General features: G+C 35.0%; 37 protein-coding genes and 1 tRNA gene (1 of these 38 cut by a window edge). 15 read left to right on the forward strand and 23 right to left on the reverse strand.

Translation table 11 applies throughout. The features are described 5' to 3' along the window. Positions 1-487: the 3' portion of a YihA family ribosome biogenesis GTP-binding protein gene (locus tag J0M08_05150; GenBank protein MBN8702427.1), read on the forward strand. The gene continues 125 nt to the left of window position 1, outside the view; 487 of the gene's 612 nt are visible here — the last part of the coding sequence; its start codon lies off the left edge, out of view; its stop codon occupies positions 485-487. Positions 488-489: 2 nt separating this feature from the next. On the opposite strand, the gene J0M08_05155 is transcribed toward J0M08_05150, so the two are convergent. From J0M08_05155 to J0M08_05175, 5 genes are all read right to left on the reverse strand, one after another. Then, complete coding sequence (locus J0M08_05155) at positions 490-1,356, reverse strand: aminotransferase class IV (GenBank protein ID MBN8702428.1); 867 nt, start codon at positions 1,354-1,356, stop codon at positions 490-492. 57 nt (positions 1,357-1,413) lie between these two features. After that, entirely contained in the window at positions 1,414-2,034 is a 621-nt protein-coding gene (locus J0M08_05160; GenBank protein ID MBN8702429.1) for a rhomboid family intramembrane serine protease, read from the reverse strand. 3 nt (positions 2,035-2,037) lie between these two features. Continuing rightward, on the reverse strand, positions 2,038-3,633 hold the full coding sequence (locus J0M08_05165; protein MBN8702430.1) for a PD40 domain-containing protein: 1,596 nt from the start codon (positions 3,631-3,633) through the stop codon (positions 2,038-2,040). Between the two features lie 118 nt (positions 3,634-3,751). Then, positions 3,752-4,318: an aminodeoxychorismate/anthranilate synthase component II gene (locus tag J0M08_05170; protein ID MBN8702431.1), complete on the reverse strand. Its 567-nt coding sequence runs from the start codon at positions 4,316-4,318 to the stop codon at positions 3,752-3,754. Beyond that, entirely contained in the window at positions 4,319-4,996 is a 678-nt protein-coding gene (locus J0M08_05175) for an HAD-IIIA family hydrolase (GenBank protein ID MBN8702432.1), read from the reverse strand. 98 nt (positions 4,997-5,094) lie between these two features. Here J0M08_05175 and J0M08_05180 point away from each other — a divergent pair, with 98 nt between their 5' ends. After that, entirely contained in the window at positions 5,095-6,198 is a 1,104-nt protein-coding gene (locus J0M08_05180; GenBank protein MBN8702433.1) for a T9SS type A sorting domain-containing protein, read from the forward strand. A 14-nt stretch (positions 6,199-6,212) separates the two neighbouring features. Here J0M08_05180 and J0M08_05185 read toward each other — a convergent pair whose 3' ends face one another. The 8 genes from J0M08_05185 to J0M08_05220 all read right to left on the reverse strand — a co-directional run bounded on the left by J0M08_05185 (position 6,213) and on the right by J0M08_05220 (position 23,052). Further along, the gene (locus tag J0M08_05185; GenBank protein MBN8702434.1) at positions 6,213-7,787 is read right to left on the reverse strand and encodes a PD40 domain-containing protein; all 1,575 of its coding nucleotides are present in this window, start codon (positions 7,785-7,787) and stop codon (positions 6,213-6,215) included. A gap of 62 nt (positions 7,788-7,849) precedes the next feature. Then, positions 7,850-10,258 (reverse strand): PD40 domain-containing protein, encoded by a 2,409-nt coding sequence (locus tag J0M08_05190; protein MBN8702435.1) that lies wholly within the window; start codon positions 10,256-10,258, stop codon positions 7,850-7,852. 98 nt (positions 10,259-10,356) lie between these two features. Further along, positions 10,357-12,657: a PD40 domain-containing protein gene (locus J0M08_05195; GenBank protein MBN8702436.1), complete on the reverse strand. Its 2,301-nt coding sequence runs from the start codon at positions 12,655-12,657 to the stop codon at positions 10,357-10,359. A gap of 37 nt (positions 12,658-12,694) precedes the next feature. Further along, the gene (locus J0M08_05200) at positions 12,695-15,052 is read right to left on the reverse strand and encodes a PD40 domain-containing protein (GenBank protein ID MBN8702437.1); all 2,358 of its coding nucleotides are present in this window, start codon (positions 15,050-15,052) and stop codon (positions 12,695-12,697) included. Beyond that, a complete protein-coding gene (locus J0M08_05205; protein ID MBN8702438.1) occupies positions 15,052-17,508 on the reverse strand; it encodes a PD40 domain-containing protein in 2,457 nt (818 codons plus the stop codon). The genes J0M08_05200 and J0M08_05205 overlap by 1 nt, the downstream gene beginning before the upstream one ends. Before the next feature lie 13 nt (positions 17,509-17,521). Continuing rightward, positions 17,522-19,894, reverse strand: coding sequence for a PD40 domain-containing protein (locus tag J0M08_05210; GenBank protein MBN8702439.1), 2,373 nt, complete (start codon positions 19,892-19,894; stop codon positions 17,522-17,524). A 181-nt stretch (positions 19,895-20,075) separates the two neighbouring features. After that, complete coding sequence (locus J0M08_05215) at positions 20,076-21,695, reverse strand: PD40 domain-containing protein (GenBank protein MBN8702440.1); 1,620 nt, start codon at positions 21,693-21,695, stop codon at positions 20,076-20,078. Between the two features lie 40 nt (positions 21,696-21,735). Continuing rightward, a complete protein-coding gene (locus J0M08_05220; protein MBN8702441.1) occupies positions 21,736-23,052 on the reverse strand; it encodes a 2-oxo acid dehydrogenase subunit E2 in 1,317 nt (438 codons plus the stop codon). A gap of 97 nt (positions 23,053-23,149) precedes the next feature. Between J0M08_05220 and J0M08_05225 the strand changes: the two genes are divergently transcribed. Beyond that, the gene (locus tag J0M08_05225) at positions 23,150-24,193 is read left to right on the forward strand and encodes an aminopeptidase (GenBank protein ID MBN8702442.1); all 1,044 of its coding nucleotides are present in this window, start codon (positions 23,150-23,152) and stop codon (positions 24,191-24,193) included. A gap of 89 nt (positions 24,194-24,282) precedes the next feature. Here J0M08_05225 and J0M08_05230 read toward each other — a convergent pair whose 3' ends face one another. From J0M08_05230 to J0M08_05250, 5 genes are all read right to left on the reverse strand, one after another. Further along, the gene (locus tag J0M08_05230) at positions 24,283-26,418 is read right to left on the reverse strand and encodes a peptidylprolyl isomerase (protein MBN8702443.1); all 2,136 of its coding nucleotides are present in this window, start codon (positions 26,416-26,418) and stop codon (positions 24,283-24,285) included. Positions 26,419-26,494: 76 nt separating this feature from the next. Further along, positions 26,495-26,704: a hypothetical protein gene (locus tag J0M08_05235; GenBank protein ID MBN8702444.1), complete on the reverse strand. Its 210-nt coding sequence runs from the start codon at positions 26,702-26,704 to the stop codon at positions 26,495-26,497. A gap of 27 nt (positions 26,705-26,731) precedes the next feature. Continuing rightward, entirely contained in the window at positions 26,732-27,286 is a 555-nt protein-coding gene (lptC, locus tag J0M08_05240; GenBank protein ID MBN8702445.1) for an LPS export ABC transporter periplasmic protein LptC, read from the reverse strand. 1 nt (position 27,287) lies between these two features. Next, positions 27,288-28,613 (reverse strand): hypothetical protein, encoded by a 1,326-nt coding sequence (locus tag J0M08_05245; GenBank protein MBN8702446.1) that lies wholly within the window; start codon positions 28,611-28,613, stop codon positions 27,288-27,290. Beyond that, complete coding sequence (locus tag J0M08_05250; protein MBN8702447.1) at positions 28,597-29,319, reverse strand: type III pantothenate kinase; 723 nt, start codon at positions 29,317-29,319, stop codon at positions 28,597-28,599. Before J0M08_05250 ends, J0M08_05245 begins: the two co-directional genes overlap by 17 nt. Before the next feature lie 142 nt (positions 29,320-29,461). Between J0M08_05250 and J0M08_05255 the strand changes: the two genes are divergently transcribed. Beyond that, positions 29,462-29,534, forward strand: a tRNA-Phe gene (locus J0M08_05255). Between the two features lie 36 nt (positions 29,535-29,570). After that, positions 29,571-30,248: a DUF5011 domain-containing protein gene (locus J0M08_05260; GenBank protein ID MBN8702448.1), complete on the forward strand. Its 678-nt coding sequence runs from the start codon at positions 29,571-29,573 to the stop codon at positions 30,246-30,248. Between the two features lie 61 nt (positions 30,249-30,309). Here the strand turns inward: J0M08_05260 and J0M08_05265 are convergent, their stop codons facing one another. Both J0M08_05265 and J0M08_05270 read right to left on the reverse strand, forming a co-directional pair. Further along, positions 30,310-30,672: a CoA-binding protein gene (locus J0M08_05265; GenBank protein ID MBN8702449.1), complete on the reverse strand. Its 363-nt coding sequence runs from the start codon at positions 30,670-30,672 to the stop codon at positions 30,310-30,312. A gap of 11 nt (positions 30,673-30,683) precedes the next feature. Beyond that, a complete protein-coding gene (locus J0M08_05270) occupies positions 30,684-31,982 on the reverse strand; it encodes an MFS transporter (protein ID MBN8702450.1) in 1,299 nt (432 codons plus the stop codon). 62 nt (positions 31,983-32,044) lie between these two features. On the opposite strand from J0M08_05270, the gene J0M08_05275 reads away from it, so the two are divergent. Then, entirely contained in the window at positions 32,045-32,236 is a 192-nt protein-coding gene (locus J0M08_05275; GenBank protein ID MBN8702451.1) for a 30S ribosomal protein THX, read from the forward strand. A gap of 76 nt (positions 32,237-32,312) precedes the next feature. Here the strand turns inward: J0M08_05275 and J0M08_05280 are convergent, their stop codons facing one another. Further along, on the reverse strand, positions 32,313-34,961 hold the full coding sequence (locus J0M08_05280; GenBank protein ID MBN8702452.1) for a T9SS type A sorting domain-containing protein: 2,649 nt from the start codon (positions 34,959-34,961) through the stop codon (positions 32,313-32,315). A 197-nt stretch (positions 34,962-35,158) separates the two neighbouring features. Between J0M08_05280 and J0M08_05285 the strand changes: the two genes are divergently transcribed. After that, the gene (locus J0M08_05285) at positions 35,159-36,577 is read left to right on the forward strand and encodes a hypothetical protein (GenBank protein MBN8702453.1); all 1,419 of its coding nucleotides are present in this window, start codon (positions 35,159-35,161) and stop codon (positions 36,575-36,577) included. A gap of 13 nt (positions 36,578-36,590) precedes the next feature. On the opposite strand, the gene J0M08_05290 is transcribed toward J0M08_05285, so the two are convergent. After that, on the reverse strand, positions 36,591-38,015 hold the full coding sequence (locus tag J0M08_05290) for a hypothetical protein (GenBank protein ID MBN8702454.1): 1,425 nt from the start codon (positions 38,013-38,015) through the stop codon (positions 36,591-36,593). A 110-nt stretch (positions 38,016-38,125) separates the two neighbouring features. Between J0M08_05290 and J0M08_05295 the strand changes: the two genes are divergently transcribed. From J0M08_05295 to J0M08_05325, 7 genes are read left to right on the forward strand one after another with little or no spacing between them, the layout of a single operon-like run. Then, positions 38,126-38,659, forward strand: coding sequence for a hypothetical protein (locus tag J0M08_05295; GenBank protein MBN8702455.1), 534 nt, complete (start codon positions 38,126-38,128; stop codon positions 38,657-38,659). A 45-nt stretch (positions 38,660-38,704) separates the two neighbouring features. After that, positions 38,705-39,463 carry a toxin-antitoxin system YwqK family antitoxin gene (locus J0M08_05300; GenBank protein ID MBN8702456.1) on the forward strand — a complete coding sequence of 253 codons (759 nt, stop codon included), beginning with the start codon at positions 38,705-38,707 and terminating at the stop codon, positions 39,461-39,463. 1 nt (position 39,464) lies between these two features. After that, positions 39,465-40,553 carry a tRNA 2-thiouridine(34) synthase MnmA gene (gene mnmA / locus J0M08_05305; protein ID MBN8702457.1) on the forward strand — a complete coding sequence of 363 codons (1,089 nt, stop codon included), beginning with the start codon at positions 39,465-39,467 and terminating at the stop codon, positions 40,551-40,553. 37 nt (positions 40,554-40,590) lie between these two features. Next, complete coding sequence (locus J0M08_05310) at positions 40,591-41,310, forward strand: hypothetical protein (GenBank protein ID MBN8702458.1); 720 nt, start codon at positions 40,591-40,593, stop codon at positions 41,308-41,310. Continuing rightward, positions 41,297-43,018 carry a S8 family serine peptidase gene (locus J0M08_05315; GenBank protein ID MBN8702459.1) on the forward strand — a complete coding sequence of 574 codons (1,722 nt, stop codon included), beginning with the start codon at positions 41,297-41,299 and terminating at the stop codon, positions 43,016-43,018. Before J0M08_05310 ends, J0M08_05315 begins: the two co-directional genes overlap by 14 nt. 21 nt (positions 43,019-43,039) lie before the next feature. Beyond that, complete coding sequence (locus tag J0M08_05320) at positions 43,040-43,501, forward strand: DUF2147 domain-containing protein (GenBank protein MBN8702460.1); 462 nt, start codon at positions 43,040-43,042, stop codon at positions 43,499-43,501. 54 nt (positions 43,502-43,555) lie between these two features. Next, complete coding sequence (locus tag J0M08_05325) at positions 43,556-44,626, forward strand: hypothetical protein (protein ID MBN8702461.1); 1,071 nt, start codon at positions 43,556-43,558, stop codon at positions 44,624-44,626. On the opposite strand, the gene J0M08_05330 is transcribed toward J0M08_05325, so the two are convergent. Continuing rightward, a complete protein-coding gene (locus tag J0M08_05330) occupies positions 44,607-45,305 on the reverse strand; it encodes a DUF3108 domain-containing protein (GenBank protein ID MBN8702462.1) in 699 nt (232 codons plus the stop codon). The genes J0M08_05325 and J0M08_05330 overlap by 20 nt on opposite strands. A 235-nt stretch (positions 45,306-45,540) precedes the next feature. On the opposite strand from J0M08_05330, the gene J0M08_05335 reads away from it, so the two are divergent. After that, the coding region (locus J0M08_05335) for a hypothetical protein (protein ID MBN8702463.1) at positions 45,541-45,636 on the forward strand (96 nt) is incomplete at its 3' end.

Raw genomic sequence — 45,636 nt, forward strand, 5'->3', positions numbered from 1 at the left:
TATGGCAAATAATAAAAGTCTGGCATTTGTATCTTCTAAACCCGGAAAAACAATATTAATAAATCATTTTATTGTAAATAATTCTTTTTACTTAGTGGATTTGCCGGGTTACGGCTACGCAAAGGCATCAAAACTGCAACAACAAGAAATTACAACATTACTTGCCGATTTTTTTTCGAAAAGAAAAAGTATTAGTTGCGTATTTGTATTAATAGATGCCCGATTGCCATTACAACAAATAGATAGAGAGTTTTTACTTTGGTTAGGAGAAAAAGAAGTTCCTATTGTTATACTCCTTACAAAAACAGACAAGCTTGGACAACAAGACAGAATAAAAAACAGAAAAAACATAGAGAACGCTCTGCTTGCCTTTTGGAGTGATTTACCAATTATAATCGAAACCTCTGCCGAGAAAAAAATTGGCATTGGAGAGATTTTTAAAACTATAGAAAGTGCCAATAAAAACTACTTTAGTGAGCAAGAGTAGATTTATACACCTTGTGCTTTTATAGCTGCTGCATTTAATTTATCTACTAACGTCTTTGACATTGTATTAAAGTATCGCTTGGCTTTGTATGACGAAATCCAACGTATTCCATTTACAGCATCTGTTAAAAAAACTTCATCGGCATTTAGCATTACATTAAATGCCAATCCTATTTCGTAAACAGCAATTCTATTTTCTTTTGCAATTTCCAGTATCACATTTCTCATCACACCATTAATACATCCCTCCTCTATTGGCGGGGTATAGAGCACACCATTTTTTACAGCAAAAATATTTGAACTGGTAGCTTCAATAATATTCCCTTTGTCATTTATAATAATAGAATCGTCTAGCTCGTTTTTAATTTTATTAATGCCCGCCATTACGTATAACGCAGCACTTCCAATTTTATATGGAGATAGTATATTCTTAGATTTTTTTAAATCGTTATAAATATCTACCAAAAGCCCTTTCGGATTTAACACAAAACAATCATCTTCTAATGCATCTACTTCAATCAAATACTCAATTGTATTGGTGGTTGGTGTATATGTTCCATCTCCACTTCTAAAAACGGTTAATCTAACACGTGCATCAGCTGGTATATTGTTTTTTTCAATCAATCTAAGTATGTAACCAAGCACTAGTTCCTCCGTAAAATTAGCAGTGGGTTGCATAAACAAAACAGCCATTGCCTTTTGCAGGCGCTGCCAATGTTTTTTAAAAAAAGGAATTTGCTTTTGAGTAAATCTCATCGATTCAAACACAGAATCTCCATATCTAAATGCTCTGTTAGAAGAATAAAGTATTGGAGCATCACTCTCATGAATTTCTCCATTCAAACAAATGTATTTTTCTGATGTATCCATTTAGCAGTTTGAATATACTGATTTTAAAGAAGTATAGAAAAACATAGCAAGTAGTTGCTAGAACAATTGTTTTGTTTGGTACACAAAACTCAAAAAAAGTGAGGGCTTTAAAAGCAGTGTATATACAAAGCCAAAAACGGCTCCCCAAAAATGAGCATCATGCCCTATATTGTCAGTGCCTTTTTTAGACATGTACCAAGAATAAACTAGATATAGCAATCCAAATACAACTGCCGGAATAGGAAAAGGTAAAAACAAAAAAATTATTTTTTGTGTAGGGTCAATAAGTATGCACGAAAAAACAACTGCCGATACCGCCCCGGATGCACCAACAGAACTGTAGTACGAATTGTGTTTGTTTTTTTCAAAGCTGGGCAGTGCCGAAACCAATATGGCTAAAAGATACAAAAACACATAATACATACTAGCTTTAGGAAGTTCGAAAACTGCAGGAAAATAAACAGTTTCTAATGTTTGTCCAAAAGAATACAACACCAACATATTCATGATGAGATGCATCCAATCGGCATGAATAAAAGCATGTGTAAGAAAACGATATACTTGCTTTTGTTCGTTAATAACAAACGGATTGAATAAATATTTTGAAAATATTGCCCTATCTTGAAAAGCAAGTATCGATGCCAGAATTGTAATACCAATAATGATGTAGGTAATCATTTGCTAATTACCATTTGATTGTGTGGTTGTAGCAGCCCCATCAACAGGCAAATAAAAATCTTTATTAATCTCTGAGTCTTGAATAATTTTGACAGGAATATCCACTGTATATTTATCTGTTACAAATCCTTCGTGACTTACCTCAATATCATAATTTCCAGGAGGTACAATAATAATGTACCTTCCATTTATAGGATTTGCTTGATAAAGTCCATACAAATCTTTTTTAGAATTATCAACCACTTTGATATTAATTTTCTTGTAGGAAAAAGGCTTGTTAACATTGGCTTCCTTAGGATTTACAATGCCTTTTATTACTACGTAATTATGTTCTACTTCGTTAAAAGTAACACGATAAATATCCAAATCTCCTTGTCCTCCGGAGCGTAACGCTGAAATATAGCCATAGCGACCGTTAGAAGAAATTCTAAAATTCATGTTGTCATAAGGCGTATTAATTGGGTATCCTAAATTTTTTAGATTAACCCAGCGTTGTGATTTTTCATCCCAAGTAGATTTAAAAATATCATAACCACCCATGCTAGTATGCCCATTAGAACTGAAGTATAACGTTTTGCCATCCGGTGAAATATTCGGAAAATCTTCGTTGGCAGCAGAATTAATAGGTTCTCCTAAATTTTGTGGAACACCCCATTCTCCTGTTGGTAATTTTTTGGTAACGTAAATATCTGTTCCGCCTTTTCCTCCTGACCTATCGCTTGCAAAATATAAAATATCGCCCTCGTTATTAATACTGGCAGCTATTTCGTGATGGCTTGTGTTTACCTGCCCATCTAGCTTTACGGGGTCTGAATACTTTTTAGCAGAATCAATATGCATGGCATAAATATTGCTTTTCCCTTTAAAGTCATCATGGTATATCAATAAAATAGAGCCATCCGGAGACATTCCCACAACTTCCTCTTCTCCATCCGGAACATCAAAGTTTTTACTAATATTTTCTGACTTAGAAAAAAAACCACTTTTTATTTCGGAACGATACGCAGATGGAGGATAATTACCATCTGGCTTTATAAATGAGCCAGCATCCGGTCGAAGTGAATTATAAATGATAAAAGCTTCATCACTCGAAACAAATGGATAATAATCTGCATACGATGAATTAATATTTCTACCTAAGTTTTGAAAAGTAACATTTACCGGAAACTTAATTACCTCTTTTGAGTTAAAGCAATATTGTATTTGCTTTTCTACGTCTTTTAAATTTTCGCTTGTGCCTTTTCCTACATCTTTAAACCGGTTGTAGGCCCTAGAAGCATCATCAAAACGATATGCATAATGATAGGCTCGCCCTAATAAATATAGAGCATTGTTGTCAAAGTGTTCGCGCTTGGTTACATTTTCTAAATAGGGAATTGCTTTTACTTTATTTACGTTTGAGTTTAAATAACAAACGCCTATTCTATAATTATATTCTTCACTCTTTGGGTCGTCTTTAAACAACTTCAAATAATCCGTAAGTGCAGATTCATAGTCTCCGTTCTTAAATTTTAAATCTGCCTCCTTTGAGCTTATCTCCTTTTGAGCAAAAAGAATTTGAGAATACAAAACAACTAATACTAGTAATGCCTTTTTCATTATACAATTCATTTAAACTTGTTAAAAATTAATTCAATAGCGCTTTCCGTGATATTGTGTAAACAGAAAAAAATATTGAATTTATTTTAACAACATCATTTACTTAAGATAATATAAATTAAAGATTCATCCAATTTTTTATTAGCTGCTCTCCATACTCCGACAATATTGATTCGGGATGGTATTGTACTCCGTAACACTGAAAATGCTTATGCTTAATAGCCATTGGATTTCCATTCTCATCCGCAGCTAGCAACTCAAGCGATTCGGGAAGTCCCTTTTTTATACCCCAAGAATGATACCTTCCTACCAAAAAGGAGTCGGGAATATTCTTAAATAGATTATTGCTATTTAACACATTCATTTTAGTTGCTACTCCGTGAAAAACAGTTGGTAAATTTATTAAAGAAGCTCCAAAAACCTCTCCAATTGCTTGATGCCCGAGACAAACACCTAAAATTTTTTTGGAGGGTGAAAATTTTTCAATCGCAAGTTTTGAAACACCTGCGTCTTGGGGTAATCCAGGTCCGGGAGAAATTATAATATGGGAATACGTGCTTAGTTTGTCAACTTCAACTTCATCATTCCTATATACATCCACATTTTGCAGTGTAACTTTCTCGAGTAAATGCACTAAATTATATGTGAATGAATCGTAATTATCTATAACAACCAACTGGTTCATCTATGTATATCTATGCAAGTAGGTGTCAATAAATTCTCTCACGCAAGCATTTCCACCATTCCGCTCTAAAACAACATGAGCTAATGTTTTTATTTCTTTTGCCGCATCTGCCGGACAAGCAGCAAATCCAACCTTTTTAAACAACTCAACATCATTCAAATCATCGCCTATATATGCTACATTAGTCCAACTGAGTTTTAGCTTTCTAAGCCATTTTTCAATAACAGGTACCTTTGGTTCTGTTCCAACATAACAATTTTGAATACCTAATAACTTAGCTCTTTTTGTTATAAGATTTTTATTAATCCCGTTACTGGCTAACCCTACTTGGAATCCTTTTTTAGTAAGTGCCTTAATCTGCAAGCCATCCTTGGTATTAAATTTTTTAAACTCATCTCCACTTTCGGTGTAATACATTCCGCCATCGGTTAAAACTCCATCAACATCTACTATTAAAATTTTAATAGTAGGCTTTGGAGTAGTCTTATTCTGCAGATTATCCTTTAGCAGAGTATTATAGTCAATCTTAAAAAAAGCTGCAATCGAAATTAAATCAGCTATTTGTGTAACAGAATTTACAGAGCTTGCTTTAAGTCCAATTTTTCTTTTTAATACAGCAAAATCAATTTTTTTTTGCGCTAATAAATGTCCGATATTTGCACTTAAGTTAGTATTCATATGTGAGTAAAAATAGAGTATTTGTATGATATTACCATGTTAGATTTTAGGCAAACAATAGCTAGTACAAATTGTTAATTGAAAATAAAACCAAAAGCATGAAAAAAATTACACTCTTAAGCCTTTTACTTTTAAGTACATTCATACATTCTCAAACTTCTTTAAAATCATTCCAACATACTTCGGGTACTCGAAAATACTTTATTCACCTTCCTGCAAATTACAACACAAGTACACAATATCCGTTATTATTGGTTTTACATGGACTAACGGATAGTATTCAAAGCCACATGCCATATACCGGCTTTAACGGAATTGCGGATCAAGAAAATTTCATTGTTGTTTATCCTCAAGCATTGGTTGGCAGTAGTGGCACATGCTGGAATGCAGGCGCTCCGCTTATTTCGCCCAATGCAGACGATGTAGATTTTCTTACTGATTTAATTGATACCATTACTAAAAACCACAGTGTGAATAAAGCTCGTGTGTATATGACCGGTTTTTCAATGGGAGGTTTTATGACACAGCGAATGGCAAAAGAAGTATCTAATAAAATAGCTGCGGTTGCAACCTTTGCATCTACTCAATTTTTTGCATTTCTAAATACAAATCCTACTCGCCCTATACCCATATCCATGGGACATGGACTAACAGATATTGTTGTAAACCCTGCCGGGAATTTTGTGTTGGCATATACATCGCTAAATAATTCTTGGAATGACTGGAAAAGCTCAAACTCTTGTATTGGGTCAGAAATTATTGACACATTGCCGGATTTGGCAAATGATGGTGCTCGTGTTATTCGCTCTCGGCTATTGAATTGTAACGCTGGGGTACAAATGCAAATGCTTAAAATTACAAATGTTGGACATGAATATTTGTTAAAACCTGCCTATGATATATCGTATCCATGGGAAGCATGGAATTTTGTAAAAAATTATACGCACCCATATGCGGGAATGGATGATATTGAGGTAAACAATTTATTTGATTTTTATCCAAATCCATCAAACGATTTTATTTTTATTGATAAGAACTCTTCTGTGGAAGCTAAATCATATTCTATTTATACAATTGATGGAACGAAGGTTACAAGCACTACTACTTCACCCATAAACGTTAGTAATCTGCCCAAAGGATTTTATACGCTAGTGGTGGAAAGTAGCAAAGGTCTAACTTTAAAAAAGTTGGTAGTAAATTAAGAGGACTAAAAAATTTATTGATTTTTACTCAACACAAAATTTTTATCCATCTCCGGCTGAAAGGAACCCATATCAAATACAACAACGGCATCTGCCAAAGTTTTATATCCTGCAGCTTCTACAGTAATGGCATACTTTCCGGGTGTTAGCGCCATTACATATTTTCCGGTTGATTTAGATGGAATATAGGAATATTCTTTTTTTGTTTTCATATCCGTGGCCGTAATTACAGCCCTGAAATCTTTTATTGGTATAGAATCCGATGGGGTAACATAACCTGTAACTATTGCATAGCGCTGTTCAGCATCGTTAAATGTTACACGATAAATATCTAAATCACCCAAACCACCTTTACGAACAGCAGAAACATAACCCACGCGATTATTCTCTGTAAAGGAAATACATCGCTCTTCATCGGGTGTATTTATTGGATAACCCAAATTAACAGGTTTACTCCAAGTGTTACTCTCTTCGTCCCAAATAGATTTAAACAAATCGTAATCTCCCATACTAGAATGCCCTTGTGATGCGAAATACAATGTTTTACCATCTTCTACCAAAAAAGGAAAATCCTCCCGATAGGGTGTATTTATATTCGCCCCCAGATTCTGTGCTTTTGCCCATTGTCCGGTTGGAAGTTTCCTAGACATGTAAATGTCTGTTTCGCCCAAACCGCCTTCTCTATCGCTTGCAAAAAAGATAATATCTCCTTCCGGAGAAATGGAACCAGAACGCTCAAAACCTTTGTTTACATTCTCATTCAGCCGAACTATGCGCTGGTAACTTCCCCTTTTAATCTCCGAAACATATAAATTTCCGGCACTGTCAATATGATCAATATAAACAACAATACTTTTTCCATCGGAAGAAATACCAACAGCTTGTTCGTCATAAGCAGTATTTACATATGTTCCAACACCTTTTGCTTTGCTCCACACTCCTTCTTTTGCGATAGATAAATAAATGTCAGATGGATAATATCCATCAAATTCTAACCTCGCTCCTACATTCTCTCTTCTTCTGGATGTAAAAACCAAACTACTTTCATCCTTCGTAACGAGCGGATAGTAGTCGGGGAACTCAGAATTAACAGACTTTCCACAATTCTCAAAACTAATATTCAACGGAAATTTCATTAGTTCTTTTCCGTTATTACACATTTCTATTTGTCTATTCGCTTTAGTTATCTCTTTGTTTCCAGCCTTCTCTTTATATGTTGAATAAGCTTTTATTGCCTCATCAAATTTGTAGGAATAATGATAGGCTCGTCCTAAATCATACCAAACTTCGTTATCAAACTTAGCATCGGGAATTTTTGTAATAAACTCTAAAAAATGTACGGCTTGTGATTTATCAATATTGGTATTTAGATAGCAAAGTGCTGCCCTGTAATTGTACTTTATGCTCTTCGGCTCTTGCTTTAACAACTCCTTATAAATAGGAAGTGCCATTACATAATTTGTATGCGAAAAATGTTCTTCTGCATCCTCTGGCTGCACTATTTTCTTGGGGGCTTGTCTAGATTGCGCCTGTCCGAAAACAACAGCAAACAGCAGTGAAAACAATAGTATGGTACGCTTCTTTAACATGTTTTTTACTACATAATGTAAGGGTATCAAACAAATGCTATACCAAACACTACATACAACTATTAGTTTGTGGCAATTTTTACTTTTACAAATTGATGCTTTTCGTATTCTGCTTTATTCAACAAATAATCTCCGCTATACTCCGGCCCGCCTACTAAAAATTTATTCGAATTTATTGTAAGCTTTTGTGTATAGGCATTCTTCAAATTTAATGCATCCATTATTTTTTGCTTTGCATTTTCAGCTCTGTATTTTGCCAATTCTTTGTTATCTGAATATTTTCTAGTTGGCACATGAGATGCGCTTGACTCTATTTCGATTGTAGCAGCTCCAACACTAAGCTTTTGAGCTATAGCATTAACAAACGAAACAAAATCATTATCCGTAGAGTTAATTTCTGTGGCATTGTATTTAAAATACATCAAAAATGTATTGTCCGAAAAAGTTGTAAGTGCCTCAGTATTTAGAGTGTTGGGCTTGGTGGAGTTAAATGGCAATAAAGTTCCAGTATATTTAATTACAATAGCATCGGTAAATACTCCTGCCTTTATAATTTCTTCTTTCCTTTCCTTTGCCTCGACTTTCGAGTTATAAGTACCAACATAGTATCTGTAATATCCATCTGCAGTTTGCTCATATTCCACATTCTTCAATCCTTTAAATGCATCGTATGCCGCAGGTTTTTTAACAGAACTAATTCGCACTTTATACACCTCTTGCCCGTAATTTATCGGAGTTGAGTCTCCCGCCTTTTTTTCTGTATCTGCTATTTTATTTTTAGCTTCTGCATTACTTTGTGGTGTTTTATCTTTTGGCAGTTCATTTATGTGCTTTAAATCTTGCTTAGGAGCTTCTTTCATTACACCTTTTAAATTTACCGGATCCAACAGTAATTCTTTTTGAATTTCTTGGTAATCAGTACCGGTAGGAACATTTATGGTTTCGTTATAAAACTCCGCATCTCCAACTTTGTATGATACGTTGTATGATTTACCTGGCACAAGCGGCAAAACATACTTACCCGATTTAATATTTGCTTTAAAAAGAGCTTGCTCATTTGTTTCGGTATTTACCACACGGATATCAATATTATTTGGCAAAGTGGAACCTTGATCTGCAACAAGTCGTCCGATTACAAGAGCCACCGGATCAACTTTTGGTGCATCTTCTAATTCCAACATATAAATATCTTTATCGCCAAAACCATCCTCTCGCAACGAAGAAAAATAAGCTCGTCTACCGTCTGTAGATGCCATATAAAAAATATCATCGTCAGGAGTGTTTATTGGTGGCAACAAATTTGTTGGAGATGTCCACCCACTATCGGTTTTGGTTGCATAAAATAAATCAAAACCTCCCATGCTCTTATGTCCTTTCGAACTAAAAAAAAGGGTAACCCTATCCGGATGAATAAATGGACCATCCTCATCATACTCCGTATTAATTGACGGACCTAAATTTAGCGCCTTGCTCCACTCTCCATTCGGCAATCGAACACAGCGGTAAATATCTCTACCTCCCAATCCCCCTTTTCTATCACTTACAAAATAAAGTGTATTCCCATCCGGAGTAACACAAATACTGGGCTCCCAATAAGTTGAATTAATGTCTGACCCCATTTTTACTGGACTAGACCATGTATCACCGAGTAAATTACTTACATAAATATTTCCGTCACCATTATCATCTTTGTAAATAAATAACTGCATACCATCGGCAGAAAGACTAATAGTTGCCTCATGCCCGTTTGTATTTATTGATTCGCCAATAGAAACAGGAGTACTCCACCTATCATCTTTGCCTTTAACACTTACATAAATATCTTCGTAAAACTGATCGTCTACACCTATCTCTCCTCCTGTACTTCCGGGTCTTCTAGAGGTGTAAATCAACATCGACTCATCTGCCGATACCACTGGACTGTACTCCGGGAATTCACTGTTTATGCTATCACCCAGGTTAGTAATCTTTATGCGTGTAGGCATAGCAATTAACTCTTTTGCATTTTTGCACATTTCTATTTGATGGTCGGTATCTTTTATTAACGCAGCATTTTTAGGTTGCTTTAAATAGCTTTTATACTTTTCAAAATTCTCAATCGCTTTGTCATACAATCCATTTAAGTGATAGGCTCTACCTAAATAATAATAAACGGTTACGGGTGCATTCTTTTCTTTATAATCAAGTGGATTATAATTTTCTGTAACGCCCATAGCAACTGCTTGCTGAAGGTAATAAAGAGCATTTTTTTTCTGGGCACTTGTTTTTAAATAACACTGCCCAATATTATAGTTGATGTTAGCGCCAGTAGAATCTAAATCGTATGCAAATAGAAAATTATCGAGTGCTTTTTTGTAGTTGTCTTCTAAAATTAAATAATTAGCCTCTACAAAATAATCCTTGTATGTTTTAGGCTGTGCAGTAACAACAATAGAAATAAGTAAAAAAAAGAGTAAATATCTTATTCGCATACTTTACCAATTAGTATTCTGAATATAAAAAAAAGAAATGATTGAATCTAATATCCCTGTATGTTTTGTTACCCAACATGTAACAAAGCGAAACTACGTTAGTCGATGATTTTCAACTCCACACGTCTGTTCAATTGCATAGATGCAGAATCCGGCTTACCATCTGCTGTTGAATTTGAGAAAAGAGGTTTTGCCATACCATAGCCTTTACTAATAATTCTCGCTTTACTGATACCGTTAGCAATTAAATAATTTACAACAGCCTGTGCCCTATCCTTAGAAAGTTTTAAGTTTGCAGCTGCAGTCCCCGAATTATCAGTATGACCGGATATTTCAGCCTTTACGGCCGGATTAGACACAAGAAAATCTTTTAATTTCTCCAACTCAAGCGTAGATTCTTTTCTTAAAATAGATTTATTCGAATCGAAAAATATATTGTTCAATACTATACTCGAGCCAGTTTTGATGGGCTCTAAAACAACATTCTTCAACAACTCTAAATACTCTGATTTAGCAGGCACATTCACATTTTCCGTATGAAATAAATAACCATCCGCCTCAAACGAAACATGGTAATTTTTGCCTCTTTCCAAATTAACATAATACCTTCCGGTTAGCTTATTAGGTTCATATATACCAATTGGTATTCCTGTTACATTTTCCTTTACTGTTATAATCGCATTGGATATACGTGTTGATTTATTATCTGTAATCGAGCCAACCAAAGACACTGTACCGGGTCTTTTACTTTCGAAATTAACAGGTTTTAAATCAACTTCCTTTTGCACTTCTTGATAAGAAGACTTTGAGTCAATTTCTAATAACTCTTCTATCGACTCGTATCCTTTAGCTTCATACTTTATTATGAATGATTTTGTAGCACCTACACCAGAGTTCAACGCTAAAATATATTTTCCTGTTTTTGAATTTGGCTTTATGTCTTGCACTAGTAATCCGGTTTCTTTATCGATAACTGTAATTTTAAAATCTGAAGGAATAGATGTAGAACCATCAATGGTTACAAAGCCTTTTAGCAAAGTAACCGGATCTACAACAGAACTTAACAAGGTAATTAAATAAATATCTTTTTCACCTGCACCATCCGATTTAGTTGATGAATAATAAGCTCTTTTACCATCCGGAGATAATACATAAAAAATATCGTCATCTGGAGTATTTATTGGCACTCCCATATTTTTAACAGGAGCAAATTTAGTATCCTCTTGTATGGTTGAATAAAACACATCAAACCCTCCGGTAGTTTTGTGTCCATTAGAACTAAATACAAATGTTACTCCGTCCGGATGCATAAATGGCGCATCCTCATCATACGCTGTATTAATTGTCGGACCCAAATTAGTTGCTAAGCTCCACTCTCCATTGGGGAGTTTTACACATCTATAAATATCTCTTCCGCCAAAACCACCGGGTCTGTCGCTCACAAAATACAACATACTCCCATCAGGAGAAATACAAGCACTTGGCTCCCAATAAGTAGAATTAATATCCGATCCTAATTTTTCCGGACTACTCCAAGTGTCGCCTTCCAACGTGCTTATATAAATATTTCCATCACCATTGTCATCTCTGTAAATCAATAGCTGATCGCCATTAGGAGACAACGATACCGAAGCCTCGTGCCCGGCAGTATTAATAGATGCTCCAATAGATGCGGGCTTAGTCCATTTACCTGCTTCATTCTTATGACTTATGTAAATGTCTTCGTAAAACTCTCCTGTAGGTGTCAATTCGTAGCCTGTTCCTTCTGGCCTTCTAGATGTAAATATTAAAGTTGATTCATCAGCAGAAATAACCGGACTATAATCAGGATATGCACTATTAACACTATCCTTAATCATACTTACATTTATATCAACAGGTTTGATATAAATTTCCATAGCATTTCTACACACTTCTATTTGTCTATCAACCTCTTTCAACGCCTCTTTATCAGTTGCTTTCAAATAATTTTTGTACCGCTCAAAAGATGCAATAGCTTCTCTAAAATTATAATTCAGGCGATACGCAACTCCTAAATAAAAATAAACACTTGTTGGAGCGCTTTTTTCCAACGCTGAAAAAGGTGTGTACTTTTCGGAAATATCCAAAGATGCCTTTTTCAAATAACGCAACGCTTTTCTCTTTTCTGTTAATGAATTTAGATACGTAAATCCCAGATTGAAATTTATATTTGAATTGGTTGAATCAATCAAATAGGCTTGTGTAAAGCTAAATAGAGCTGCAGAATAATTTTCTTCATCTAAAAAATAAACTCCATCAACAAATCTTTCCTTATAATTTTTTTTGCTTTGAGATTGTATTTTACTTGAAGTAATGAGAATAACGCATACTAGAAAAAAAACACTTCTACTAAATATGTTGTGATAAAAACATCTCATTTAGCAAGTAATATACACAATAAAAACAGAGATTTATTTATCTTGATTTTAAAATTTCGGCACCAGATGTAGAAATGATTTTAAATTCTACACGCCTATTTAATTGTCTAGCTTCCGGATCAGGATCGCCATTCGGAAAACGATTAGGTGCAATAGGCATTGTAGAACTGTACCCCTTTGCCACTAAACGATTTTTAGGGACTCCTTTATAATAATAGGGTGCAACTCTGTATATTTTGTTCTTGTCGTTAGTTAAATAATCTACCACAGCCTGCGCTCTATTTTGCGACAACGGAATATTAATTTCATCAGTACCTTGATCATCAGTATGCCCCGATATTTCAACAATCATATCCGGATTATCTACCATAAATACATACAGTTTTTCCAACTCTATATTTGACTCTTTGCGCAAAGTAGCCATTCCTACATCAAAAAAGATATTGTTTAAAACCATTTTTGCACCAACCTCAATTTTACTCAGTGCAATATTCTTAGTAATCGTTTGATAAATTGAATCTTTCGGAGTAAACACATTCTCCGATTGAAATAAATAACCTTGGGCCTCATAGGAGATATTATAATTTTCTCCTCGCGGTAAAACAAAATAATAAACTCCTTTATTTGATGTAACGAAGTAGCTATCTTTTACCTCGCCTGTAGCATTATTCTTTATAACTATTTTAACATTTGGTATTGGCTTAGATGTTTTTAAATCCGTAACAATTCCTGTAACAGCAATAGTTCCTAGCTTTTTACTCTCAAAATTAACAGGCAATCTGTCTATCAAAAAAAACTCAGACTCCGGCATTACTTTTATTGTATCTACAATAGAATTAAATCCCGTGGCTTCATATACCACTCGGTACGTTTTACCAGTCTGTCCTGGATTTAATATTACAACGTATTTTCCTGTAACTGAATTAGGTTTTATTTCTTGTGTTACAACATCGGTTTGTACATCAACAGCAGTAATTCGAACATTAACATCAGAAGGAGTTTTAGCTTTACCATCAAAAGTTATATATCCTCGCAATAAAGTTGTTGGCTCTACAAGACTCTGCTCTACTGCCAACATGTAAATATCTTTTTCGCCATTACCACCTTTTTTAGCAGATGAATAATACGCTCTTTTTCCATCCGGAGATAATACATAATAAATATCGTCATCCGGAGTATTAATTAATTTACCTGCGTTAATAGGCGGAGTCCACTTCCAATTTTCCTTCTTAGTGGTAAAAAACACATCGAATCCTCCAATAGATTTGTGTCCGTTAGAGCTAAAAAACAGGGTTACTCCATCTGGGTGCATAAACGGAGCATCTTCATCGAATTCAGTGTTAATAGTTGGTCCAAGATTAGTGGCCATACTCCACTCGCCATTGGGTAATTTCACACATCTATAAATATCTCTTCCGCCAAAACCACCGGGTCTATTACTTACAAAATACAAAACACTCCCATCCGGAGAAATACATGCGCTTGGCTCCCAGTAAGTTGAATTTATATCCGAACCTAATTTTTGTGGTATAGACCAATTATCTCCAACCAAATTGCTTATGTATATATTACCATCTCCACCATCATCTTTATAAATAAGCAACTGGTCTCCGTTTGGAGAAAGAGAAACCGTTGCTTCATGACCGGGAGTATTAATATTATTTCCAATCGACTTGGGCGCTGTCCACTTTCCGGTTTCATCCTTTTTGCTTATATAAATATCTTCATAATAGTCCCCTTCTGGCGTAAGATCTTCGCCAGTACCACTAGGTCTCCTAGAAGTAAATATCAACGTAGATTCATCTGCAGAAATAACAGGGCTATAATCCGGAAAAGGACTATTAACGCTATCCTTCATTACATTTTTTGATTCCTCTTTCTCTCTCGGTGCTTCTGCATAAAAACTAATAGCATTTTTACACATTTTAATTTCTCGCTCTACATTAGATATTTCAGACTTTGTAAGAGAACTTCCAACAAATGTTTTGTATTTAGTAAATGATTTTATGGCATCTTCGAAGTTGTAATTAATTCTATTGGCTACACCTAAATAATAATAGGTAATTGGAGGGGCTTTAGTTTCCGATGCATTAAATGGTCTATAACCTTTAGAAACATTTTCTGCAGCCTTAGTAAGATAGTAAAGTGCTTTAGACTTTTTGGTTATGGAGTTTAAGTAGGCAAATCCTAAGTTAAAATTAATATTAGCATTAGAAGAGTCTAATGAGTATGCCAAACTAAAACTCGTAATTGCAGATGTAAAGTTTTCTTCATCTAAGAAATAAACTCCGTCTAAAAATAAATCTTTATAGCTTTTCGAGTTTTGAGAAAAGAGCGGAACAGCTAAAAGAAGAAGCGTACCCAAATAAATTTTTTTGAGGGAAAGAACTCTCATCACTTTTTCTTTGTTTCAACCGCCTTATCAGCAGAGGGAGCAGCAGGTGCTACAACTCCAGAACTTGATTCTATTTTTAAACTTGGATCTTTAGAAACAACTTTAAACTCCACTCTTCTATTCAGCTGCATTCCTTTAGGATCCGGTTTACCATCAGCACCCTTATTAGGTGCTATCGGTTGGTCTGAACCATATCCTTTCGCAGTCATTCGTTTTCGAGGAATACCTTTGTAATAGTATGGTGGTACACGATACACTTTGTTTTTTTCGTTCGCTAAATAATCAACCACTGCTTGTGCTCTAGCCTGTGATAATTTCAAATTCATGTCTGCTTTACCTTGATCGTCAGTATGACCGGATATCTCAACAGTAATATCGTTATTGTCAGACATTATTTTATATAATTTTTCTAATTCTGCATTCGATTCAGATCTCAGTTTAGACTTGCCTGAATCAAAGAAAATATTATTTAATACAATCTTAGACCCAACTTCCAATTTATTAAGAACAATATCTTTATTAAGCATCTCGTACGTAGCTTCTTTAGGTGTGGAAATATTCTCAGATTGAAACAAATAACCTTCTGCCTCATAACTTAAACTATAATTCTCGCCACGAGGAAGCACAAAATAATATGCTCCATTTGTTGGATTGGCATAATAGGTATCTACCACTTTTGCTGTAACTACATTAGATACAACAATCTTAGAACCAGGTATTACTTTTTTATCTTTATTGGTAATTTTACCCGACATAGCAATTGTTCCAGGAGTCTTACTTTCAAAATTGACTGGTTTCAAATCCAATGCTCGGTCTATTAATTGGAATGCACTACCCGGCTCTACTTTTATTGTTTCTACTTGAGATTGATATCCTTCTGCTTCATAGCTTACAGAATAGGTTTTCCCATTTTGTCCTGGATTTAAAATAACTAAATATTTTCCGGTTTTAGTATTCGGACGAACTTCTTGAGAAACGGTGCCTGTCTCCAAATCAGTTGCCACTATTCGTACAGTACCGGGTGCAGTTTCTTTTCCATCAAAAGTTAAATAACCTCTTAACAAAACGGTAGGCTCTACAACGGTTTGCTCAATGGAAACCATATAAATATCCTTTTCGCCTTCGCCTCCAGCTCTTGCAGAAGAAATATACGCTCTTTTTCCATCGGCAGAGAGCGAATAATAAATATCATCGCCAGTTGTATTTACGGGGCTTTCTAAATTTACCGGTGGATTAGGCCATTTACGTTCTTCTAAATTGGTATTATTTTTATTATTTATGCTTATTGTAGTTGATAAATTATCTTGAGTTTCGCGCTTTACAGTATAAAATATATCAAATCCACCGATTCCCTTGTGTCCGTTAGAGCTAAAAAACAACGTTACTCCATCCGGGTGAATAAATGGAGCATCCTCGTCAGCAGGAGTATTTACTCTTGGTCCTAAATTTTGTGGTAAACTCCATTCTCCATTAGGCAATTTAACACTTCTATAGATATCTCTACCACCTAACCCTCCGGGTCTATCACTCACAAAATAAAGCGTATTGCCATCTGCAGAAACACACGCATGTGGTTCCCAAAAAACAGAGTTTACATTTGAGCTTAATGGTTCGGGCTCGCTCCAAACATCTCCATTCAAATTACTAACATAAATATCTCCGCCATTAAATTGCTTGTATACAAACAATGTTTGTCCATCTGCAGAAAGACTCATCGCAGCATCGTTTCCGGTTGTATTAATGTTTAAGTGTTCTGGAGCGGTCCATCCACCTTTTCCATCACTTTTGCTTTGATAAATATCTTCGTAATATAAATCATCGTCAGGTGTTTTTTCTTCGCCAGTACTACCTTCCCTTCTCGAAGTGAAAATTAGGACAGATTCATCTGCATTTATTACAGGTGCATAATCCGCATATTTAGTGTTTATTCCATTAGACAGGCTAACAATTTTCGATTTTTTCTGCTCAGCTGCATATTTTATAGCCAAGTTGGTAGTTTCGATATATTTTTTAACCTCGTCTTGGGCTCTTTCCGGCTGCATTCCCTTAAATCTAGTAAATGCTTTTTTTGCAAGTAGCAAACTATCATTAACTAAATATGCTTGCCCTAAATAAAGAAAAACATTCTTAGGTGCTTTCTTTTCTCTAGGATCATACTCATCATAATTCTTTTTAGTCTTTTTAGACGCCTTTTCTAAATAAGAAATTGCTTTCAATTTTTCGGAAGAAGAGTTTAGGTAACACAAGCCTATTTTATAATTTATATTGGCATTGGTAGAATCTATTTGGTATGCCGTTAAAAAATTTTCAAGTGCTCGTGTATAATTTTTTTCTAAAAATAAATAATTACCCTCAGTAACCTTGTCCTTATATACAGACTTGGGAGTTTGCGCAAAAGAAGGATGTACCAAGCAAATTATTGTAAGAAAAGAAAAAAGAGTAAACCTAAATTTCATGTGGGGATATATATTACTTCGATTTCTTTACAGGAATAAATTTAAACTCAACTCTTCTGTTTAACTGTCTGCCATCCGGATTATCTGTTTTATCAGGATTTTCGTTAGCAGCAATAGGTTGTGACTCTCCTTTTCCAACTGTTTTAATACGCTTAGACGCTATACCTTTATCAACAAAGTATTTCTTGGCGGCAGAAGATCTACGTTGTGATAATGACAAGTTATATTGGTCCGTACCTTTTGAATCGGTATGTCCGGTAATTTCAAGATTTAAACAATCATGTTTAGATAACAAGGTGTAAATCTCTTCCATTTGTCTTGCACCATCACCTTTAATTACAGATTGATTAAAGTCAAATAAAACAGGATTGTATGTTGGCAAGTTTTCTATGCACCCCTCTACAGACTGGGTTGCAGTGTTTGTATTTGTTGTGGCTGCCACAACTTGTGTATAATCAGTAAACGAATAAATTTTGAGATTTTGACCTGAGTTCTCTGGGTCTAATTTTCTGATTACAGCGGCATACGCTTCTTCTTTCGAAAGAGCAGATAGGTTAGCATCTGCAACCACCATGCTATCTATATTAAACAATCCATTATATACAGTGGTTTTTTGACCAATAATATTGCCAGAATCATCTTTAATATCTTCAAATACAATTTCCTGATAATACCTTCTAGTAGAAGAATTCTTAGGGACATAAAAATCAATTGAATGTGATGGATAGCCCGCTCTTTCTATAGACATATTGTAACTCTCTCCCGGTGTTAAACCAATAATATTATTACCTGTAGACATTTGAGAGATGTACTCATTGTTATCAGGATTAATATTTATGTTTGCGATTTTCAATTTTGCGTCAAATGGTTGGTTATTATTTTTAGTTAAAGACATTAATCTTACTTTCTTACCTGTACCATCGTCTATTCCAGGGATAACAATACCGGTAGATATTAACGTTTTTGCTAATGTAGCAGAATCAACCCCTACGTAGGCAAGAAGGTTGGAGCTTAAATTAGGAACATCTTGCGGACTAACCATGTAAATATCTAAATCTCCATAGTTGTCATCTTTTACAATCGTTGCATAATAAGCTCTATCTCCTTTTTCATTCATCACAAAAAAGATATCATCGGCAGATGTATTAATTGGATATCCAATATTAATTGGTGTTGTCCATTTTCCATTCTCTAATGTAGATTTAAAAATATCGAAGCCTCCCATACTGTTCCACCCCTCAGAAGAGAAGAACAATGTTTTTCCATCAGGATGTATAAATGGACCATCTTCATCAAAACGAGTATTAATCTCAGGACCTAAATTTTCAAGTGGCCCCCATTCGCCTTCTTCATCTTTTACAGATTTATAAATATCTTTTCCGCCTAAACCACCTTTACGTTCACTCACTACATACAATGTTTTTCCGTCTGCAGATTGGCTTACGCTTGGTTCATGGTATTGCTTAGAATTAACATTTCCATTTAATCTATTCGGCTTAGACCATTTTTTACCATCATAAGTAGATTGCCATATATCATTTAATTTATACATGTACAAAGTTTTGCCATCGGGGCTTAAAGCAATAGAAGCATCATGGTCGGACGAATTTATACCCTTACCAATATTTTCTGCTTTATTGAACCAAAGTTGAAAAAAATTAAGTGCGTTGTTCGTATCCAACTTAGATGAAATAGTCCAATCTTTAGTTGTTTTGTTTGTTCTTTTAGAAATAAAAATATCTTCGAAATATCTTCCATCATCAGCTATTCTTCCTCCGGTACTTCCTTTTCTTTTTGATGTAAAAATTAGCCTAGATTCATCTCCGGAAATAACAGGAGCGTAGTCCCTGTATTCTGTATTGATGTTTGGTCCCATGTTGGTAATCTTAACAGGAACGGGCATTTTTATAAACTGTTTAGCATAATTACATTGTTTGATATAATTATCTATTTCCTCTACATCTTTAATGTTACTTTGACTATTTCCTGTATAAGCTTTAAGAATTTCGTAATACTTTATTGCTTCGTCAAATTTGCCTGCAATTTGTAATGTTTGACCCAAATAGTAATATATTTCCGGGGTTGTATCTTTGCCCATATTAGCATAAGCGGCCTCAAAATAAGGGGATGCTTTTAATATATCAGACGCTTTGTTTGAGAAATAAAGTGAAATTCCTTTCTTGTAATTGTAATCGAAATTAGTCGGATTTAGCTTCAAAAGCTCTGTATAAGCATCAATGGCTTTACCATACTGAGAATTAATAAAGTATCTATCTGCTTTACTAGAAAGTTTTTTTTCGTTTTTATCTTGCGAAAATCCTGTAGTAATTGCTATTACAATGATTATGAATGTTGTAAAAACTTGAAGAATGGTACTTTTTCTCATCGATAAAGTATTAATATTTAATGTTGTAGTTTGAATCACAGTCGGCAAATTTAAAAAAATCGCTTAAATATAGAAAAATAAATGAAACAAAGTGATTTAATTTTAAGTTACTCCATGTTTATTGTAAGATAACAGAGCCTGTCAATAAAACGCGAAACTCAGACCAAACAATTTTATTGTATTATTTTTTTACAGAAAGCACTACTGGCTTAAGGTCTATCGCTTTGTTCAAAATAGAATAGGATGTGCTCTCCTCTACTTTTAGCGTTTCGGATAAAACCTCATCCCCATTTATCAAGTATGAAATTTGATAGGAATTACCTGGAGTTAAAATAAACAAATATTTTCCGGTACTGGAGTTTGGAGTATAATCTCCAACAATATCGTTTGTTTTAGTATCACTAATAGATATAACCAATCCATCAGGAACTTTTCCTGTAGCATCTGTTACCATGCCTTTATATACTGTAAGTGGAATTTCTTTGGCTCCTGTAAATGTTATCATATAAATATCTTTTTCGCCCATTCCATCCTTTTTATAACTAGCATAATATGCTCTATTGTTTCCAACTGTTGGCACAAAGAATAAGTCATCCTCAGTTGTGTTTACAGGATAACCCATATTAAATGATTCCGCCCAACCTCCAGTATCAGATATTGCTGATGTAAAAAAGATATCGTATCCACCAATTGTCTTATGCCCTTTTGAACTATAAAACAGTGTAAACCCATCAGGATGAATAAATGGTGCATCATCGTCTTCTGCTGTGTTTACGGCAGCACCAAGATTTGTTGGTCGCCCCCATTCTCCGTTAGGTAACTTCTTTGAACGATAAATATCTTTGCCACCTAACCCTCCGGGTCTGTTGCTGCTAAAATAAAGGACATTTCCATCGGCAGAAATACTAGCACTTGACTCCCAATAGGGCGAATTAATAAAATCATTCATTTTTTTGGGTGTCGACCAAGTATTGCCTTCTAAGTTACAGGTGTATAAGTTTCCATCGCCATTATCGTCTTTGTAAATAATTAATTTTTGACCGTCTGCAGACAGCGCAACGGTAGCTTCATTTCCATCTGAGTTGATTCGAGAGCCTATACTTAGTGGTGTACTCCAACCATCATTTGTTTTATAGCTTACATAAATATCTTCGTGGTACTTTCCGCTTTTATCTACTTTATTACCTGTAGAGCCAGATCTTCTGGATGTGTATATCAACATAGACTCATCTGCATTAAAAACTGGACTATAATCATCTGCAGACGAATTAATTGTTCTGCCAATATTTTCTACTTTAATTGGGATAGGAATGGCAACCAACTCTTTGCCATTTTTTGCTTGCTGAATTCTACTATCAATTTCTTTCAATTTAAGTCCATCTGTTTTGCCAACTAAATTTTTGTATTTTTCTAAAGAAGAAACAGCATCGTCAAATTGGTAATTTATGTGGTATGCCAATCCTAAATAGAAATGCGCATCTAAAGGAGCTGAATTATCCAAATACACACCTTGATACTTTGCAGAAGCTTGTTGTGCAGCAAGCTCCAAAAATTTAATTGCCTTTTCCTTTTGTATTGCCGACTTTAAATAACAAATTCCTATTTTATAGTTTATGCTAGGGTTATTCTTTCGCAAGGAATCTACTTTTAAATAATGAGACAGCGCTTTTTCGTAATTCTCTAAATTAAATAACAGTTCCGCCTCATCAAATTCCTTCTTACTATCAATAGTTTGAGCAGAAGCAAAACTAACTAATGCTAAAACAAATAAAGCAACAAAAAAATATTTACTAAAATGCATCTACACTATTTTAAATATATATAACAATAATTTTGCCAAATTATACTGTACGATTCGGATCGAACTGTTCCAGGTAATCTGCTATTCTACGCAAAAAGCTTCCACCTAATGAACCATCCACAACGCGGTGGTCGTAAGACAGCGATAAAAACATCATATGTCTTATCCCAATTGTATCTCCCAGTGGGGTTTCAATAACAGCAGGTTTTTTGCGGATGGCTCCAACCGCTAAAATTGCCACCTGAGGTTGATTTATAATTGGCGTACCCATTACATTTCCAAAAGAACCCACATTTGTGATGGTAAAGGTACCTCCCTGTATTTCATCTGGCTGTAACTTATTGTTACGGGCTCTGTTAGCCAAGTCGTTTACAGATTTAGTAAGTCCTAGTACATTTTTTTGATCGGCATCCTTTATAACAGGTACAATCAAATTACCGGAAGGCAACGCTGTAGCCATACCAATATTTATATGACCACGTTTAATAATTTTTGTTCCGTCCACAGAAACATTTACCATTGGGAAATCTTTAATGGCGCGTACAACAGCTTCAATAAAAAGCGGTGTGAATGTTATTTTTTCTTTTTCACGTTTTTCAAAATCTTTTTTTACTTTATCTCGCCAAGTTACCATACCTGTAACATCAGCCTCTACGTACGAAGTAACGTGCGGAGAAACATGCTTAGACATTACCATGTGATCGGCAATAATCTTACGCATTCTGTCCATTTCAATTATTTCGTCTTCGCCACCAACGCTTATTGCCGGTTTATTTATTGGTTGAGAAGAACTACTACTTACTTCCGATGCAGTATTAGTAGTAGCAACCAACTTAGGCGCAGGAACTGCAGCAGGAGACTTTCCTCTTGTTGGCAAATAATTAAGTATATCGTTTTTTGTAACTCGCCCTTCTTGACCTGTACCTTTTATAGCATCTAACTCTTGCAGGCTAACTCCTTCTTGCTTTGCGATGTTTCGTACCAAAGGAGAATAAAATTTACCGGAAGTGGACTGCTTTACTACTTCGAATTCTAACGGAACGGCAATAGATGTTACAGCCTCTGCTGCTTTATTTTCTTTGGGGGCTTCAGCTTTAACAGGAGTTGCATCTGCTGCATCGTTTGAAATAATTGCAATTACAGAACCTACTTTTATTACATCACCTTCGTTAAATAAACGTTTTATTAATATACCTCCAGAGGGGGAAGGAACCTCGGAATCTACTTTATCTGTAGCAATCTCTAATATAGAATCTTCGGCATTAACTTTATCGCCTTCGTTTTTAAGCCATTTAGTAATGGTTGCCTCGGCAACACTTTCGCCCATTTTGGGCATTTTCATCTCAACTTGAGCCATAATTTAGTATAAATACGAAATTTCTAAATTCTAAACATTAAATTAGAAAGAAAACAAACAATAATAAGGTTTGAATATACAAATTAATATTTAAGTTTTGAGCAAGAAAAAAAACAGAATAATTGCATTATTGAGAGAATTTTTACCTATTCTTCTCATTCTGTTTTTTTTGATTTTTTCGAACTCTATTTCTTACATACTTAACCAAGGTTATCATCAATTTTTGATTTTAAAAAAAGCAGAACCACTAGAAGTTTTTTTTGCAGATTATAGCGTTCCTGCAGCAACTAAAGAAAAACTTCTGCTAGCACAACAAATTAAACAATTTGCGATAGATAGCCTTGGACTAAAGCCCACAAAAAACTATTCTACTTATTGCAATGATAGCAGCATAACTACTGTTTATATGGTAATGGCAAGCGAGCCGCATGAATTAAAAGCAAAAGAATGGTGGTTCCCAGTAATTGGGAAAGTGCCATACAAAGGTTTCTTCGACAAAGAAAAAACAATGCAATTAAAGAAAGAACTTATTCGAGATGGCTATGATGTACACGTAGCTATGGCAGGTGGATGGAGTACTTTGGGCTGGTTTACCGACCCAATTTTGCCGAATATGATTAAAAAAAGTGAAGACGCTTTAGCGGAATTGTTAATTCATGAGATGGTACATGGAACCATTTACCTAAAAAACAATGATGAGCTTAGCGAAAGTTTGGCTGAATTTATAGGGCGAGAAGGAGCTACAAAATTTTTGCAATTTTATTTCGGAAAAAACACTAAAGAATACCAAAGCTACATGAATCAGAAAAATGATGAAGACATATTTAACACCTTCATGCATAAGGAATACAAAACATTAGAATCCTTTTATACGAACAACAAATGGCAAACAAATACAACCGTTTTGAATGATAAAAAAGATAGTATCTATTTAAGTATAATTAGTAAGCTAAACGAAACAAATTTTGAAGATAGTTTGCGTTATAAAAAAACAGGCAAAAAAATTATGGAAGACAGAAATGGATTTTTTATTTCGTTTGCTACATACAACAAATACGCCACCAGTTTGGAAAACGAATTCAAAATGAAATACGAAAAGAATATATCAAAAATGATAACTGCTTATAGTAAGAAGAACTAATCACAATTGAAAACCAACCTTAAATAAAAAAAGGCTACCAAAACTGGCAGCCTTTTTTTATGATTTTATCAGTAACTAGTTATTTTCTACTAGTAGAATTTAGATCTATTATCAACAATATCTACGTTTGATTTCAAAGCTTCGAATACTTCATAATCTACTCTACCAGTAACGCTTCCAATCATTTTGTTTTTTATTCCTTTGTAGTCAGTAATTGCAGCAGGTTCTTTTACTTCATCAACTACTAAAACATATACTCCAGCTTTTCCTTTTATTGGTTGAGAAATAGTTTTAGGTTTTAATGACGCAACAGATCCAATAAACTTACCTTCTCTTCCTAATCCTGGCAATGAATTAAGTGTAAACTTAATGTTTTCTGCTTGCAGGACTTGTTCCTCCATTTTTATCGCGATATTCTCGATTGATTTTTCTTGTGCTAATACAGTATTAAACTTCTCAATAAACTGCTCCGCTTTTTTATCTTGAATAGCGCCTTGCTTAACTTGTTCTTGAACAAGTTCTAGCGGTAAAATGCCTTTCTCTTTTACTTCTACTAAGTGAGCTACGATATACTTGGTTCCTAATTCGAATACAGATGAAATATTTCCTTGATCTGCTTCATACATCCATCTTATAAGTTCTCGAGGAGAATCTAAACCTGAAATAGTTTTATCGTTTTCTTTTATATTATCCGCAATACGTTTATCCAATTTATTTTCGGCAATTCCTTTTTCGAAAAGCTCTGGAGTGTTGTATTTTCCACCAAACTCATTTGCTTTACGATAGTATTGTTGCAATGTATTACTACTTGGAGTAATTGCCCTATCAATTGTTGCAACTTGTACTTTCCTTGCTTCAGCCCCTTTATCAAGTATCTCAATCAAATGATATCCAAAATCTGACTGCACAACAACTATATCTCCTTTTTTACCATTAAAACATGCATCGTTAAAGGCTTTTACCATTGCGCCTTCTGTAAACCAACCTAAATCCCCTCCTTTTTCACCAGATCCGGGATCTTCACTAAATTTTTTTGCAAGTTCTTCGAAATTCTTGGCCGACACTACACTTTTCAAACTATCAATTCTATTCTTAGCTCTAAGTGTATCTGTTCCGTTTATTTTTACCAAAATATGTCTTGCCTTAACAGAATCGGGAGCTACTTTTGAGTCGATTAGTTTAGCCAACTTTATTTGGTTGCCCTCTATATAAGGTCCAAGAATAGTACCTTTTTCGGCAGCGAACATAATCGAATCGATATTTAAAGGAAGTGTTCCTTGCTTGTGATAGCTTTCGTCAAAAAATTTAGAGTCCGACTCTCTAACTACAAAAAGCGAGTCATCTTTTGCTGTTTTGTTCTCTTTAAAATCGACTGTTAATTTTTTCAACTCTTCGAATATTGCAGCAGTGTCTTCACTTGATGCAAATGCTTCAAAAACAACATAGTCAATTTTGCGTGTAGTTTCCTTCGCCTTAAATTCATTTTTGTGCTCGTTGTAATATTTTTTAATATCAGCATCGGTAACTTTTACTGCAGAGTCTGCCATATACGAATATCTTTTTATTACATACTTGGCAGTATAAATTTTATTATCTTCTACATAATCTCGCTTTGCTTCGGCTGTTGTAACATAAAATCCTTTTTTAATAAGATTGTTGTACTTTTCAGTTAAACGAGCCTCGCGCAGGCTTTGCTCCATAGGCTTAATGAATTTATCCAATTGTTCTTGGTTTGCACCTTGAATAAATTCGGCAACTTTAGAAGGATTCAGTCTGCCATCGGGTAAAGAATATCCTTCAAAAATTTGGCCTGTTTGTTGGTTTGTAAATGCTTGTGCCACGTATGGATGTGGGTTGGAGCCTATTAGCATGTTTGACAACTCATCATCACCAACAATAACACCAACGCGTTCAAATTCTTTTTTCATGATAACATCATTCAACAAGTTATCCCACGTTTGTTTTTGAATCATTTCCTTTACAGGCTCTTCTAAAACAGCCTCTCCACTACGCTCCTGTTGTTGTCTTAAACGGTTTTCGTACAGTGCACCAAACTCTGTTATTTTGATTTTCTTGTCGCCAATTTTGCCAATTACATCACGTTCAGACGCAAAAAAACTGGTACCTGAGTTAAGCAAATCGCCCACTACGAATGAAAAGAGAGCAATACCTATTATTGCGACTAAAAGACCTGCTTTATTTCTTATTTTTGCTAAAACGCTCATATTGTTGTATTTAATTTCTTTAGGGCAACAAACCTAGTCATTTTTATAAAATTCACAAAAATCTACTGCTAAAGTTTTAGTTTTTTTGTTGATTAGACTCCGCCATTTGCTTTTCTATTGATTTACGTCTTCTGTTGCGCGCATAAAACATAAGTCCGGAAATAACGGCAAGCACCAAAAAATAAACCGATTGGTTAGAATCTTTAGTAATAAAAAAAGAGTAGATAGCAATTGCTAAGCTTACAGCTCCTATTCCAATCCAAATTTTTTCGAGTATTTTCAACATTTTTATCATATATAGCTCCAGTTTAAATTAATTAAGCGTGCTGTCTTTTAGGTTGATTGTGCCTTTTATGTTTAAAATTTTATATCTGCTAAAATCTTCGGTAGCCTCTAGACCATCTCCAAAAATTACCTCTTCTTCTGTTGTTATTTTAACAAATTCGTTAGTAGATATTATTTCTTTACTCTCGTCCCAAATTAAATATTCGGTATTTAATTGTTCGCCCTTTTCGTTTATTACTACTACATTCTGTTTGGCTTCCATTGTCCTTTCCAGCTCTCGTCTAATGGCGTATCCACAGGTAAGTCGGGTTTTTACTTTACCATCTGTTTCATAAAATTCGAGTTTAACACCTTTGGGCATTTCTATATAGGGCTTTTTGCCTGAAAAATGATCTACTTGAGGGCTCTCGAGTCTTAATTTTGGTTTAGCAGAATCAGTATGAAATAAGATAACGTTGGTACTGCTTTCGGTTGGAAAAATCTTGTTTACCGTAACTTGTTCAACATCCTTAATATCGTTTTGACAAGCAGAAAAAAACAGAAGTACTAGTATTCCAATAAATAAAAAATAAACTGAGCGCACGTTAATTTATTTTTGGTTTTATGAACCAACGGTCATTCAATGTAATACCAACAGATACTTTTACAAATTTTTCTTGTATCAAATTATTCTTCGTTGTTCCAGTTTGCCCAACCTCAACACCAATATTTACAAACGAACCTTGCTGTAATTGTCTGATTCGCGCAACAGGTATTGCAAATCCTGCGCTAACAGCCATTTCTGTTATTTGTGTATTTTTCACTACAAGTGGCAATTGGCTGTACCTAAAGCCGGCTCTATAGTACACTCTGGAGAGAAAGTTTTTCGACAAATCGGTATTGCCTTTTGGCAAAAATTGCGTACCAATTCTAAAATGATTTGCTTGCTTAAGTTGATTTACCTCATCAAAGAAGCGGTAGTTTTGCCATGTTTCTATACCATACTCAACACCTAGTGAAAATCCTGTACCCTTAACGAGTGTAACTCCGGTGTTTATTGACATCGGAAGCTTTACAGCACCTTTCCTATTAGTAAAATTTTCCAAGGTGTCTTGTGCGGATTCAACGTTTAATGCGTTATAGATAAATGTGTTGCTAACTACGTCATTCTTTGCAGAAACAGATGATTGCAAATTGCCCGCAACACCGAATATTATTTTGGCATTCTCTCTAGATGAATTTCTGCCCATTTTGCCTACATTGAATGTATATTGTAAACCATAATTCAAAACAACATCACTTATTTTAGTTACGGAGGCTGTTTTCAAACTTAATGCATTGGAATCGTTTGGCAACTTAACTTTTCGGGTATTATCAATTTCGCCAAACAATAAAGATGCATTAAAGCCAACCGATAGCTGCTTAATCTTAAATCCATTTCCAAGAAAAACTTTAGTCAGCCCCCCATTTCCTTCGTAAATGTACTCTACCGGGTAATATCCGCTAACAGCCTTTGTATCGGAAATTTTGTATCCAACATTGCTGTATGGCATTAGCCCGGCAGCTAATCCCCACCATTTGGTAATTGGAAAAGCAAATGCAACGTATCCAATACCCGGAATATTTTTTTTGCTGCTACCTGTTGATGATTTCAACATCAATCTTTTGTTATTACCTGCTGCCTCTATGGTGGTTCTTCTAATTGAGCTATACGATGCAGGATTAAATGGATTTATAAAATACGGACCTAACGAGTCGTTCTGAATAGCTGCACTTAAACCTGCCATGGCAAAATTCTGATTAACACCCCACGTGTTTATTTCGCCCAAGCCGTAACGAGAATAAGGGGAATTGGTGCTAGTTTGGGAAAATAGTTGTGTAGAACAAAGAATAATTGTTAGTACAAAAATTTGTTTAGCGATTACTTTCATTATACAACAGAATAGTGTTAAGTCCTTTTAAAATTAGATTTGCATCTGCAAAGATGTTGTTTTTTAATTGTTTCTCAAAAAATGGAGCATCGCCTCCAGTAAGCACGACTTTTACATTTTCGAATTGATCATTATACATTTCAATAAAGCCTTTTACTTCCAGCGCACTAGCGGTCATAACTCCCGACAAAATGGAATCTGGGGTATTTGTTCCTATCAATGTTGAAAAATTAAAATCACTTTCAATTAACGGAAGTTTATCTGTAAAAGTATGTAAGGCTCTTAATCTTATATTAAGTCCGGGAGAAATTGCACCTCCCAAATACTCGTTTCTAGTATTTGTAAAGTTATATTTGATGCATGTTCCGGCATCTATGACAAGAGTATTTGAATTTGGAAATATGCTATACGCACCGATAGAAGCCACCAACCTATCGTTACCTAACGTTACTTTAGTTTGGTATAAATTTTTAAGTGGGATTTTAGTTGTATAGTCAAACTCCAAAACTGGTATAGAGCTGGGAACGTTAGATTTAAACTCTTGGGAATTGACAACAGAAGACACTCCAATTTGCTTGATTGGATATTTTTTAATTACTGCAGGTAAATCGGCATACTTAGCAATAACAAACGATTCCTTTAAAATACTACCATCAAATATACCGGCTTTGATGCGTGTATTACCTATATCTAGTGTTAAATTCAAGTTGGTTTGTTTTTGCAGGCACAAAAATAAACTTTAAAGTGTGGTTCCTGCTATCTAGTTTGAATTTATTGGAAATTAATAATTGGCAGAAATAATTTTAAAAATCGGAAAATAGTGTTACATTTGTCGCCCGTTAAGGTATGGTGCGGTAGCTCAGTTGGTAGAGCAAAGGACTGAAAATCCTTGTGTCGGGGGTTCGAAACCCTCCCACACCACGGTTAAATTTTAAATAAAAACTAAAAAAAGTAATTATGAAAAAAGTAAAAATCCTTTCTATTATTGCATTAGCAGGCGTATTGTTTGCAGTTTCTTGTAAAAAAGAGGACACAACAGCTCCGGTAATTACCCTTAAAGGTGATGCAAGCGTTAACCACGTTTTAAATACTACCTACACCGATGCAGGAGCAACTGCCAGCGATGACGAAGATGGAGATATCTCTACGCTTATTGAAGTTACAGGAAGTGTAAACAAAGATTTGGCAGGAACATACACATTGACATACAAAGCTACTGACCAAGCAGGAAATACGGCTGAAGAAACAAGAACTGTTATTGTTTATAATGAGGCGAATACATACGCAGGTAATTATAGTGTAGTTGACGTTGCTCCTTATCCAGCAGGTACTTCAACAAATTACTCTGAAGTAATTTCCGCTTCAAGCACTCAAAATCGTGTTGTTTCTTGTACAAAATTTGGTAATTATGTAAACGGAACCGCAAGTTTCATGATTAATGCTAACGGAACGATATCTGTTTCTACTCAAACTGTAGTTTGTGGTAACCCATCTGCATCAAGACAATTTAGTGATGCAAATGTTCCTACAACAAGTACTGTAACAACTGGTTCTTCTATTGTATTGACAATTGATTATAGAGAAGTAGTTGGTTCATCTAACATTGTAGCTAGAGGTACTTATACTAAAAACTAATTTTGGAATATAAAAAAAAGAGTCCCGAACTACTAAGTAGTTCGGGACTCTTTTTTTTATATTAATAAGTCCCCACAGACAGCATTACTAGCGTACATGCATTATCCACTTCAATCCCACTTTCTTGCGCCATTTTCTCGAATTCCGCATTCTCTGCTCCCGGATTAAATATAATGCGTTTGGGGTTTAAGCTTAAAATATAGTTGTACAAAGGCGGCTGATTTTTTGCACCTACATACATTGTTACAGTATCTATTTCCGGAAATACTTCTTGGCTATCTGTTATTGACACACCCTGTACTTCGCCTTTTTTAAGGCCATAAGCTACTACCGGATGATTGTACTCTAGTAGCTTACGAATAGCTTTGTTAGAATACCGCTCCGGATTTTCGGATGCACCAACAACCAATGTTTTTTTTGACATGTTTTTGTTTTCTATTTTTCTACGAAATTTAAATCATCGCTAAACGTTTCTTTCACAGAAAGTATAGCGTACATAGCCAATACAATACACAAAACGCCCACACAGAGCGCACTATATACTTTTCCATTCCCATCACCAAACAAAGTTTCTAAAAATTTATAGAGCAATGTAATTGGCACAACAGCTCCTCTTACAAAATTAGGTACCGTATTGGTTACAGTAGAACGGATATTTGTGCCAAATTGTTCGGACGCAATTGTTACAAATAATGCCCAGTAGCCGGTTGCAGTTCCCAATAAAAAACACATGAAATAAAACCAAACGGTAGATTTAGTAAGGGGAAATAAAAACAAAACAATTAAAAGTGAAGAGGCAATTAGGTAACCCACCACTACTTTTTTTCGTGTTTTAAACCATTGACTAAGCAAGCCACTTACCAAATCGCCAAAAGACAGACCAATGTAGGCATACATAATTGCGGTGCCAGTTACTACATTTTCTATTCCAATTTGCTTAGTTATACTAACCGATAAAGCAATTAAAATTCCAATGATATACCATATTGGAAGGCCAATTAAAACACAACTTAAATACTTTTTAAATATTTTTCTATCAGAAAACAACATGAAAAAATTTCCTTTTAAAACAACTGTACTTGCCTCTATTGCTTTATACATACCAGATTCTAACGTTCCTACTCTAAGTATCAACAATAGTAATCCCAACATCCCTCCTACTAAATAAGCTGTTTGCCAACCCACAAATGTAGTGCCCAACACTTCATTTAAACAACGTGCTACAACTTCGCCTTCCTTACCCACTACAGAAGCGAATACTGCACCTAGAGCTCCAAACGTAACAATAATCATGGTTCCGTAGCCTCGGTGTTCTTTGCTCATGGTTTCTACCACAAGGGTAATTCCGGCTCCCAGCTCTCCTGCTAATCCCACTCCTGCAACAAATCGAACAATGGAATACGTTGTTAAATCGCCAACTGGTACAAATGCATTTATAATATTAGCGGCCGAATACAATAAAATAGATCCGAACAAAACAGACAATCTTCCTTTTTTATCTCCCAAAATTCCCCATAAAATTCCGCCAATCATCATACCTATCATTTGCCAATTGAAAAGTAAAATTTCATTTTTTTCGTATGCCGATCCGCCAAGCTGTAGGTATTCCAGACTCGCTTTTTTTACCACATTAAACAAGACTAAGTCATATATATCTACAAAATAACCTAGCGATGCAACAATGACTAATGTGTTAAAAGGATTTTTAGTTGTACCGTTAGTTATATTAGACATGTATTATTAAATTTTTATTTTTACTTTTATCGAAACAATATATAAACATAAAAAAAATTACTATGGGAAAAGGAGATAAAAAATCTAAAAAAGGAAAAATCTTTAAAGGGTCTTATGGAGTTAGTCGTCCACGTAAAAAGAAAAAAACAGTAGTTAGCAAACCTGCTGCTAAAAAAGCTGCACCTAAAGCGGAAGAAAAGAAAGCCGCACCAAAAAAAGCTACTGCAAAAAAAGCAACTAAAAAAGCTGAATAGAATTTAGCCACAACTTATAACAAAACGAGAGCAGCCCGAGTTATTCGGGCTGCTCTCGTTTTGTATATGCTACTTATTATTTCGCAATTACTTTTCCGGAGCTTATTAATTCTTCATCTCCGTACACTTTGTAAATATATACGCCACTGATAAGCGCTTGTTGTATGTTTACTTTTTGCAAGTTGCCTCCTGTTTGCGATAATAATTGTTTACCAACAATATCGTACAATTCAAAGCGTGTTTGTTTGTATTGCCCTCCAACACTTACGTTCAACTCATTTGTAAATGGATTAGGATATAAGTTTACATTGCTAGTGTTGTTGTAATGCTTGCTAACACCTAACAATATTGGGTCTTTGTAGATTTCTACATTGGCAACATTGGTAATGATAGGTGTGTTGTAATCGAAGTAGATATACGCTTTGTTATCAATGTCAGTACCTACAGGGTTGTTAGGTTGTTGTTTTATTTTAAACTTCACAAACCCTTGACTTTTGATACTATCCACACTTGCAGGCAATAGGTTGATGTTATTGAACTTGAAGATTACTTCATTTGCGCCCCACAACTGCATTTGGTAAGGATGGCTGCTTACACCGGGTTCGATTGTTTTGATGTCTAAATGAGCCACATCAATACTATCAGACAAAGTAACTATATAAGCTGTATCATTACCGGTATTTTGGAATTGAATTGTGTATTCTAATTCATCATTGTTGTAGACATAATTGTTGCTGGTAAATCCAGCGGGCATTACTTTCTTATCGTTTGGATCGTATGAGTTTACCAATTGAATACACGATGTTTCAACATACGCATCCCAATCGTCAGGAGAAACGCTCGTTACATGGCCTGTGGAAGGATTAGTACCACCGCACAATTCCACAATAGCACGAGGACGGCTATTTCCGGGAGCTCCAGGCTCTTGATCAACTTCTAAACGGTACGTTTTGCCGGTAACCGCTACTGAGTAGTTAAATACGGCTAAAGAATTAAGTGCAGGCATATTGGGGTTCATCACCAATAAGTCATCTTCATAAACCCTAAACTGCTTACCGCCTCCCATATTGCCAGTACCAATGTTTTCAATTTGAAAGTCGATACTTGTTCCGTTGCAGTTTCCATTTACTTTTAAAAATGCCTTACTCCAATTGCTGCTGGCTTGGTAGCAAGCAGTATCTATTGGGAATATGGTAGCAGTAGCGCATACAGCTTGGTTTAAAACTCCATTTACATCTACCGAATCGGTAATTATAAATGTGCCACAATCCATCGCATTGATAGTTCCAATTGTAAATGTGTAGGTGTGTGTGGCATTATTAACTCCACTCCATGGCAATGTACTACTAAGTGGGAATACTTCTGGAGCGAAAGTAATTTCAATGTATGCATTGCTTACGGCTGAAACACCATTGTTGCAATAGTTTACGTAATATTGGTTTGTTGTAATCCCTACACGTTGGCGCACAGTTGCAATGTCTACACTTAAGTAGTTACAACTATCTACTTGAACAGGGAAATCAATGTTTGAAATAGAGTTGTTTAGGCTTGTAACGATTACTGTATAAGGAATACCGGAGCATATAGCTCCATTATAAAATTGGTTGTTTACATGAGATACATTATAAACACCGGTATCAATATTTGAATAGTAATATCCATTGCTATCAGTGGTTGCATAAAATGTAGATGCGCCTTTTTGCAATTCAATAATTCTATTTTTTAGTAATAATTCTCCGTTATCGTACTGACAATTAGAGTTGGTATCGTGGAAAGCTAAACCACTTATATTAGCATAAGTACATGCATTGTTTGCCGGAGTGCAAATAGGCAAACTAACAACAACACTACCCTGAAAAATAGGCTGAACAGGTTGATTAGGAATACAGCTAATACTTAAAGGTATAGTGTAGCCATTGCTACCTAATACCGAGGGTAAAATAGGTAAACAGGCAATGGGGTTGCTCGCACAGTTTAAGTAACTTAGTGAATTGGGGAGTGTTGGCAAACTGATAAGTTGATTATTCGAACAGTGTAAAGCCAATAATGATGCTGGAAGTGATGGCAAGCTAGTTAGTAAATTGTTGGCACAGTCTAGTGTGTTCAGCGAATTTGGCAATGTAGGTAAAGAGGAAAGTTGATTGCTCGAACATTCTAGATAGTATAATCCAGAGGGGAGTGAGGGCAAAACGGTAAGTTGATTATCGGAACAACTTAATGACCATAATGCAGAGGGTAATGATGGCAAATTAGAAAGCTGATTCTTTTGGCAGTAAAGGCTTATTAAAGATAATGGAAGAGAAGGAATGCTTGTAAGTTGATTATAAAAGCACTGTAAGTTTAACAAGGAAGAAGGCAGTGTCGGCAAATTAGTAAGTTGATTCCACCCACACTTAAGATATTTTAAAGTTGGGGGTAATGATGGTAAACTAGAAAGCTGATTACTATCGCACGATAACTGTATTAAAGATGTGAAATATTGCACTCCAGTTAAATCTGAAATATTTAGAGCCGTTACATCTAATATAGTATCCGTTAATACTGGACCGCACTGTGTATTCAACGAATCATTATTGGGTCCCACCATACAACTTGCATAATTTGTTTGTAGGTAGGTTTTAAAATTAGGATCTGGAATAAACACATTTTGTGCATTTAGTTTCACTAAACAAAGCCAAGCCGCTATCGCAAACATTAGCTTTTGGGGTAATCTTCTTGTTTTCATAATTCTCTATTTATTAGTTATTGTAATTTTTACTTCTTATCACACTACAAACTTCGTATAAGAAACACTTTACAACAATAAATTAATATTACTATTGTTACATTTACAAAAATTATATTAGCAAACAATATAATTATAATATATTGTTTATCAAATATTTAAAATATCATTATTTTTATAAATGTTATTTAAATTATATGCAAGAAAATTCTTCGATACCAATTTTAAAATCGTTTACAAAAGAAAGAATAATCCTTTTTAATCGATTTGTCTTAGCCACAGAAGACAACAATTCATTTATACGATTCACGAAACATATTATAGGAACATATCCTAATTTCGATGAAAAAAAAATAGAGAAACATATTTTATTCAAACAGCTATTCCCTCAAAAGCCCTATCGTGACATTGTGATAAGACAATTATTTTCTAAACTAAACAAAGCCATTTATCATTATTTATCGTATTGCGAGCTTGCAGAAAACACAAACTTGTTTAATCATACGTTGTTGCGCTCGTTAGCCAAAAACAACTACAACTGGCATACCGAGCACTTTCTTAAGCTTCAACTCAAGAACGAAAAAATTGTAGATAGTACCGAAATCGATACGTTTCTATTCGAATACTTAAACCAAGATTTATATAAAAGCTATTTATATAAACAGAGTAATCGTTCAAAAGAGCCAAATCTACAGGTTATCTCAGATAGTTTGGACTTACACTATATTATTAATAAACTAAAAATATACTGCGAAGCCATCAGCTACCAAACCATTTCAAAAACAGAATACCAAATACGTTTTATTGATGAAATACTACCCTATCTTACAAATTCAGGCATTGCAAAAAATATTTTAGTACAATTTTATGTTAGTATTCTTCAATTACTTAACTCAACATCCGAAGACTATTCTCTTTTTGCATCATATAAAAAGCTACTCTTTAAAAACTATAAAAAACTAGACAGCGAAGAGTTTTTTGCAATTTACAATCTAAGCAAAAACTACTGCATCAAACAAGCTAATTTGGGACACTCGAATTATGTTAGAGAGTTATTCGATCTATATAAGCTAGAGCTGGAACTATTTAGAAAGCATAAAGAAAACTCATTTTCCCCAAGCTCCTATAAAAACATTGCTTCGGCAGGGTTACGTCTAAAAGAATACGATTGGACACGTTCTTTTATTGATGAATTTGAGCCCTTCCTTCCCAACGATTCGAAAAAAAACACATACAACTTTAGTTTGGCAAGTTATTATTTTGCTACTGTTGAATATAAAAAATGCATAAAATGTTTGGCGAATATAGACCATACCGATTTGTTTGTATCGCTTAGTGCAAGAGCCTTACAGGCTAGAGCTTACTTCGAACTTAAGGAAATCATGCCGCTTGAATCGCTCTTGCAAAGTTTTAAAATGTTTATTGGCACTAAGAAAAAACTAGGCTACCACCGTACCAATTATTTGAATTTTATAAAATTTGTTACCCGCCTAAACCGCTTTCGTTACAAGGATTTTGAACCGAAACATATTCAAAAACTAAAATTGGAAATTGAAAACGAGAAGAATATTTTAGAAAAGAAATGGCTGTTGGAAAAGGTAAGTGAATTTAACTAAAACCCACACCAATCTACTGATATTCAAACGCCCCTGCATCAGGCATTCCATCTGCAATACGCGAATTGGTGTTAAAATCAACCGGGTAATTAGTTCCTATTTGCAAGTCGCCAATATTCCGTGCTGCGGAATTCGAATTTATTCCCATGCTTACATTGCCAACATCACCAAAGTAAGGCTCTTGATTCAGAACATTATTCTTAAAATGATATGCACTAGAAGTATTGATATCAGTCTTCAACAAACAATGGTCGAATTTGTAGTAAAATTTACCCGGCAAAGAATCTAACTTAATTTCATTGGCCGTGCTTCCGTACACAATGCAATTGCCAAAATACGCACTATCAATGCCTCTAACATGCTTTACTTTAAAAACATCTTCGTACCAATTTTTAACGAGCAACAATGGATTTGTTCGAGATGTATTATAACTGGCAAATGTACAATGGTAAAAACCATACGCACCACCAATGGTAAGCGCAGCAACATATTCGCCTGCATCGGCAAACACACTATTGTACGCACGTATTTTTGCACCTTGCCCAAGAATACAAAATGAACTCATGTTTTTTACTATTGTATTCTTAATGTGCAAAGTTGGCGCAAGTGTATTTGGAAAGGTATCCACATGCAAACCAATAGCACCATTTTTAATTATAGCCCAATCTATGCTATTATTCTTGCTAAGCGCAGAAAACCAGATTCTCCCCCACTGTCCGGGCACATTATCATAACTCGGCTCTAGCCGTGTTCCTGAAAACTTTACTTCATTACCCTTAGCACCTGCTACATTCAACGTGCCATCTTTGTACACCCACAAAACTGCATTTTTATACAGATGCACACGTGTACCCGGCATTATAGTTAATGTACAGCTAGAATCAACAACGGCATAGCCATAAATTACATGTGGCTTATCATTTGTCCACACATCGTTGCAATCAAAAACAGAATATGGAGGAAATCCATTGGCAGGAAATACCGTTGGTTTATGATAATACGCATCCTGCCCCCACGCTTCTAGCAGCACATGTTGCGTGTTTCCATTTGTTTCAAATGTAATAGAATCTCTTATTACCAAAGGATTATTCTGATTGGTAGGATTTACAGTTACTTCTACAAACACATAAATACTATCCTTCTTGGGAATAATAACCTCTCCAATATTTACTGCGGATATTCCATCAACATTCATTCTAAAAGAGGATGTTATTCCTGAACCTAAGCGTATATTAGAAACTCGTATTGATTGATTGTGATTGTTATAAACTTTAAATCTTTTTGTAGTAGAACCAAGTGTGGTAAAAACGGTATCAAATAATATTGATTCCTCGCTAAAACTAAGCATAGCAGAAGAGTCTTCAATTATTCTATCCTTTCGGCAAGAAACAGAAGCTAAAATGAGGAGAGAAACTAAAAAAAATATTATTCTTTGCATACCAATTGGTACAATACTAACGTTGTTACAATTATAATATTTTAATAGCTATATATTAGCATCAATTTATAATTATAATTTTTAAAGAAAATCGCAAAACACTCTTTACTATGAATAAATTTCTTGCTGTATCCATATTTTTGGTTGCAAATCTATTTCTAAAAAGTCAACCTATTGGCAAACTTTTTCCAACCACAACCGGACAAACACTGGAAGAGAAAAAAGTAACTATTCCAGATAACACGAAAAACAAATATACGCTAATAGCAATGGCCTATTCCAGCGATGCCGAGAACGACTTAAGCACTTGGTTAAATCCAATTTACAACAAGTTTATTGTAAAAACCGGCATGTTTGACTCTGAATATGACATTAATTTATTCTTTGTACCCATGTTTAGCAGTGTAAATATGGCAACAGCAAACCTTGCCGAAAAGCGCATGAAAAAAGAGGTTGACAAACAAATACATTCGTATGTCTTATTTTATAAAGGAGATATAGAGCCGTATAAAAATGAACTTAAAATGACTCAAAAAGATACGCCCTACATCTTCCTGTTAGACAAAGAAGGGAAAATTGTATATACCACCAATGGAAGTTTTTCCGAAGAAAAGATTGAAGCAATTGAAGACAAAATCATGTAACTCCCACTTTTAGGGTATTGGTATAATTGTTGCTAAATTTGTGGTATGAATACGCATAACAAGTCCCATTTAAAAAAGTTGGTAGCATTGCTATTTGTATGCAGCTTTTTTTCTCCAATACATAAAGCACAAAACACAACTGACGCAAAAGGTTTAAAGCAAGGCTATTGGAATGTAAAAACGAAAGAAGGCAAGCCACATTTCGAAGGTGCCTTCAACAACAATATTCCAACAGGATTGTTTACTTATTACTACGAAACAGGTAAGCCAAAAATGAAGATGAATTATTTTAACAATGGTAAAAATGCGTATGTAGAAATGTTTCACGAAAATGGCAAAAAAATGGCCAAAGGAAAATACACAAACCAAAAACGAGATAGCGTTTGGAATATCTATGACGAAAACGAGCTTTTGCTTTCACAAGAGCAATACTTAAATGGTAAAAAGAACGGCACATGTAAGGAATATTACAAAACAGGGCAAGTTGCGGAAATAAAAAATTACGAAAACGATGTTCAGGTAGGCGAATGGAAACAATATTTTGAAGAAGGAACAATTAAATGCGAAGGCACCTATAACAATGGATTTTTAGAGGGCAAGACTGTTTATTATTTTCCCAACGGACAACCAAGTGCGCAAGGAACGCACAAACATGCTGTAAAACATGGGGTTTGGACATATTATAAAATGAATGGTATGGTAGAAAGCAGAGATACCTTTAACTTAGGAAAACAAAAAAACGTTCGACTAGACATAACGAAAGAAGAGTTGGAAGAAATTAGAAAAAATCAGAAGGAAGAATAGTATGAGTAAGCGAGGAAAAGTTTTGGTTGCAATGAGTGGCGGAATAGACAGTTCTGTAACAGCTATGCTATTGCACGAACAAGGCTATGAAGTAATTGGCATAACCATGAAAACGTGGGATTATGCTACTTCCGGTGGCAGCACGAAGGAAACAGGCTGCTGTAGTTTAGATTCGATAAATGATGCCAGAGGATTGGCAGTAAATCTTGGCTTCCCACATTATATTTTAGACATACGAGAAGAATTCGGAGATTTTATTATTGATAATTTTGTAGAAGAGTATCTTGCCGGAAGAACTCCAAACCCTTGTGTATTGTGCAATACACACATTAAATGGGAAGCCCTCTTAAAACGAGCAAACATGTTGGATTGTGAGTTTATCGCAACCGGACACTATGCACAAATAAGAGAAGAAAAAAATCGGTTTGTTATCTCAAAAGGTACAGACGAAAATAAAGACCAATCATACGTATTGTGGGGATTGAAACAAGATAGTCTTAAGCGAACAAAATTCCCGTTAGGAGGGTTTAAAAAAACAGAAATTAGAAATATGGCTGAAGAGCGCGGCTATATTGAACTTGCAAACAAAAGCGAAAGCTACGAAATATGCTTTGTTCCCGATAATGATTACCGAGGGTTTTTAAAACGTAAAGTAGAAGGCTTAGAAGAGAAAGTAAATGGAGGGGATTTTGTAATGCAAGATGGCACAAAAGTAGGCAAACACCGTGGCTATCCATTCTACACCATTGGTCAACGAAAAGGGTTGGAAATTGCACTTGGAGAGCCCGTATTTGTAACCGAAATTATTCCGGAAACAAATACCGTGGTACTTGGTTCTCTAGAAGACTTACAAAAACAAACAATGAAAGTACGCGGGTATAATATAATTAAATACGCAACGCTTCCCGAGAATTTTGAAGCCTTAACTAAAGTGCGCTACAAAGATCCGGGAGCAATGAGTACCATAAATTATGCAGGAGATAACTTAGAAGTGTTGTTTCATAAAAAAGTATCTGCTATTGCCCCAGGTCAATCTGCTGTATTTTATGAAGGAAATGATTTAGTGGGTGGTGGATTTATAACCCGATAAGTATTTACTTACTCTTTTTTATTCGTTATATTTAAGAATGGCGAAAACATATTTTTACATTTTACTTGCAACCACATTATTCTTTCTGTTTTCTTGCGAAAAAGAAAAAGATGCGAAAATAACTGATATTGGTTACAATTACTTTCCATTGCAAGTGGGTAGTTACTGGGTTTATGATGTAGATTCTGTTGTGTATGACGACTTTGAAAATGACACCGACTACTACCACTACCGAATAAAGGAATATGTAGAATCTACTTTTCAAGATTTTGCAGGCAATACAGCTTTTAGAATAGAACGCTATGTAAAACATTACAATGCAATAGTGCCCTACGACTCTATTTCTTGGCAGCTACAAAACGTTTGCTTTGCGAATAAAACCAAAACCACAGCAGAAAAAGTTGAAGAAAACATGCGCTATGTAAAATTAATTTTCCCTGTTGAAGAAAATAAAACATGGAACGGAAACTCTTATAATATGCTAGGTGAAATGGATTACACGTATGAATCTATTGACCAGTCGAAAACAATAAATAACTTACATTTTGATTCTACCCTTGTTGTGCAACAATCTAACACAACAAACGCAATTGAAAAAAAATACTACATAGAGATTTTTGCTAAGAATATTGGACTAGTAAAAAAAGAAATAGTAGATATTTATTCTAGCAAACCTCCACTAAACACCCCCGTTACCTCCCGCATAGAAAAAGGTTTTACACTCAATATGTCTATCGTGGAATATGGAAAACAATAATGCAGTTGAGAGAATAAATGGAACAATAGTAAGAAGCAAGCAGTTAAGCTTTAACCCTTTTTATTTTTGCTTGTTATTTATGTTTATTGTATTTAACTCCTTTGTAATTGGACAAACTGCTCCCACAAAATTCTGGGTTCAGTTTACAGATAAAATCGGAACACCTTATTCAATTTCTAATCCAAGCGCATTCCTTTCTGCAAAAGCTATTGAACGCAGACTAAAACAAAACATTGCAATTGCCGAAAACGATTTACCCGTAAATCCTAGTTATGTAACAGGTGTAGTATCGCAAGACAGCATTACCCTTTTGCACAAATCAAAATGGTTTAATGCGATAACTATTCAAACTACCGACACACTTGCCATTCAAGCAATAGGTAATTTAAGTTATGTAAAAAACATTTCTCCCGTTTCTATTTTTAAAGGTATTCCGGAAGATCAACCTATAGAAGCAAATTTTAAAACAACCGAAGAATACAGTGTTGGCAATTACTCGTATGGCAGCTCCTACAATCAAGTAAATATGATTGGCACAGATTGTATGCACGAGAAAGGATATACAGGGAAAGGCTTGCTAATTGCGGTTTTGGATGCAGGTTTTTTGTTGGCAAATACCAATCCTTGCTTTGATAGTTTACGCGCACACAACGCAATTATTGGCACATGGGATTTTGTAACCAATGATTCGATGGTTTATGAAGACGACTCCCACGGCACATACGTGCTTTCTACCATGGGCGGACATATACCGGGTCAACTAGTAGGCACTGCACCGGATGCTACTTACTTGCTGCTTAGAACAGAAGATGCACCCTCTGAATATATTATAGAAGAAGACAATTGGGTAGCAGGAGCTGAATATGCCGATAGCGTTGGCGCAGATATTATAAACAGCTCGCTTGGTTATACTCAATTTGATGATGCTTCGCAAAACCACGTATATGCTGACTTAGATGGCAACACCACCAGAATTACTATTGGTGCAGACATTGCTGCAAGCAAAGGGATTTTAGTAGTAAACAGTGCCGGAAACTCAGGCAGCAGCAGTTGGTTTTACATTGGAGCTCCCGCAGACGGAGATAGCGTGCTTGCCATAGGAGCCGTAAATGCAAATCAACAATATGCAAGCTTTAGCTCAAAAGGACCGAGTGCCGATGGTCGCATAAAACCAAACGTTGCAGCCAAAGGCCAAGCTGCTACAGTTACCAATTTTTCGAACGGTATAAGTAGCGCAAACGGAACATCTTTCTCTTCGCCAATTATAGCAGGTGCCGCGGCTAGTTTATGGCAAGCAAATCCAAATGCTACCAACATGCAAATTTTTAAGGCAATAGAACAAAGTGCGACTAACTATGATAATCCAGACAATTTGACTGGTTATGGTATTCCCAATTTCTGCATTGCAAATGAATTGCTACATGGCAAATCTAGAGAAGACTTTTTAGAAAATAACATTTTGACTATACACCCCAATCCATTTACAACAGAAATTAATTTTATATTTTATTCAGACAAAGAGCAAAGCTTAACAACAAATTTATATGATGCTAGAGGAAGACTAATAAATACAACTTCAACAGCATGCCTATCTAATAGACCTTACTATCAAACAATCGACAACTTATTTAATTTATCGGAAGGAATTTATATCTTGGAAGTTAGGACAGAATCCTTTAAAGAAGTTTATAAATTAATTAAAAACTAATTCAACTAAATCCAATATAACATGAAAAAACTACATCTTATATTAGCATTCATTTACACAGTTTCTATTCAATGTGTATCTGCTCAAAATACTTCCGAAGGCGATAAAATTATAGGGGTTTGGGAAGTTGGCAGTGGAAAGGCCAGAGTAAAAATAAGTAAGTACGGAGAAAAATATGCGGGCAAAATAGTTTGGCTGAAAGAACCCAACTATCCGGATGGTACGCCTAAAATTGACAAAAACAATCCTAACGAAAAAGAACGAAGCCGCCCATTATTAGGCTATCCGATGTTATTGGGATTTGTATATGAAGGCAAAGACACCTACAAGGAGGGAACTATTTACGACCCGGAAAACGGAAGTAATTACAATTGCGAAATAAAAATGACAGACGAGAACACATTGGAAGTTAGAGGCTATATAGGTGTATCTCTGCTGGGCAGAACGGATATTTGGAAACGTTTAGTTATCAAACAGAAATAAACTACAAATAGAGATATAACTTTTAGTAATATCAAAAACCTTTAATCGCAAAGCATGACGAGAGTTTTTTTATTTTTTATTTTGTTTGGGGTTTGTCCATTCATAAATCTTGCTCAAAATATTGATTCGCTCATGCAGCAGGAAGAAGATTACTCCATGTACGACAACGCAGAAGTAGTCTCTCAGAATAGCACCCCAAGGTATTGCACCTCTAAAATCTTGGGGGGAAGTCCATCCAAGCTTATCAGTATTGGGTACGATTATCAACTGCCTTACACTATAACATCCGGAGTACTTCCTATTAAAAACATAATTGAAGAGACTACAACTATTAATTCTACGCAAGGTTGGCGTTTTTCTGCAAATATTCCAATCATCTCTAATACCAAATGGTTGATTAGCTTGGGAGCTAACTATTGGAATGTTGTTTATGATTTCAAAACAAACCCAATACATCCGTTTAGTAAAACACTTGCACAAAATAGTTTAACAACATCCGGTCTTAATACAACTATATTTAAACCAATTAATGGAAGCACCTTTATTCTAGCACAAGCAGCGGGAGATTGGAGCTCAAATCTTTCAATTGGAGAGAATTTCACAACAGAAGCACTCAGAATTTCAGGGGCATTGGTTTATGGATGGAAAAAACACGACAGAAAACAATTTGGTGTTGGTATTTCTAGAACATATAGAGCCGGAGAAGTAAATATTTTGCCCGTACTATTGTATAACTACACTTACCCAAACAGAAAAGTTGGGTATGAAATGTTATTGCCTGCAAGAGCCGCGGTTAGATACACCGCCAACTCCAGAAATATTTTATTGTTTGGGTATGAATTAGAAGGCAACAGCTTTTACTTGAAAAATATTGATTCGCTAAGCACAAAAAAAATGAATGTAAACTTCCGTAAGTCGGAATTACGATTTAGGCTTACCTATGATTTTTCTGTGTATAAATTCCTTTGGCTTTCGATACAAGCCGGTTACCGAATTGGCTACCTATACAATGTGGATGAAGGAGAGTTTTTTAGAGGTTTTACCGGAGATCAACCGTACTTACTCGAAAACAAAATTCAATCAGCCCCTTATGTTAATATAAGTCTCAATTTAGTTTCACCATAGAACTAAGAGGGTACTTTAAGTTTTTATAACTTCTTAAATTTACTTTTATCCACCCTACCAAAATAGGTGTTTCAATATAAACGGGTACTTTGTTTTTATCATCCGACACCCATACCGTCATTTCTTCCCCACCTTTAAACAATGTACCTTCAATCAATAAGGGTTTAAACTTAATACACTTAAAGGTTCCCAACCCTTCTACCTTTTTTTCTTCTCTTCCAATAAATCGAATATGTACTTTGTAAATTTTATTCTCTAACATTAATACAAGCGGAATTGTGTCGTTATACTTGTGCAACGAAAAATCAATCCCTCTGGCTGCATACACAGCGGTCATTACGTCATACGTGCAAGGAGCAATGGCAACAGAATCTTTCACTAGTTTTTTACCCTTTTGCATAGTAGAATATATGCGCTTTTTGGTGTAGCTAAAAACATGGTCATCGTAATAGTAATTTCCACCCTCATGCACATCTCTTAAAAAGCGCAATGGCTTTAAACTTGAAGTATCGCAATAAGACTCATATTTGTCTCTAACTTTATAAATCCAATCATACTTAGAAAAAGTGGTACCATTGCCAGTAAAATGCCAAGCCGTTCTACCCATGTAACTTTCTAAATTTGCCGAAAATGTAACTTGTCCCGCAGAAACCCAAATTTTTTTCCAGTTGTAATTAATATTTTACGTTATTTCCTCGCCACTCTTAAAAACCTTTTCCTCTGGATTGCAAAGCGTTTGCGAAACCATAATGGCATGCAAGAAAACAAACGTATATACCAACAACTTACGCATAGAAGCTAAAATAACTTATTATTATAACATATTTAAAAGGTAATTGTTATTTTAACCTGTTAATTTTAGGGCATAATAATGATACTACTTTAATGGATTCCATAATTAAAGACCTATAAATATGATAAACTATATTTTATTTGATGATGAAGAAATTAGAAATAATTTATTGCCACTTACATTTACAAGACCTGTATCCGAAATAAGAATTGGAATA

The sequence above is a fragment of the Bacteroidota bacterium genome (assembly GCA_017303975.1).
Taxonomy (GTDB): Bacteria; Bacteroidota; Bacteroidia; order JAFLBG01; family JAFLBG01; genus JAFLBG01.

Bases quoted from the DNA above. Each gene is read 5' to 3' on its own strand.
- J0M08_05315 (MBN8702459.1), top strand. From the start codon at position 41,297: ATGGAAAACAATAATGCAGTTGAGAGAATAAATGGAACAATAGTAAGA.
- J0M08_05210 (MBN8702439.1), bottom strand. From the start codon at position 19,894: ATGAGAAAAAGTACCATTCTTCAAGTTTTTACAACATTCATAATCATT.
- J0M08_05300 (MBN8702456.1), top strand. From the start codon at position 38,705: ATGAATACGCATAACAAGTCCCATTTAAAAAAGTTGGTAGCATTGCTA.
- J0M08_05220 (MBN8702441.1), bottom strand. From the start codon at position 23,052: ATGGCTCAAGTTGAGATGAAAATGCCCAAAATGGGCGAAAGTGTTGCC.
- J0M08_05190 (MBN8702435.1), bottom strand. From the start codon at position 10,258: ATGCGAATAAGATATTTACTCTTTTTTTTACTTATTTCTATTGTTGTT.
- J0M08_05325 (MBN8702461.1), top strand. From the start codon at position 43,556: ATGACGAGAGTTTTTTTATTTTTTATTTTGTTTGGGGTTTGTCCATTC.
- mnmA (MBN8702457.1), top strand. From the start codon at position 39,465: ATGAGTAAGCGAGGAAAAGTTTTGGTTGCAATGAGTGGCGGAATAGAC.
- J0M08_05180 (MBN8702433.1), top strand. From the start codon at position 5,095: ATGAAAAAAATTACACTCTTAAGCCTTTTACTTTTAAGTACATTCATA.
- J0M08_05215 (MBN8702440.1), bottom strand. From the start codon at position 21,695: ATGCATTTTAGTAAATATTTTTTTGTTGCTTTATTTGTTTTAGCATTA.
- J0M08_05295 (MBN8702455.1), top strand. From the start codon at position 38,126: ATGAATAAATTTCTTGCTGTATCCATATTTTTGGTTGCAAATCTATTT.
- J0M08_05265 (MBN8702449.1), bottom strand. From the start codon at position 30,672: ATGTCAAAAAAAACATTGGTTGTTGGTGCATCCGAAAATCCGGAGCGG.
- J0M08_05290 (MBN8702454.1), bottom strand. From the start codon at position 38,015: ATGCAAAGAATAATATTTTTTTTAGTTTCTCTCCTCATTTTAGCTTCT.
- J0M08_05155 (MBN8702428.1), bottom strand. From the start codon at position 1,356: ATGGATACATCAGAAAAATACATTTGTTTGAATGGAGAAATTCATGAG.
- J0M08_05200 (MBN8702437.1), bottom strand. From the start codon at position 15,052: ATGAGAGTTCTTTCCCTCAAAAAAATTTATTTGGGTACGCTTCTTCTT.
- J0M08_05280 (MBN8702452.1), bottom strand. From the start codon at position 34,961: ATGAAAACAAGAAGATTACCCCAAAAGCTAATGTTTGCGATAGCGGCT.
- J0M08_05270 (MBN8702450.1), bottom strand. From the start codon at position 31,982: ATGTCTAATATAACTAACGGTACAACTAAAAATCCTTTTAACACATTA.
- J0M08_05235 (MBN8702444.1), bottom strand. From the start codon at position 26,704: ATGTTGAAAATACTCGAAAAAATTTGGATTGGAATAGGAGCTGTAAGC.
- J0M08_05185 (MBN8702434.1), bottom strand. From the start codon at position 7,787: ATGTTAAAGAAGCGTACCATACTATTGTTTTCACTGCTGTTTGCTGTT.
- J0M08_05245 (MBN8702446.1), bottom strand. From the start codon at position 28,613: ATGAAAGTAATCGCTAAACAAATTTTTGTACTAACAATTATTCTTTGT.
- J0M08_05195 (MBN8702436.1), bottom strand. From the start codon at position 12,657: ATGAGATGTTTTTATCACAACATATTTAGTAGAAGTGTTTTTTTTCTA.
- J0M08_05160 (MBN8702429.1), bottom strand. From the start codon at position 2,034: ATGATTACCTACATCATTATTGGTATTACAATTCTGGCATCGATACTT.
- J0M08_05275 (MBN8702451.1), top strand. From the start codon at position 32,045: ATGGGAAAAGGAGATAAAAAATCTAAAAAAGGAAAAATCTTTAAAGGG.
- J0M08_05285 (MBN8702453.1), top strand. From the start codon at position 35,159: ATGCAAGAAAATTCTTCGATACCAATTTTAAAATCGTTTACAAAAGAA.
- J0M08_05205 (MBN8702438.1), bottom strand. From the start codon at position 17,508: ATGAAATTTAGGTTTACTCTTTTTTCTTTTCTTACAATAATTTGCTTG.
- J0M08_05165 (MBN8702430.1), bottom strand. From the start codon at position 3,633: ATGAAAAAGGCATTACTAGTATTAGTTGTTTTGTATTCTCAAATTCTT.
- J0M08_05230 (MBN8702443.1), bottom strand. From the start codon at position 26,418: ATGAGCGTTTTAGCAAAAATAAGAAATAAAGCAGGTCTTTTAGTCGCA.
- J0M08_05260 (MBN8702448.1), top strand. From the start codon at position 29,571: ATGAAAAAAGTAAAAATCCTTTCTATTATTGCATTAGCAGGCGTATTG.
- J0M08_05310 (MBN8702458.1), top strand. From the start codon at position 40,591: ATGGCGAAAACATATTTTTACATTTTACTTGCAACCACATTATTCTTT.
- J0M08_05320 (MBN8702460.1), top strand. From the start codon at position 43,040: ATGAAAAAACTACATCTTATATTAGCATTCATTTACACAGTTTCTATT.
- J0M08_05175 (MBN8702432.1), bottom strand. From the start codon at position 4,996: ATGAATACTAACTTAAGTGCAAATATCGGACATTTATTAGCGCAAAAA.
- J0M08_05170 (MBN8702431.1), bottom strand. From the start codon at position 4,318: ATGAACCAGTTGGTTGTTATAGATAATTACGATTCATTCACATATAAT.